The sequence below is a fragment of the Haloarchaeobius sp. HME9146 genome (genome assembly GCF_025399835.1).
Lineage (GTDB): Archaea > Halobacteriota > Halobacteria > Halobacteriales > Natrialbaceae > Haloarchaeobius.
Map to the genome: position 1 here is coordinate 344276 of NZ_JAODVR010000002.1, position 57671 is coordinate 401946.

Consider the following 57671-nt stretch of genomic DNA (forward strand, 5'->3'; position numbering starts at 1 on the left):
GGCGTGCATCGTCTCCCCGATGTCGACTGGTCGCTCGAATTCGAGGTTCTGGGAGAGGTAGATGGTCAATCCCGGGAAGCAGGCGAGTGCCGCACTGATGAGGCCGGAGACCAGCGTCCCGTGAGCGATCCGGTGCCCGAATCGTGTCTCCGTGGCGAACGCCTCGCTGAGATGGAGGGCGTTCGTGTCCCCGGTCGCCTCCGCGAACGTGCGCACGTCCCCCTCGGTGAGGGATCTGGTGAACGTCACGCTGTCTCCGACCGAGAGCTGCCCAGGATGCTGAATCGACAGGTCGAACGCTCCCCTGGCTCGCCCGTACGGAATCCGGGGGACCGTCACCGAACCCACATGGCTAAGATGTGGCTGTGGCTGGTTCACGTACTCCTCCGGAGCCGTCTGAAAGAGCTCGCGACAGTCCTGCGAGCAGAAGGTGTAGGTCTCGCCCTCGAACCGCACCGTCTCGGCGTCCGCTTCCTCGACGTCCATCCCGCAGACCGGGTCGATTGGCATGGATATTGACTCCAGTGACTCCCCCTCGAGGCACTGCTGTCGAGTACGGGGTCCACCACTATCGCGGTTGCCCGGACGGCTCCGGGGCTAGACTGCCGGGAACTAGCCACATCGGCCCCACGTTTTTCGGCGGCGAGCGACACGTCCCAGACGGCACATGGCCAACTCCGAGCCCGTGCAGTGTCCGATGTGCGGCTGGACCGGCACCGATTCAGGCCTGGAGCACAGGAACGACCAGACCGTCTGTCCCGTCTGTCACGACCCGGCCGCGGGGTGAGATAGCCGCGGCCACGACGCCCCGTCGTCGGTGCGACGACGAGTCGGTACGATTTTCGCATCGGCACCACTCACAGTGACCATGCTCAAGGGATTCGCACACGAGACCGGCAATCACTGTGGGTCCACCTCCCTCCGCGACGTCTCTGACTTCCGCGAGTGGGGCCTCTCCGAACCGCTGTGTTTCGGCATCGGTGCCGGCCTCGGGTTCAGCTACATCGAGAGCGACGACTCCCCGACCCGCCAATTCGTGGGACGCTCCCCCTGGCTGGAGTCCGGCTTCTACGACCACCTCGGTATCGCCTTCGAAGAGCGCCGCGGGCAGTCATTCGACGATGCGTGGGCGGGTATCAGAGACCACCTCGACGCGGGTCGACCGGTCCTCCTGTTCGTGGACATCTACTATCTCGACTACTTCGACTCGGACGTCCACTTCAGCCCCCACATCGTCGTCGCGGTCGGCTACGACGACGATGCCGTCCTGCTCGCCGACAGCGAGTTCGACGGCATCCAGCGCCTCCCCCTCGACCAGCTGGCCGACTCGCTCGACTCTGACCACGGCTTCTTCGGCCCCATCGAGAACCACTGGCTTGCCCCCACTGGTGAGGAACCGACCCGCCCAATCGCGGACGCGATTCACGACGGTCTCGCCCTCACGACCAAGACGATGCTCGAGCCCGAGTCACTCTCCTTCGCGGGCGCGGGTACGCACGGACTCGACGGTATCCGCGCCTTCGGGCGGGACCTTCCCGACTGGAACGACCTGCCGGATGCGACCTGGTGCACCCGCTTCGCCTACCAGAACGTCGAGAAGCGCGGAACCGGTGGCGGCGCGTTCCGCGGGCTGTTTGCTCCCTTCCTCGACGAGGCCGCGGCGTACACGGACGTCGTCGACGAGACCATCGTCGACGAGGCGTCCGAGATTGCCGAGGACTGGTCGACCATCGGCCAGAGCCTCAAGCGTGCCGGACTGGCCGACGACGAATCTGACGCACGCGAGGCGTACGAGGAGGCCGGGTCACAGATGCTCGCCGTTGCTGACCGGGAAGAAGCACTGTACGAAACGATTCGGAATCGGCTCTGAGCCGTCCTCTCCACGAGCACCCGAGACGATTCCGGAGATCGAACCACCAAAACTGGTTTTATCGTTGTGGGTTTATCTCCGGATAGGATGTCCGACCATCCCGATTCGACGCCCTCAGGGTCAAAGTCACGCAAGCAGCCGTCGGAGCGGGTAGTGGACATCGAGCCAGTCCGGAGCGTCCTTGAGCGTCATCCGGTTTCGCTTGCAGTTCTTTTCGGGTCGCAAGTCGAGGGGACGGCCGATGCACAGAGCGATATCGACATCGTAGTCGAATTCGATTCGGTCGAGGACACGGGCACAGCGGTTCTCAGACTCATGTCGGATTTGTCGATAGCACTCGACCGAAACGACATCGACCTCTCGCTCGTCTCTGACCTGAAGCCCAGGGTAGGACGAGCAGCGTTTGAGACTGGAATCCTTCTGGTCGGGACACCCAGGCGAGCAGCACAACTCCAGGACAAATTCGAGCAGCAGGTACAGACTGATACCTCGACCGAGTCACTCCGTGCCCGCTTCGATGCTGCGCTGGCGAATATCGACGACCTCGTCGACGGTGAGGCCTGATGCCGGTCCACGACGCAGACCGTGTCGAAACACTCGTCGAAAAGGTCGAGTTCGTCGAAGAGTGTCTCGATTCTCGCATCGAAGCAGGTCATCTCTCGTGAACAATACCGAGAGGACATTGAAACCCGAGATATCGTTGGGCGACGGTTCGAGAAGGCAACGCAGGCCTGTATCGACATCGCGAGAATGCTCCTGAAAGACATCGACGGCAGGGCACCGAATTCGAACCCCGGTTCGATGCAACGATTAAACGAAGTCGACGTCCTATCTGCGGCCGTTTCAGAAGAGATGCAACAAGCAGCGTTGTTCCGGAACGTCCTCGCTCATGAATACGGTGAGGTACTCAATCACGATATCGTCTATAGCGCATTGCAGGACTTGGAGCGCTACCGCCAGTATCTCCACGAGGTTCGAGCATACCTCGAGCGAGTTGATGCAATCTAACTTCTGATTCGCCGGGGAGTTTGTTCGCTTGGCATTTTTCGACGGTACTCCAACTTAACTCGCCTTGTCACCCTCTTTGGGCTCGGTCCTCTCGAGGTCGACCGATTCGTACAGGTCGCGCACCCGCTTCTGGACAAGCGCGATGATGTCGTCCATCCCTGCGCCACCCTCGTCGTGTTCGTCGTCCGGGTGGCCGTAGTAGTACGGTTTCGCGGGCTGGAGTTCCTCGATGAGCTTGAAGTTCACCACGGCACCCACGACCAGTGCCACGGCGAGTAGCCAGTGGGGGAGGACGATGACGAGCAGTATCGTGAGCGGCCCGTACGCGAAAAAGGAGAGGAGCTTGAACTCCGGCCGTTCCACGGGGATGTTCTCCATGTACGCGTAGAGGCCGAACAGCCCGAGGATGATACCGAGGTCGAGATACAGCCCGACCCACAGGTCCGACGAGCCGGAGACAATGACGTGGACGAACAGGGCCATCGCGCCGGTGATGGGAGTGACCCGGCTGACGTACGTCTTCTCGATGAGGATGCCGCTGACCAGAAGCATGAGCTGGAGGAGTGGCACCGCGAGCCACCAGGGCAGGTTCTCGGCGACGACGAGCGGGAGCATTTGAGAGATGGGCGTGACCGGTCGTTCCCATACGTCTCCGGGCATACACTATCAAGATTGTTGCCGTTTCGCCCGTTTCGCACCCGTTTTCTGTCGAATTTGTACCGACCCACCGTTCGTTCAATGGGGTATTCACGAGAATCCGAACCATGGGTCACAGTGTCACGGCAAGAACTGTCCATTGGTGAACTGGTATGTGCACATTGTTAAGCGGCAACTTGTGTCAACAAGCACCACACCCTTTTTGCACACCACCTCACCGCTGTCTTGCGTTTACCGAATATCAATCGGCCAAGGTTTGACAATGGTCAACAGTATCATTTATACTCTTTCGGTCGTTAAAGGTCGGTAACATGAACAGACGGCACCTGCTGGGCGCGATCGCCACCAGCGTCCCGCTCGTCAGCGGGTGCCTCACCACCGTCGAAGCGCCGCCTGCCGAAGACGTGGGGAGCTACTCCCGACTCCTCGACCGCGACGACTTCGTCGACGACCCCGCGCAGGCAGACCGGACGGTCGAGCAGGTGCCGTTCGTCTCGCTCAAACCGGCCCCGTCACCACCACAGTCCCTGCCCGAGGCGGACCGCGTGTTGGCCGCGGAGGGGAACACCACGACCACTTCGAACACGACGAACTCCTCGAACACGACTGGACCGGCCAAGACCACGACACCGGAGCCGGTGCCCCCGCGGGAGAGCGACGACGGCTCCATCGACGTGACCGACGAATACTGGCAGGACAGAACGCACGTGAGCCGCTACAGCATCGACACCGTCACCGTCGATGTGTACCCGAACGAACCAGCCCTGAAGAGCGAGATGGCGAAGGTATGGGTCGGGGCGTTCGTCTATCCTCGCCAGAAGTTCGTGGCGGAGGGCACGAGCGAGCGGTTCGTCCGCTCGGAAGGCGAAACGACCGTCTCGGTCGACCTCAACCTCGACACTGCCCCCCGAGGTGAACGGCTGCACTACGTCGCCATCGTGCTCCCGGGCGATGCGGAGATCCGCTCTGCCCCCACGAAGCGAACCGAGTTCATCATGGAGACGGACCCGTTCATCATCTACCCCGATGACGACGAGGTCCGACGCGCCCCCAACAGCGGCGAACTCGAGAAGACGGTCGAAGACCGCGCCTCGCGCCACAGCATCGAGGGTGCATACCTCCAGACCCTCGCGGGCCGGACCGCGGGCACGGCCTGGACGGTGAGCTTCCTCGCGTTCAAATCCGCATACGACTACGCAGCGAGTCGCTCCCGCGGGCGCTCACGCCACGAGTACGTCAAGTACGAGCTACTGCAGGGAGCAGCCGACGAGCTCGCGAACCTGCTGGTCTCTGCGGCCGATTCCCACGGCATCACCGACCCGTTCCAGCAGGTCGAGTTCGCCATCGACTTCGTCCAGTCCCTCCCGTACGTCGCGGACGACGTGAGCAAGGGCTACGACGACTACACCAAGTTCGCGATGGAGACACTCGTCGAACTCGAAGGCGACTGTGAGGACACAGCTATCCTCCTCGCCTGCATCCTCGAAGCCGACCCCTACGGCTACGACGTGGTGCTCATCCAGCCCCCGGGCCACATGGCTGTCGGGCTCTGGTACGAGCACGACGGCGCGTACAAGTACCGCCTCGATGGCCGCGACTACGCGTACATCGAGACCACCGGGACCGGCTGGGGCATCGGCGACATCCCCGACCAGTACGCGGGAAAGCCGGTGAACTGGTACCAGGTCTGAGCGCGACAGGGCCACTTCCTCCACAAAGTATGTGCCAGCAGCTCGACCAATAACGCCCGAGCCATGTCCCTCGCCAGCTCACGCCGTCGCTTCCTCCAGACGGTCGGTTCCGCCCTCGTCATCGGTACTGCAGGGTGTCTCTCCGACCGCTCTCCCGGTACGGACACAGAGCCACAGACGAGTTCGGAACCCGTCGCGGAGACGACCAGCGGAACGACCACGACACAGCCCGAGGCGGTCACCCTCGCGGCTGGCGAGCCATACGACAGCCAAGCCGGCTGGTCCGTCGTCGTCGACCACGTCAGCGTCCAGCGCTGTTACGTCGAATTCGGGACCACACATACGGACCCGCGGTGCGGGGAGACGACACAGTTCGTGGTCGCCACCGTCCGGGTTTCCGGCGCTGACGCTCCCGATCCGGCCACCCTCGACATCGGTGTCGAATCCAGCCTGCAGGACGACGAGACCTACAGACGCCGTAACTACGCCGTCGGTGAGAACGACGAGGACGAGGTCGCACAGACCTACGCCTTTCCAGTCCCGTTCGACCCTGCGCCCACGGCGGCCTCAATCGTCTGGCGTGCCGAAGACGGACAGCAACCGACTGTCCGCTGGGAACTTTCCGAGCCACACCTCCAGCGACTCGCGAATCCACCACAGTTCGAGGTTCGAGCGTTCGACATGCCCGCCCACACCAGCGAGGGTGAACAACTCTCGGTGTCTGTCACCGTCGCCAACGTGGGTGCCCGAGACGGGACGTTCATCGCAGAACTCGGAGATGCTGCCATGTCGGACCAGCCCGAGATAGCAATCGAGGTTCCCGAAGACGAGTCCGTCACCGAAACGTTCGCCGTCGACGCTCGTTTCTCCCAGCGTGACGAGATGACCGTGGTCCTGCGCTGGGGCGACGATACGCTGACGCGAACCGTGACGAGGGGGACCACGACAACCGAATGAATGAAAAACCGGATGGCAGTACTGTCCTGTGCGCCGCCTGAATCCACCGTCAGGCTTCGGCGACGGTCGCCAGCACGCGCTCGAAGCGCTCGTGGACCTCTGCGGCGATGTCGTCGAGCGCCTCGTTCTCGGCGATACCGACGAGTTGCTTGGGGTCGACCGCACTCACCATCACGTCGCCCTCGTCGGTCTCGTAGACGATGACGTTGCACGGCAGAAGCGCACCGAGTTGGACGTCGGCGATCAGGCCTTCGTGTGCCAGCGGTGGGTTGCACGCGCCCAGGATGCGGTACTTGCGGAACTCCTCACCAAGCTTCTTCTCGAACGTCGCCTGCACGTCGATGTCACAGAGGACGCCGAATCCCTCGTCTTCGAGCGCTGTGAGTGTCGCGTCGATGGTCTCGTCGAAGGTACCGGGCGCTTCGGCTTGCATAGTATAGTCCATACACCACACTACTGGTTCACCGGCCTTAACGGTGTGGTTCGGCGGTAGGCTCGCTGATAGGTTCGTACGGCCCAGCGCTCACGGTCGGTATCGGCTCTCAGGCGGTCGATTCCTCAGGAAATCAGGGTAACCGACAATACCGATCCTGTCGTCTCTCTATGTAAGAGTACGATGACCAGTTCTAGCGAAACATCGGGGCCGCTGCGACGAACGGTTCTCAGAACAGCTGGCGTCGCGGCCGTCGGCCTCCTGGCCGGGTGTCTCGGGTCGGGGCAGTCTGACGTGTCCCCAGAGCCTGCCGTGTCAGAGCAGGTGAACGCCGTCACCCTGTACCGGAGTCCGACGTGTGCCTGCTGCCACGAGTACGCCGGTTACCTGGAGGGCAAACTCGGCTCGACGGTCGAGGTCGTCAACAAGGCGGACCTGAGCGGCATCAAGGCCGAGTACGGCATCCCCGAGAACGTGCAGAGTTGCCACACCGTCGACTGGGGTGACTACTTCGTCGAGGGACACGTGCCCTACGAGGTCGTCCAGCAATTGCTCGCAGCCGAACCAGAGATTGCGGGTATCGCGCTCCCAGGGATGCCGAGCGGGTCACCGGGCATGCCCGGTGAAAAGACGGAAGCGTGGCAGGTCTACGCGGTGCACGAGGACGGCTCGGTCGAGGAGTTCACCTCGTTCTGAGCGCCTGCCTCATCGAGACGAGTCCATGCGCTGTTCCTCGTTACTGCGGCCCGCGCGGGGACCCGAGTACCGTCGTTCTGCGCGCCTGTTTGCCCGACCCGCGAGGATCGAGTAGGCCAATACGAGCGGGAGGCCGAACAGCAGTCCCATCCAGAGCAGGCCCCAGAGTCCCATCAGGCCACCGAAGAGCCCCCAGCTGCCTCCACCGCCCATCATCGCGGCGTAGTCACCGCTCGGCTGGGCAGCGACCGGCCGGCCCATGACCACGAGCAGGGGGACGGCCAGTCCAGCGATTCGGCGAGCGATGCGGTTCGAGAGATCGGTGAGTTGAATCATGAGTTGTGAGCGGAGTGTGTCTGTTGGTGAGCGGAGTGTGTCTATGTTCGTCGTGCGAGTCAGCGAGGCCGAGTCACGAGATGGGCTCAGCAGCCGCGTCCCATACCGGCCATCCCGGGACCACGGGTGCCATCAGCCATGCCGGGGCCGTGAGCGCCGCCAGCCATGCCACGGCCCATCTCGTCCATGGAGCCACCCATGTGCGACTCCATCCACTCGACGGCACCCTCACCCATGTGCTCGGTCATGTGCGCTTCCATCCAGGTCGCCCACTCCGCGGCGGTCCCGTCGTACGGGGGCGCGTCTTCTGCGGCCGGGTCATCACCGTGGGCACCGACCACGGACACCCCAAACACGAGGGCGACGAGTGCGAACGATACTACCAGCCAGCGGCCGACGTTGAGTTTGGTCATTGTCCTTCTCCTCAAGTGGTCCTACGATGCCTCTGGGGTTATCGGCGTGGGTGTGAACACACGCAGGAGAACGTTCGAGAACGTGTATAGAGCGTTCTAATCGTTTCTCTCCGACGAGACCGTTCGTGCGTGCAGGATTCGACGGGGGCACCACACACCCCCAGCGACTGAACCGACCGGGAAAGGACAACCCAGGGTTCGAAACCTGAGGCTCGGCCATCAAGCAAGAACCAGATTGTAGAGTCACCGGCCGACGACCGAAGTCGTGGAGTCCACTTTGGAACTCCGAGACAGGTTGTGGGTATCGTGCTGGATAGAGGGCGCGAATCGGTCACTCGAACACTTCGGTCACAGGGCAGCGGAACGCTAGCTATCCCGAGTCAGACGACTGGGGATTCAATCGCGTCGAGTTGGGCGAGGAGGCTGAGCATATCCAACTGCACCCACTTGTCCGTGATCTTTCCATCGACGACTCGGACCATTCCCATCGCGGTGAACTCGACCTCGGTGCCAGTGGGAGCGAGCCCCTCGAACGTGCCGTCGTGCGTCCCGTTGGCAGTATATCGGAGTGAGACGAGGTCACCCTCCGCGATACACTCCTCCAGCGTGAGATGGGTGTCCGAAAACGCGTCGAAGAAGCCCCACTGGACCGTCAACAGGTTCTCGAGCCCGTTCACGTCGTCCGCCCCGTGGATGACGACATCCTCTGCGTGACAGTCCGCGAACCCAGCCTTGTCCTGCTCGTTCCATGTCCTGAACACCCGCTCGACAACGGCCTTGTTCGCTTCCTCAAGACTGGTTGACATACGTTCAGTACATCGAGCAGAACGATAACCGTTCCTTCGGCACGATAGAGAGCCGGGCGTCGATAGATTGCGGAGCGACGCCGCGTTGTAGGTGGGTAGCCTGGCGACGACGTGGCTGGAGATACCCTGTCCGGAACGCGAATCTGAGCGGTCGATCCTCCACCGAATCGAGGGTCGTCCGGCCCAAAATTATCAAGCTGGAAAAAATATTATTTTACTAACCTATATCCCCATGCAAGCCGTGTGGTCGTACTGATGGATGAGAACCGTCGGCCAACTTTCGAAGCGGTGGATACTCCCGGCACTACCCCTCTGGCGACACGCCGAGCGGTCCTCGCAGCCGGTGGCGCTGTTGCACTCGGGAGCCTCGCTGGCTGTACTGCGCTCGACGGGCTGGTAGACCGCGCCAGCGACGAGGCCCTCGGGGCCACGGAGGCATCGCCTGCCGCCTTCTACGCCGGTTCCACCACACTCACACCTGGTGACGACGCTGGTGGTGCGTTCACTAGTTTCCGAAGCGACCCGGCCGACGTCCGATACGTCCCACCGACCATACAGGCCGCCTCTCGAGCCATCGAGATCGACGGCTGGAGTACCAGCACGGCCACGAAGGCACAGGACTACAACTCCTCGCGCTCGAACAGACCGCGGACTATCTGGTGGCCCGGGCCCGACGACGATGACGGTGACGACGACACGGGGACGCTCGTCTCGGTACTCGATACCGAACGGGCGCTACTAATCTACGCCGACGCCGCAATCGAGGCCGTGGACAGTCAGTCGAACGACGACGCGAAGGCATCCCTCGACGCGTTCATCGACGGGACGACGGAAGTCAGGGAGAGACTCGAAGGCTGTCCCTCGGAGACCTGCCGCACCGTCTCCGAGAACGCCGACGTACGGAAGGGACTCGCCCAGGACGCGAGCACCGCCGTGGACGCGGGTGACTGGGATAGCGCGAGGAAGTCCCTCCAGCAGGCCCCTCGCATCGTCCAGGGCGATATCGACCGCATCCACGACGACCTCGACAGCGACGGCGATGGACTCGGAGACGGCACGGAATCACTCTATGCCTACCTCGGAGGGGAGCCAACAATCGGCGAACGCTTCGTCGTCAGCCTCCCCGATACCCGCGTGCGCGGTGACGGGCCCGCATTGGGCGATGAACTCACCCCACAGCGGGTCCTGGAGTACTTCATCGGCGACCACAACGCCAAGGGGTGTGCCGAGAGCGACCGCACCGTCGCCGTCCATCGAGCGCTATCGTGTCGAGACCTCCTCTCGGCAACGCTCACAGAAGGCCGTGGCACCGACAAAAGCGACAGAATGCGATGTGTCGTCGCGTTCCAGACGTCGGGCGGCGTCGTCGTTACCGGCTCATCACCCGACGCCGACGGCGCGGCACCGGTACTGTTCGTCTCGGATGACGGAGCCGTCACAACACCTGCGCAGCTCGATTCGTGGGGCGACGAACGGAGCGCCGGTGAGGCCACCGTCTCACAGACACTCGTCCGTCCCGTGGCTGCACAGCCGGCCGACTGCCCGTCTCCGATGCCCGCGCTGTTGTACATTCGGCGGATTCACCACAACGACCAGATACTGTACGCCGGCGGGTGGCTGATCGATGACGGCGCACTCTACGAGGATACTGCGACGCTCCTCGTCGGCGAAGGCCCCAACATCGTCGCGGGAGTCTCACGCTCGGATATCGAGGATGGTGGTATCGAGCTACAGTCGCGTGCCACGGTGCGCAAGAAGCCTGGGCGGACCAAGTACGGGAACATCACTCTCAGCGCCCCCTATGACCCGGACGCGGACTACCTTCCAGCCGGTGCCCAGCCAGTGTGCAGGGACGATGGGAACGTCTCCTACTGGGGGGTTCAATCGCGGGAAGCACTCGCCAAGGAGACTGGCACTGGCGATTGCGACGATGGCAATCCGAATGAGCCTCCGTCGTGTATCGTCACCGCACTGGATGCGCCGGTCCTCCATCTCGTCGGCGCGGCCGAGGTATCGAACGACGTGAAGTTCAAAGCAGGGGCAGAGCTGTCAAAAGCGGTGAACTGAGAGGATAGGCGTTCTCCGAAGCTGGGGAGACACAACACTGCCCCCACATCGTACCAATTCACCCAGTGAGTCGCGCCCTGACCCTCCCAAGCAACCCCCGCTTCTCCGAGTGGCTCGACGCACCGTCGGTCGACACCTGCTGCTCGCCGTTGTTCGCATCGTCCCCGGCCTCCTCCCGCTTTGCGGCCTCGTATTCCGCGATCATCTCGGGGATGTGCCGGTAGCACATACGACAGGATTGGGCCGCACGCGAGAAAATGGTTTGTGAATCGTTCCCAGCAATTACTGGCTGTGGCTCTGCTCGAGTTCGTCACTCGGGTAGATCCGGTACGTCCGCCCCTGCCGTTCGCGGTACAGCAGCCCGCGCTTTTCGAGCGCACTCACGGTCTGGCTGACCTTGCTCTTCGAGAAGTCGGCACGGTCGCGTAGCTCGATCTGCGTGATGCCGGGCGACGTGAGTACCGGCTCGAGGATGCGTCGCTCGTCCTCGGGGAGGAGGTCCAGCACGCGGCGGGATTGTGCTTCTGCGGACGTCGGTTCCGTGTCTTCCTCCTCATCTGCATCGGCTTCACCTTCGACGGTTGGTTCGCTCGGTTCGGCCTCGATTCCGCTCGTAGGTGCTGACGGACGCTCCGCGCCCGAATCATCGAGTGGGAGGTCACGGCGGACCACCAGGTAGACCCCACCGACGAGAGCCGAGACCAGGAGTGTCCCGAGCACGTACCAGAGCGGGTTCGTGCCGTGAACCGCCCCCATCGACGACCCCATCATCGACCCCATCCCGTCGAACGCCTGCTGTTGCTGGTACGCCTGCCAGGTGAGCGCGCCACCGACGACCCAGACGCCGGCGACGAGGGAGCCGACCACGAGGTCTGCCCGGTTCCTGTTCATGTACGACACCACGTGGGGTCTCGTCTGTTCATACTCCATACTTCGTGGTCTGTCCTTCTACCAGTTTTGGTCGACTTGCACAAGATTGCATCCTGGGCGGGCACAGGACAGCAATTCACGAACGTGGGCGAGACCAGGTGAGCTACCCGTTCATCCGCCTCGTGGATGCCATGGACTGGGAGCAACTGCGCGAGGTCGCCCTGCCAATCGTGGGTGTCGCCGAGAAGGTCACCGGTTTCACCCATTTTGGTTAATCCGCCACACGACATATGTTAACATGGTAAAGCACTATGTCTACCGGCTCCTCCACACCCAAGGAGATGAAGCGAACTACCGAAGAGATATACACGACCCTCCTCGAGAAAGGGGACCTCTCGGTTCTCGACACGGCCTTCCATCCAGAATACCAGGCGATCGGCGTCACTGGCCCTGAACCGATGAATCTCGACCAGTTCCGGACGTTCGTCAAGGAGTTGCGGACCGCGTTCCCCGACCTGACGATCACCTTCGACGAGGAGATCGCCGAGGGGAACAAGGTCGTCACCCCGCATACGATGGCCGGGACCCACAAAGGGGAGTTCATGGGTATCGCGCCCACGAACAAGAGATGCGAGGTCCGTGGGATGAGCCTCGACGAGTTCGAGAACGGCAAACTCGTTCGCTCCGAGAGTCAGTGGGATTCGCTCGGACTGCTACGCCAACTCGGCGCACTCCCGGAGACAATCAAGTAAGAGCCCCAAAGGGAGAGACCGATCCCGTCGAACACGTCGAAGTGGCGGTCGGCGGGACAGGACCCATTTGGTCAGCAGCTGCCTACGCGAGCGCGAGTCGCGGGGCAATGACATTCGTTCTTGAGAGAGGGGTTCGACGACTGGATGCGAACAAGGGCAGATCAGCGGCGAAGCGTTTCTAACGGACCTTAGATTGCAATGAATACCACTCCCGTTACCCGATGAATCGGCGGGAGAATCCGGATAAGAATGGATGGCGTAGGTACCAGTGTACACAGACGACCACCACAAAAGGGGGGGATGCACTGTGGACGCCGTCGGAATGTCGATTTGGTGCGACACGCCGGTCGATGTCGAGGACCGATCCGAACCATAGAGAAACGCCGCCTAGAGACCACATGAGCCATCATCCACACCACGAATCCCATGACGATCACCCGTCAGAACCTCGTCCGACATCCGGAGGGACGGTCCAGTGCTGTCGAGTCTGCCAACAGCGGGTGAAATCGTCGAGGCGAGAGACGGACCGACGAGCAGCCGCCGACCGCAGCCAGCAGGTCGACGACGGTGAACACCACGCTGCGGAAGAGCCCGAACACGACGCCCATGAACACGGCGACGGCCACCGGGCACACACGGACCACCGCGGTCACGAGGACATGTTCAGACGCCGCTTCTGGGTGTCGCTCGTCCTCTCGGTTCCGGTCATCTACTTCAGCGAGTTCGTCCAGAGCGTCTTCGGCTACACTGCTCCCACCTTCCCGGGCAGCGTCTGGATCGCCCCGGTCCTCTCGGTAGTCATCTTCGCCTACGGTGGAGTGCCGTTCCTCTCGATGGCCCGGACAGAGCTCCAGAACCGCGAGCCAGGGATGATGATGCTCATCTCGCTCGCCATCACCGTCGCGTTCGTCTACTCCATCGCCAGCCTGTTCATCGAGGGGACGACGCCGTTCTTCTGGGAGCTCGTCACGCTGATCGACATCATGCTGCTGGGCCACTGGATGGAGATGCGCTCGGTGCGCCAGGCCTCTGGGGCACTCGATGAACTGGCGAAACTCATGCCCGACACGGCCGAGCGGGTCAGTGACGACGGCAGCACCGAGGAAGTGCCCGTCTCTGCACTCATCGAAGGCGACGTAGTCCTCGTCCGTCCGGGGGCATCCGTCCCAGCGGACGGACAGGTCGTCGAGGGCGAGTCCTCGGTCGACGAGTCGATGATAACTGGTGAGTCCCGCCCCGTGGACAAGGAACCCGACTCGGACGTCGTCGCCGGGACGGTCAACCAGGACGGCAGCCTCCGGGTGCGCGTCACCAAGACCGGTGACGAGACCGCCCTGGCGGGCATCATGCGCCTCGTCGACGAGGCCCAGAAGTCGAAATCCCGGACGCAGTTGCTCGCAGACCGCGCCGCAGGGTGGCTGTTCTACGTCGCCCTCGCCGTCGCGGCCCTCACCGGGTTCGCCTGGGTCATCGCGACCGGCTTCAGCGTCGCCGTCCTCGAACGCGTCGTCACGGTCCTGGTCATCGCGTGCCCCCATGCGCTCGGGCTGGCCGTCCCGCTCGTGGTCGCCATCAACACGTCGACCGCAGCCAGGAACGGGATGCTCATCCGGGACCGCATCGCCATGGAGGAGGCCCGGAACCTGGATACGGTGATGTTCGACAAGACGGGGACGCTCACGAAGGGCGAACAGGGGGTCGTCGACGTGTTGGTCGCATCGGACGCACACCGCGAAGACGGCGGCACCGTCCACGCCGTCGACTGGGACGAGGACTGGGCGTTCGCGGTCGCAGCCGGGGTCGAAGGTGACTCCGAACACATGATTGCCCGGGCCATCCGGACGGCAACCGAAGAACGTGGTGTTCGACCGGCCCAGGTCTCGGACTTCGAGAACCTCCGTGGCCTCGGCGTCAAAGCAACGGTCGACGGTGACACCGTCCACCTGGGCGGCCCGAACCTTCTCGACAGGCTCGGTGTCGAGCGCTCCGAGGATCTCGTGGCGTTCGCCGAGGCGGCTGGCTCGAATGCCCAGACAGTCATCTACCTCATCCGGGACGAAGCCGAGGTTGCAGCGGCCTTCGCCCTCGCAGACGTCATCCGGGAGGAGAGTCGCCAGGCCATCGACGCACTCCACGCGATGGGCATCGAGGTCGCGATGCTGACCGGTGACTCCGAAGATGTCGCGAAGGCCGTCGCCGAAGAACTCGGTATCGACCAGTACTTCGCGGAGGTCCTGCCCGAGGAGAAGGACACGACGGTCGCCCAGCTCCAGTCCGAAGGAAAACTCGTCGCGATGGTCGGCGACGGCGTGAACGACGCGCCGGCCCTCACGAGAGCAGACGTGGGCATCGCCATCGGGTCGGGGACCGACGTGGCCATCGAATCGGGCGACATCATCCTCGTCGACAACAACCCGGTTGACGTAGTGCGGCTCATCAGGCTCTCGAGGGCCAGCTACCGCAAGATGCAGGAGAACCTCGTCTGGGCGACCGGCTACAACGTCATCGCGCTCCCGCTCGCTGCAGGTATCCTCGCCCCCATCGGCATCCTGCTCTCACCAGCTATCGGCGCGGTGTTCATGTCGCTCTCGACGGTCATCGTCGCCATCAACGCGCGTCGCCTCGGAACAGTGGACCTGTCGGTCTCGAGCTGAACCAGCCCGAGAGGGAAGTCGAGACTACCGTGGGGAGAGAGCGCCTGTACGACGACAACTTCGCGGACTGACTGGACTCACTTCGACTGGTCTCTCCGGGCCTCAGTTGGCTCAACATCCCGGATGCGAACTGCGTCGCCCGCTCCTCTCCTGGTGATTTCCCGCTGCGGGAAGGGAATCTTGATGCCTTCTCGTTTGAACGCGGATTTGACGCTGTGGATAACCGCCTGGACCGACTGCCACTTTCGCTGTGGTGTGGGGTTTTCTATCCAGAACCGGAGGTCGAGTACGACGGCTGAATCATCGAATCGAAGCGGAAAGACCTGGGGAGCAGGTTGGGTCATGATTTCGTCAAGGTCTGCAATCGCCTCAAGCGCGATATCCCCCGCACGCTCGGGGTCCACGTCGTAATCGATTCCGATTTCGACACGCTGTCGTAGCTTTCCCTCCACGCTTCGGTTGATGATCGTTCGGTTCCCGACGGCCTCGTTCGGGAGGATGACGTGCTCACCGTCGAGATTTCGTAGCCGGACGTGATTGACCGTGATTTCGGTGATGAAGCCTTCGTGGTCGCCGATTCTGACCCAGTGGCCGACATCGAACGGTCGTGAGAGCATCAGGACGAACCCCGCGAGGATGGACGCGAGCGTACTCTGGAATGCCAGGCCGAGAATAATCCCGAGAACCCCGGCACTCAACAGGAGATTGCTCAGTTCGAACCCCCAGAGTGCGAACGTTCCAAACACCGCGAGCGTGTAGAGGACGATCTGGCTGATGTAGAAGCTGACACGACGCTGGTGCGCCGATGTTACCTGAGTTGTGGAACGAGTTACGCCCAGAAGCAATCCTTTGAGAACACGTGTAACAGTGTACGCGGCGACGAAGAGAACGACCGAGAGAAGTACCCGGACACCGGTGTCGACACCGATCTGGACGAACCCTGCGATTTCCAGCGCGTCGGTCGTCGCATTCCACCTGTTCAACAGGACGAAGGAGACGAACGTAGCCAGGACGAGGAGAAGGCCCGCTCGCACGATTTCGGCGATCTCGGTTCGAACGTAGGACTGAAGATACGTTCCGAGATACCAGATCACTCCTCCGAGGACGATTGCGCCGGCGATGATCGTCAGGGTCTCGTCGAACGAAGGGCTGAACTGGAGCGGGACTTGAAGCGGCAGCAGACACCACGAGATTCCTCGCATGAGGCGTTCAAAGTCAAAGACGGGCTACGTTGATAAAGAACGGGTAATGTCGTGTTCCGCAGGTAGACCAGCGCGGTATCCGTCCCTACAAGTGTCCTCGCGTCCGTGATTGACTATGGTAGACCTGATCTCTCTCGGCGGACTGCTCCTCGCCTTCTTCCTCGTCATCATGAACGGGGTCTTCGTCGCTGCGGAGTTCGCGTTCGTCAAAGTCCGTCCCACGCAGGTGAACGCACTCGTCGAACGCGGCAAACCGGGGGCAGCACTCGTCCAGGAGGTCATCCAGAATCTAGATGACTATCTGGCTGTCAGTCAACTCGGCATCACGCTCTCCTCGCTTGGTCTCGGCTGGATCGGTGAACCGGCTGTCGCAGCACTCATCGACCCCGTCCTCGGCCAGGTGCTTCCTGCGGAAGCGGTCCACCTCGTCGCGTTCGTCCTGGGATTCGGGTTCATCACGTTCCTCCACGTGGTGTTCGGTGAACTCGCGCCGAAGACGTTCGCCATCCAGGAGGCCACGCGTGTCGCGCTCCTCGTCGCCCCGCTCATGAAGTTCTTCTACTACCTGTTCGTGCCCGGCATCATCGTCTTCAACGGGACGGCCAACTACTTCACCCGCCTCGCTGGTGTCTCCCCGGCGTCCGAGAGCGAGGAAACTCACTCCGAATCGGAGATCAGGATGATCCTCAGCCGCTCCGAGGAGACGGGGCACATCGACCTCGACGAAGTCGAGATGATAGAGAGCGTCTTCGAACTCGGGGATACGGTCGCCCGCGAGATTATGGTTCCGCGGCCAGACGTGGCGACCGTGACTGCCTCGATGCCGCTCTCGGAACTCCGGTCGGTTGCCGCCACCGGGCCGTACACGCGCTATCTCGTGCTCGACGAGGACGGGAATCAACCGCTTGGGTTCGTCCACGCCAAGGACATCCTGCGAGCGAGCGAAGTCGAGACGGGGCAGGACACGGCCACAGCGCGTGAGCTCGCACGAGCAGTCCTCACGGTCCCGGAAACGCGTCGGATTGACGCGATCCTCGCCGACTTTCAGTCGCGTGGGGAAGGCCAGATGGCAGTCGTCGTCGACGAGTGGGGCGTCTTCGAGGGCATCGTGACCATCGAGGACATCCTCGAAGAGATCGTGGGCGATATCCAGGACGAATTCGATACGGGCGTGCAAGAGCCCTCGATAGAGAAGAGAAGCGATGGAGCGTACGTCGTCGACGGAGGGGTTCCCATCCAGGACGTGAACGACCAGCTCGACGCTCGATTCGAGAGCGACGATGTCGAGACGATCGGTGGATTGGTCTTCAGTCGCCTCGGCAGGGTTCCCGAAGTGGGCGATCAGATCGAGGCGGACGACTACGTCCTTCAGGTCGATGCTGTCGAGGATACCCGAATCGAACGACTCGTGATTCAAACGGCCCAGGCGATGCAGGAGACGGACGACGAGTAGCGGCTGCGTACGTTCTGAGTGTGTCAACCATTACTACTCGGTTCGAAGAGCGAGAGGAAGAAGGGTTCTATTCGGACGGGTTGGCAATTATCTTTCACGTTGTCTATCTGGGCCCATCTGGGGCGTCACTCCTCAGGGTGTATCGAGACGATTGACTCACCCCCACACTCCGGGCACTGTTCGTGCATGGAATGAAAGCGTGCCTCACACGCTTCACACTGGTAGTCTGACTCCTTCGCAGCGGTCTCGGTAGCCGTCTGCTTGAACTGCTCGACTTGCCTTCCGACGCGTTTGAAAAATCCCATCCTCTATGGTAGCATGTGAGCGACAGGCGGAAAAGGGTTCGTAGGATGGCTGGTATCTGAGCGAACAGCCCACTTCGACAGAGAAACGAGGCGAGTGACTCGGGACTTCACCACCGGGGGAGCTCATGTCGTGTCACGCTACTCGCCTCGCCGGTGGGGATACCAGTCCTTTTCCCTCGTCAGCGTCTCAATGTCATGTGTCCTTCTCTACCGTTTCGTTGGCAGTCCAGGGCCTCGGCTCCCCGTCTGTAACGGCCGAGATGCTCGTCGTCTTCGCGCTCATTCTCCTCGCGCTCGTGTTGTTTGCCACCGAGTGGTTCCCTATCGACGTCACAGCGATTTTGATAATGGTTCTGTTGATGGTACTGGAGCCCTACACGCAGATTTCTCCACGGGAGGGAATCTCGGGATTCGCCAATCCTGCCACGATCACCGTCCTCGCGATGCTCATCCTGAGTACCGGGATCAACCGGACCGGCATCGTCCAACTGCTCGGTCGGAAGATGGCCGCATTCGCGGGGGGCAACCGCCGCAAGCAACTCGCGGCGACGATCGGCATCACCGGACCCATCTCGGGACTCATCAACAACACGCCGGTCGTCGCTATCTTGGTCCCGGTCATTAACGACCTCGCACACAACGGGAAGACCTCACCGTCGAAATTGCTGATGCCGTTATCGTTCGCCTCGATGCTCGGCGGCACGTTGACACTCATCGGGACGTCGACGAACATCCTTGCGAGCGATATCGCGGCCCAACTTGGGGCGGACTCTCCCGAGCTGGGTCTACACGCGTTCGGGATGTTCGAGTTCACCAAACTCGGTATCGTCGTGTTTGCGGTCGGCTCTCTCTATCTGATGACGGTCGGCGTCCGGCTGCTCCCCGAACGGATTCCCGCTGACGAGGACCTCGTCGAGGAGTACGCCCTCCAGGAGTACCTTGCGGACGTCGTCGTTCCAGCAAACTCGTCGTTGGTCGGGCAGACGGTCGAGGAAGCACTGGGGGACGATGAACTGGACATCGACGTGTTACAGCTGCTCCGATACGGCGAGCGCTTTTCGGAACCGCTCGCTCGCAAGGAGATCCACGAGAACGACACGCTCAGGCTCAGGACGAACCGGGAGACGCTCGAACACATCATGGAGACGGAAGGCCTCACACTGTCGGGCGGTCCCCGGACTGAAGACGACCTGCATCCCGACGACGAAGAACCGGTCCTCGTCGAGATCGTCGTCCCATCGGGGTCGTTCCTCGTCGGCGAGACCCTCGCGAGTTCGTCGTTTCGACAGCGCTACGACGCGAATGTCCTGGCCTTCAGAACCCGCGGTGACGTCGTCCGAGACCGGTTCGAGGACATCCGTATCCGGGTCGGTGACACGCTCCTCGTACAGGCACCGCCCGATAGCCTCACCCGCCTCGTCGAGAACGAGGACTTCATCGTCGCCCACGAGTTCGACGAGGTGACCTACCGAAGCGACAAGATTCCGTTCGCGGTCGGAATCATCGCCGGCGTCGTCGCACTTCCGGCACTGAACATACTGCCAATCGTCGTCTCTGCGTTAGCAGGGGTCGTGGCGATGGTATTCACCGGCGTCCTGAAACCGACTGAACTCTATTCGTCGGTCGAGTGGAACGTGATCTTCCTGCTCGCCGGCGTCATCCCGCTTGGCATCGCGCTCCAGCAGACGGGGGCGGCAGCGCTGCTGGGGGATGTGGTCGCCTCGACTGGGACGTTCTTGCCAGCAATCGGTGTCCTCTGGGTGTTCTACGTCGCGACTGGCCTGTTGACAAGCGTCATCAGTAACAACGCGAGCGTCGTGTTGATGATTCCTGTCGCCGCCAGCGCGGCCCAGTCGATCGGTGCGAACGCGTTCGCGTTCGTCCTCGCCGTGACATTCGCCGCCTCGACGGCGTTCATGACGCCGGTCGGCTACCAGACGAACCTCTTCGTCTACGGGCCCGGTGGCTACAAGTTCTCGGATTTCATCCGCGTTGGTGCGCCATTACAGTTGCTCCTGTCGTTCGTCACTGTCCTCGGCATCGCGTTCTTCTGGGGCGTCCGTGCATGAGATGTGTTCTCCCTCGCTCCCGGATGCCCAGCGAACGCTGAGAATCGTTGTTTTCCGTAGAGCTATCGGAGAGTTCACGACAGAGATGAGCGAACCACTTCACTCTTCCACGAGGTGGGCATCAGTCACTTTTAGCGGATGAACGCGGTCTCTCGGGATGTCTGTGTACTGGTTGTCGCCGTGATTAATCTGGCTGTGGCCGTCTCGATAGTTCAGCTTCTCATCGGTAATGCCAGTCCCACCCTGATATTGTGGGGAGGACACGCGAAGCGGTGTTTGAGTACACTATCAAACTGCGTCGGCCGTCTGCATCCAGACCATCCGTCTCAATCACGGGCCCAGGAGATTCCGTATCGCGATATACGGTGTATATCTGGTGTTTCTACTCCTCGCGAGCGTCGATTATCTCATCGATAAGCGCGTCAGTGTCCGAAGCAGCCACTCTGAACACCGCATCGTAGAACTCGCGTCCGGTCAGACTGCGAACGTCGTGTTCGGTCCGGAGCTGTGCATCGACGAGCGCCTGTGCGTCTTCGAGCCCCTCGATAGTCTGCTCGCGCACGTACACGGTCTTCTTCTTGGTTGCGTCGAACGGGAACGCGGCCGGGTCGGTATCTTCAGCTTCTTCGTCGTCGCTCTCGTCCGTGTCGGCGTCCGCCTCCCGAGAATCCCCATCTTCCGCCTCTGACTCCGGGGGTTCAGGCTCCGATTCGGTGTCCTCGACGGACGCCGTCTCCTCCACACTCGGTTCCGGTTCTGGCTCTGGTTCCGTGGAATCCTCCGTCTCCGCTTCGTCACCCTCTACGACCTCGCTCAGCCCCGCGAATCGGTTGTCGTCAGGCATCCTCGACACCTCCCGCTTCCACGACGCCGGCAAGCTCGTCGAGCCTGCCGAGCATGTCGCTCTCGGGGTCGTACTGTGCGAGGGGCTGGCCCTCACGCCAGGACCGCCGGAACGCGATGCGCTCGCGGATACCCGGCCCCGGGGAGTCGGGGTCGTCGAAGTGTGCAGAGCGGCCGAACCCGGGGAGGTATTCACCGAACTGTGACTCCTCGAGGTCGGTGATGATGCGCTTCTCCTCGTTGGTCCCCGAGGTCGCGTTCGGGACGATGGCGAGGATGTCCAGATCGATCTCCTGGCGGATGGGGACGATCTGCTGTTTGAACATGCGCTCGAACCCGCTCACGCTGGGTTCGCTCATCCGGAGCGGGACGATAACGTGCTGGCTCGCGATGAGTGAAGCGTCCGAGAGCGGCCCGAGGTTCGGGGGTGAGTCGATGACGATGTAGTCGTACTCCTCACCGAGCAGTGGTTCGATGACCTTGTTCCGAATCCAGAGTTCGCCGAAGGTCGCGCTTCGAATCGTGTTCTCGACGCCATCGAGGTCCTCGTTCGCGGGGAGGACGTCGAGGGTCTCGGTCTCCCGGATGATGTCCCCGAGCGTGGCATCGCCATCGTCGACGAGCACGTCCCCGATGTGGGTGTCGGCCGTGTAGGCCTCTGCCAGGCCAAGGCCTTCGGTCGCGTTCCCTTGCTGGTCGAGGTCGACGAGCAACACGTCGTGGCCTCGGTTCGCGAGTCGTTCGGCGAGGTTGATGGCGATCGTCGTCTTCCCGACGCCGCCTTTCTGTAGGGCGACGCTTACCGCGCGTGGTGTGGTCATTGGTGGTGGAATGTGTACACTGTGTAGACGGTTCGCACTGCCCGGCAGACCAATACGGCCTGCAACGCCGACACAGAGAGGACAGTCGACACCGTGTCGAATGTCTACACTGTGTGGGCCGTCCGGGCAGTGCGGGCGTTCCGCACGGTCAGTACCGTCTCCACCCGGTGACTTAACGGTATCGCTGACAGTTCAGACAGTCAAGACAGTCCACACTGTGTAGACGGTGTGAAACTCCGATAGAGCCTCGGCAGTCTCGAACGTGAACACATCGACCGCGGTTTGCACATCCCCGGCATCCTACACAGTTCGAACTGTGTAGACAGTCCAAACTGTGTTTCTGGATATCGATCACCCAGCAGAGTCGCCAGTAGCAGGAGCCCACTGTGCGAGTAGTTTGGACTGTCCACACAGTGTAGACGGTTTCGACAGCCCGCACTGGGTGTACGGTTCGGCAGCCAGCTGGACTCGAGAGCGATCGCCAGAGATTGAAACCACACTTAGACAGTTCACACATCTCACACTGTGTTGTTCAACCTGTTTCCTAGAAGAAGCCGTAGACGCATTCTAGGCGCCACCTACACAAGCAATGTCCAGACTGTGTAGACATTGTGATTCTCAGTCTGTAGCCGAACCTCCGAGATCACCAACACAAACAGTCCAGGATGTGCAAACGATGTGGACTTCGAGCACGGCCCAGCTGCCGCCCACCGTCTGGACTGCTCGCCCCGTCTCGACGGTATACAACGCGACCACATTCCCCACAGTCCACAACGCGTACACCGTGTGAGATTTGTAGACCGTATGCACAGCACGCACATCTGGAGCAGTGTAGTTCACGAAGACCGTACAAACAGCCCAGACGCCGTAGACGGCACACACCGTGTAGACCATACACACAGTGTGAACATTGTACACATCCTCGACTGTGACCGCAGTCTGATGGCAACCGGGATGTCCGGGCATCGTGCACAGTCCTAACAGTCCAGACAGTCCACACAGTCCACACCATCCACACATTTCAGACTGGGGAGCACCTAGTACGCATCGTGGACAGCGCACGCAGCCCAGGAATTCTACGCCGTTTACACAGTTCACACATCGTACACTGTCCTTGGGGCATCATCCACGGAATTCCGAGTGGCCAGTTCAGACAGTACAAACATCGCAAACTGTGTGAGCCGTTTACGAGGTTCGCACAGCTCACGAGGCGCGGCGAAACCTGAACCCAATCACTGTCCCAAACCATCAGGCCATCGCCTGCGATTTCAAATCGTGATGGCCAGATCGAACCTTCGACAGAAAGCAGTGCAGACCTCATCAGATTTCCACACAGTTCACACCACCCACACCGTGTAAACTGTGCATACAGCCCAACGGTATGCACTCGTTCACGTCCGACTCTTGCAGGAATGTTCAGCGCTCGTCCAGGATAGCACGAAGAACGGAGCGCTCTGCCTTCCGGAGGTGGGCGTGCAGCGTCGACGGCGCGATTCCGATGGACGCCGCAACCTCCTCGGCAGTGCTCTGGCGGGGCCAGTCGAAGTAGCCCGCTCGGTACGCCGTCTCGATAGCCTCGCGTTGGCGGTCGGTCAACCCATCCAGCGGTGCACCGAGGTCGAGGTGGTCGGCGACAGCCCGGTCGCGTTCATGCTGGGAGATGAGTTCGCCCCCGGAGAGAACCGAAGTCACGCGACTGGCCAGCGCCCGGACATCGATGTCGGCGGATGCTTCCAGAACGAATCGGCAGACACCATCGATTGCCTCCGTTCGGCACAGCATCGCACCGGCCTCGGCCAGCAACTCGAACAGTTCGGAGCGTTCGAGTGCGTATTCGAGCAACCCATCGCCGGGGTCGTCACGGATGATGCGGACTGATTCGACGTTAGACTCTTCGAGGCCAGCTTCACGAAGACGGCCAGAGTCCACTCCCGAGGACGAGACGTAGACCAGCCACGAGCCCGACCGGGTGATGTGATAACCCTCTATAGACAGCGCACATTCGAACCGGGCCGAGTCACGGACGAGGAAGACGTCCGAATCGGTGATGCGGAACTCGAGTTCGACGACCGCATCGGCGTAGAGCAACCGCTTGCTCTCGGTAGCGTTGATGGCGAAGCCAACCGTCTCACCAAGCAGTTCGAACCACGCTTGCTCCCGGGGGGTGAACGCGTCCGGCTCCCCAGAGTAGACCGTCAGCACGCCGTACACCGACCCGCCGTGACAGAGCGGGGTTGCAAGGGCGGAACGAATGTCGGCCCCACCAGCTGCTTCTGACCACAGACCACACGACGTGTCAGCTGCGATATCGTGTGCGACCTGACTTGTGCCAGTGTCGTACACGCGCTCGCACATGACGTCTCCCAGTTCGACCGAGTCAGCTGTCGCGACCGACTCCAGTACGCCAGCGTCCTCGCCTGCACACGCCCGAACGTGCATCGCCCCAGCGCGCCGGGTGCCAACCCAGGCGAACCGGTACCGTGACGATTCGACCAGCGACTCGCAAGCGATGGCTTCGATATCGCGACGGGTGCCGGTCTGGCCCAGTTCACTGACGATCGTCGACAAGAGGGCCCCGATGTGGTCGAGGGTGGCCAGTTCCTCACGTCGGCGCGCCAGCTGGTCGTGGCCCACCGTATACGACCACTCGTTTCGGCCCCTCCCGTATCCACCACGGCCAGCTCCAGAGACCTCGTTCGCCGTGGCTGGTCCAGGGGCCTGCCAGGCCGATGCGGGGCGTGCGACGATTGCCGCGGTGTCCAAGCCGGTCCGGTAGAAGGTCAACTGAACGACTGCATCCTGTCCACCCGCGTCCCCAGTCTCCCCCAGTTTCGAGCCGCCATCCTTGCGCAGCCGGACCCGGACCGTCCTGGTTTCGGACCCTTCGCCAGCAAACGTCTCGCCGAGTGCCTGTTCGAGAGCATCGTGGTCGGACTCCACATACGGTGCAGTCACGTGTCCACCCACGAGAGCTGCCGGGTCGTCGTACCCGTGGAGCGTGGCGAACGACCCGGCAACCGACTCGAACGACCGGCCCACGACGGTCGCCGCCCCCGTCGAATCCGAGAGCGAGGGAACACCCTCCTGTTCTCCCCTCCGGAAATCCATAATCGGTACACGAAAGCAGGACATTTCAAGATTGTGACCGTGACACGAAGCACGTAGCGTCTACATTATTACCGATAACTCCCGTCACGTTGGTGTATGTCTGGGGTGGAACGCGGGCAGCGGTTTCGTGGGGCTAAGAACAGCGATATCGCAGTTTTGAACGGTTACCCACCCCGTTCGGTTCAGCGCGCGAGCCGCGGAATCGATGTCGAGACTCGCGACGAATCCGACGAACGCTCGCGAAACACGAGAAAACACATACGAACCGAAACATGTCGGTTACACCCTGCGGATTGCAGTGAGGACGGCCGCCGATGACCGATGACCCCGGCCGCGACACACGGCTCCTCGTTACCATCCTCTTCGCCTGCCTTGTACTCGCAGGCATCGCCATAGTCGGCCCGGCAGTTGCAGGGGAACCAGCGACTGCGGTCGATACCAATGGGTCACTGTTCGTACCGACCGCCTCCTGCTCACTGTCCGAGCAGTACCCCGAGCCCGGTGAATCCGTGAGCATCTACGCGTTCGACTCCCAGAACGCCGATTCGTACCGGTACGACCTCGACGGCGACGGCTCACCAGACACCCAGTTCACGCAGTACCAGTTCTACACGACCAGCTACTCCGAAGGCACCTACCAACCGGTCGTGTACGCGTACAACGAGACGAGCGAGGAGAGCGCAACCGCGACCTGCCCGGAGATGCCTGTCGCGCCGAACGAGCCGCCGAATCCACAGCTCACGTACGACCCGTCGAACCCGACCACCGGCCAGACGGTCACCTTCGACGCGACCGGGTCCGCGGACGCGGACGGCGACATCACGGTGCTCCAGTGGGACTTCGGCGCTGACGGCAGCTACGAGGTGAACGAGAGCACCGAACTCGGCATCGACGGCACCGAGACCCGGACCTACGAGACGCCCGGGACCAAGCGCGTCCGCATCACCGTCCACGACAACGACGGCGCGACCGACAGCACGACCATCGAGTTCACGGTCGATACGCCACAGGCGAGCCCGACGCCGTCGTTCGACTACTCGCCCCAGCCTGCGGTCGCCGGGGAGCCGACCACGCTTGACGCCAGCGACTCGTCGGACCCTGACGGGACCATCGAGAGCTACCGCTGGGACTTCGACGGCGACGGCGTCACCGACTTCGTGACGAACGACTCGGTCGCGACCTACGAGTACGCGTACGACGAGAGCGGCGCTGGCTACGCCGTCACCGAACTCACGGTCGTCGACGACCAGGGGAACACGGCGACGACGGCACGGGACATCGAGATCATCGAGCCCGACCCGGTGGCGCGGTGTTCGCTCTCCAGCACGGGCATCGAACCCGGGCAGTCGGTCACCATCGACGCCTCGGCCTCGACGAACGCCGACCAGTACCAGTACGACACCGGGAGCGGTTCCTTCGGTGACTTCACGACAGAGCCCAAGCGCACCGTCACCCTGAACGAGGTCGGTGAGTACGTGATTCGCGTCCGCGTGTGGGCCAACCCGTCGGAGCGGAGCAATACGACCGACTGCGGCACGGTCACGGTCGCCCGGTCCAACGTCGAACCGACCGCGGAGTTCGAGCACTCCCCCATCGGCCCGAGGACCGGGCAGACGGTGACCTTCGACGCCTCGGCCTCGACCGACCCGGACGGGAGCATCCAGACCTACCGCTGGGACTTCAACGGCGACGGGACTGTCGACAACACCACGTCCAGCCCGACGACGACCCACACATACAACGGTCCGAACGCCTACCTCGTGCAACTAACCGTCGAGGACAACGCCGGGGCGACCGGGAACACGACCGGCGTGGTCGACGTGAACCCGGGTGAAGAACCAATCGCCCGCTGTCAGGTCACCCCGCAGTCCGCCCAGGTGGGCGAGACGGTCACCATCGACGCGAGCGCGTCCGAACGCGCCGACGACTACCAGTTCGACACGGGGAGCGGATCCTACGGCGACTTCACGCAGAACGCGACCACGACGGTCATCTACGACGAACCAGGCACGTACTCGCCGCGTGTCCGGGTGTTCACCTACCCGAGCGAGCGCTCCTCTGAGGTGGAATGCCCGACCGTGACCGTCACCCAGAAGAACCAGCCACCAACTGCGACGTTCACGGTCACCCCCTCGGTCCCCAGTGGGGGTGAGCAGGTGACCTTCGACGCCTCGAACGCGACTGACGCCGACGGACAGGTCGTCACCTACCACTGGGACTTCGACGGTGACGGAACCACGGACACCACGACCCAGCAGCCGGTCGTGACCCATACCTACCAGAACGAGACGAGCGTCTCGCCTGCCCTGATCGTGGTCGACGACGACGGCGCGACCGACCGAAGTCGCCAGCTGCTCGAACCCGACAACTCCCCACTGGAGGGCATCCCTGGTGGGTCCTTCGTCGAGTTCCCGTTCCCACCGTGGATACTCATCCCCGGCGTCGGCGGTGGCCTCGGAATGGGCTACCTCGCCTGCCGGCTCCGGTCCTCACCGACGCCGAGCCCCAAGCCAACTCCCCGGACCACGCCCGACGATGACCTCGACATCCCCTCGCACCTCCCGAAAGGCGGTGCCGCAGGCGGGGCGGCTGGCGGTGGAATCTCTGACTTCGCGAGTGGGACCTTCGAGACGCCGGAATCCGGCGAGACGGTCGCCGTCACCGACCTCGGGTTCGAGCCCGACCTCGTCCTGTTCACGGCGACGAACAACGTCTCCCGGAATGACCACGAGGTCCAGCGGACCGACGGCTGGACCTACGGGAAACTCGCCCGGGCGGACGACGGCACCCTCACCCAGAACGTCGTCAGCGTGGCGACCGACGCCAGGACCACGGAAAGCGCGGTCGGCGCGAACCAGACCGGGATGGTCGTCGACCTCCTCGTCCACGACGACGAATCGGCAGGAGGGCTCGCTGGCTCCGTGACCAAGACGACCGCGGGCGGGTTCGAGATCGCCTTCGATGGTGACTCACTCCCCGACCGCCAGCAAGCCGAGGGCTTCACCGTCCTCTTCCAGGCGTTCAAGACCGACGACGACGCCGCGGTGGAGGTCGGCTACTTCCCGACCCCGACCGAGCCAAGCGTCCAGTCGGTCGACCTCGGCATCGACGCCAGCTTCGTCGCCCTGACCGCGACCAACGCGGTCACCGCGGCCGACACGGCATCGGTCACCGACGCGGCAATCGGCGTCTCCCACGGCGAGGCCGTCAAATCCCCCGCTGGCGCAGTCCAGCAACACGTCGCTAACAGCACGGTCGTACCCGGAACGGTGGTCCGGAACGGCTACGCCGGCTACCAGGACCGCGCCCTCCACCTGCTCGACGGGGTCGGCGACGACCTCGACGCCCGGACCTCGGCACGGGTCACCGACCTCGGGGAGACGATGGAACTCACCTACGACGAGGTCGCCGCTGGCGAAACCGGCGGGCCACTCATCACCTACCTCGCCGTCGAGACCGCCGAGCACCGGACCCCCGCTGTCGGCCACTTCCGCGTCCCGGCACCCGACGCGGACTACCCGACCAGAGTCGAGGTCGGGTTCGACCCCGCGATGGTCGAGCTGACCACCTGCAACCTCGACGTGCTCGGCGCGGACCAGGTCGTCGCGGACCACTCCTTCGGCTTCGGCTGGTCCCACGGCGTCGCCATGCCCGATGCCGACGGCGGCGTCGCCCACCACCTGCTCCACGGGTCCCTGGAACCGGACGACGTGTTCGGACGGGTCCTGCCACCGGTGGTTGATGAGGGAGGTGCCCAGCACGCCGCGGCAGACGGCGGGATGTCCTCGGGTGTGCGGACCGAGGGCACCCCGGCTGCCGCCCGTGTGCTTGCTCTGGACGACGACGGGCACGTGACTGGGCGTGACGACGTGCTGGTGTCGGCAACGACTTCGACGGGATTCCAGGTCGAGACGACTGGTGTGAGTACCGGACGACGGAACACCGCGAGCGAGGTCAGGCCGGTGGTTTTCTACCGGGCGTGGCCGCACGAGGGAGAACTATGAACACGACTCTACGTCGATTCCAGGGAGACGACTGGCGAACCAATACTTGGTGGCAACGATGAGTGAGAGCCCGCTGACGGAGGCGAAGCGGTATCATCGGCAGTATATCGACGCTCTCGAGTCGTACAAGTCTCACGTCAACCAGAATCCAGGCGAGTACGCCCTCTTCAACGTCATACGGGACCTCATCGTCGGGACATCCTACAAGAAGGGTGGGTCGGACACCCGCGAGGCCGTGTACGAGCACCTCGGCGTCACCGAGACGATGGACGAATTGTCAAACGGATGGGTGGAACAACTCCAGAGTGAGGGAAAAGTCGATGACGACTTCGAGATAGTCTGGGGGCACGACTACGGGTTCAAGGACGCGTTCGCGCTGGACAAGCTTCCCTACGAATCTTCGAAGGACCCGTTCGACCGGGGGGCGCTCTCGAACACGTTCATCGAGTTCGGGAGGGAATTGTACGGAAAACAGCTAAAAGTGGAGGAAAAGGCACGCAGACTCGTTTCTTACATGAAGTTCGGGAAACCAGAGTACGGGGATGGTGCCTACCCGTACGGCCACTTCCTGGGAACACTCGACGAGACTGCCCTCAAAAACATGAACACGGTTCTCGGGGAATCCTTGACCGGTAAACAGCAGGATGGCTTGAAGACACTCGCAAAGCGGTTCGGAATCGACCCGACCCAGAGCATCTCGGCTATCAAATCCGACTTTCGCTCGGCCATCGGGTCGATGACATACAACGAGTTCTACGACGATTTCCTCCACGGAGACGGTGCCCGGGAGGAGAATCATGCTATCGACGAGGTCCTCAATGACACGGCACCCCGGTCGTTCACTGAACAGCTCAAGACGCTCCAGGCCCTCACCGATCGGCTCTTCGAGAGCCACACAGGGAAGATGTTCCTCGCAGAACAGTTCGAGAAGCAGTACCACTCCGCGCCCAGTTCAACCTCCCAACGTTACCAGAACTTCGCCATCTTCCCACCGAACCGAATCGTCGACCCAGCGTTCCTCAGCAGGGGAACCCCGGTCACCGACCCACATAGGGAACGACCGTTTCTTGTCAAAGAGGACCTCCCAAAGGGAGACTATTTCGAGAGACTAACCGGGAACACTTCCGGGAACCAGCAGTACGGTCCGATACTTGGGCCGGGAGAGCAGAGCCCATGGGGCCAGAAGGACGTGCTGGCATTCAACAAACTCGTCGCGACTTTCGTCCACGGAGGCTGGCACTACTACACTGCGTACAAGACCGTCACGTCGTGGGATGGTGACAAGCAGTACTTCGGAGAGACGAACGTGAACACACGAAAATCACACGTCGAGACGTTCGTCCAGGTGTACCTGTCTCGACTGATGAGCAACGATCAACTGCAGTCCGTCTATGACGGGATACTCTCGAAGCTCCGTAGCGGGAACGCCGAGTCGGGTGAATTGTACAAACTGGCGAAACAACTCGGCGTCTCCACGAACGGGAATCTGAAGCAGGTCTCGAACCGGCTGGAGACGGAGATACAGACCCTGAAATCGTCTCACGATATATACGACATCGGTTCAGGAGAGGCCAAGAAAATCACCGCAAGCGTCATGAGCTGGGGCTGGTCCCTCACCGATGGAACAGACTGGTTCGACGACGCGACGGCGACGGTCACCGCGTCGGGGAAAGTCGGCTTCAGCGTCGTCGGGCTCGTCAGCGCAGGCATCAAGACCTACGAGACGCTCCAATCACAATCCGGTGCTGGACAGAAGGCGATGGAGGTCGTCTCACTAGTCAACACAGTACGGGGCTTCGTCGCGGGGTTGGGTGCCATCGAGGACGTGACATCGTTGGTCTCGAAGGGAACACTGAGCGAGGCGAGCGCGGTCAAGATAGCTGGCAAGTTCGCCGTGGTTTTCAACCTCTACGAGACCATCAAGAACTTCTGTTACTCGTACTCGGAGTACCTCGACGGCGACTACGACCAGATGGCTGGCTACGCCATATTGGGAGCATCGGCGGGCTGCTTCACCTACGCATTCTTCGCGAGCAGTTCCGTCGGCTGGGTTCCCGGGTATGGACAGGCCGTCGTCCTTGGTACCGGCCTTCTTGCGGTCGGCGTACTGGCCTTGGCGTGGGCAACCGACTCAGATCTCGAAGAGTGGGTGAAATACTGTCACTTTGGAGATAGTTCGGAAGCGAACCAGACCAAAAACAACCTCAAAGCGAACGACTGGATCAACGATACGACACAACCGTACTTCGGATTCAAGTACCCCGATAACTATCTACAGCTGGCAAGTCCAGATGAGGAAGACGAGCTTCCCAAAGCCGTCGGGAGGGACTGGGATGAGAACTTCTTCGGACAGATATCGGCACTGGCGACGCTTGCTCGTCCAATCGGTCTCAACCAGAGCGATGCAGAACTCTACTGGGACGACGACAACCACAAGGGAGTGATCAAACTCAAACCCGATGCCGCCGCGTCGAAGAATTCGAAGGTGAGCCAGACCGGGTACATCGTCATCAGACCACTGAGTAAACAGTACACGGTGCAAGATGGGTCTCCCTACGTGGACTACGCGGACGATGACACGTACGTCGAGAACGCCGCGAGCAATGTGGATGATCTGAAAAAGGGAGTGCAAACCAAAGGGGCCCAACCACCGCTTCACCTGATACAGCTGTTTCCAGATAAATACGCGAACGAACCGGAGACGGAAACCCCCCTTCGGACCGGTGTTCGCGTCACACACACTATCAAAGAAATCGTCATCGTTGACGAGGACAACATCAAGCGCTGGAAAAGCGAACTTGAGCCGGTCACCGACCGGTCCGTGAACGTTTTCGGCTTCACCGAAGACACGATTACGACCAACTTCCATTACCCGTTTCTGGAGTTCATCTACCTCGAACACGAGCAAGCTCAGGAGATGATGAAGATGGACTCAGCAGCACGAGGGACGTTCCTCGATACGGTTCCGGCACCACGCGAGTTCAGATACATCGAGGAGACCATCTAAGATGAGCCAGAAATCAACTCAACCCTCCGGCGGCGGAACCGAATCGGTGCTAGCTCGAGAACTCACTCGGGTCGTTGAGCCAGTCATCGAAGCAACAGAATCTCCAGACGGCGTCGTCGACCTTCTCGACGGGGCAGGAATCGGGGAACTCCTCGTCGATGAGGAGGTCGAGAAGGTGGTCGAGGAGTTCGAACGGGACTTCGTCGAACCTGCGGAGACCATCATTAAGATAGTCGAGAATGGGTTCGGTGCCGATGACCTTGCGAAGGTCGGCGACCTCGTCGGGGCGGTCTCGACGCTGATAGAGTCAATCAAATCCCTCGACGAATTGGAGTTCGAGAGTCCGGACGTGAGCGAACTCGGCGATGCGTTGCTCGACCACCTCGTCGTGCGCTACCTCTACCTCTACAGACCACACGTCCACGACTTCCTGGCCATCGTCGGCGTCGTCACCGAAGGGTACGGCAGGGGCCAAGAGGAGATACAGTTGACCGGCATCGCCGAGGCGGTGCAAGACCCCAACACGGCAGCGAAGGAGACGCTCGGATGGGGGACCGACGCGTTACGGGACGAGCTGTTCCTCCGCTTCGTGGGGCACCTTGCGACCGAACAGGGCCTCACGAGCATCGTCGACGAAGCAGACGTGAACCAGTTGGATACACTCTCGTACGAGAAGACCACGCCGCCGACGTTTCCGAAGTCGGACGCGCCGACCCAGCTCGACACCACCCTCCTGGAACTTGTCGGCGACGGGTTCTCCTCGCGTGCTGGCGTGAAACTGACACCGATGCCGTTCAAGGAGGACGACCCCCTTGGTCTCCTCCTTCAGGCGTACGCGACAGGTGGGTTCAAGCAGTCACTGTCGCTCGGGAAGGACTGGACACTGACGACTGGTATCGAGACGAACCAGTCGGTCGGGTTCGCCGTCCGTCCGACCGGAGACGGAACCGAGTTCCAACTCGTCTCCGGGGCAGGCCTGACTGGGGATTACCACGCCGACGCCGCGCTTTCCTACGAACCCGAGTCCACCAGCGACAGCCCAGGAAAGGTTCTGCTTGGCGAACCCGATGGTTCATTCCTCGCACTGGGGTCTGTCTCCATCTCGACCGCACTCGACTACGATGGGGACTCCGGAACCGTCGCGGTCGAACTGCCCGCGTCCGGCTCAGTCCAGGTCCGCCCGAAAGGCGGCTTCTTGGAGAAAGTCCTGCCCGATGAAGTCGGGAGCGACTTCGACGTGACTGTCGGCTGGTCGACGCTCAAAGGGTTATACTTCGAAGGCGGTGCGACCCTGGAGGTGGCACTCCCGGTCCACCAGAAACTCGGCCCACTCGACATCAAGGAGATATTCCTCTCGCTCGGATTCGACGCAGAAACCGGCGAGATAACCGTCCAGGCGGCCGCATCCGCATCCGTCAAACTCGGGCCCATCGTCGGCACCGTCACCCGAATCGGCCTCGAAACGGACCTCTCGTTCCCCGAAAACAAGGACGGGAACATGGGCGTGGTCGACCTCGAACTCGGGTTCAAGCCACCCGAAGGGGTCGGCCTCGATATCGCTGCTGGGCCGGTCACGGGCGGTGGCTACCTCGACTTCGACCCGGAGAACGAGCGCTACGCCGGGACTGGCCAACTCACGGTCCCGAGTGGCCTGAGCATCTCGGTGGTCGGGCTCATCACGACCGAACTGCCCGATGGGTCGGACGGCTTCTCGATGATGCTCATCGTCGCGGGCGAGTTCGATGCCGTCCAGCTAGGCTTCGGCTTCACGCTGAACGGCGTCGGCGGGATGCTCGGCATCAACCGAAAGTTCCGGAAGAAACCACTGCAGGACGTTGTCAGGCAGGGCGAGCTCGACAGCGTGCTCTTCCCCGAAGACGTGGTGGAGAACGCCCAGCGCATCATCTCGGACGTGCGGGCTATCTTCCCGCCGACGCGGGGGACCCACGTGTTCGGGCCGATGCTCAAGATCGGCTGGGGAACACCCGCCATCATCGAGGCCTCTGTCGGTGTGGTTCTGGAGATTCCGAGCTTCCGCATCGCCATCCTCGGCAAGATCGAGATGGCACTCCCCAACCTCGAAATCGAGCGCCCCGAGGGGTTACCGGAAGAGGTGCCGTACCCACCCATCCAGATCAACCTCGACGTGGTGGGCATCATCGACATCCCCGGGAAGACGCTGTCGCTCGACGCCTCGCTGTACGACTCGCGCATCATGCAGTGGAAGATGTCGGGCGACATGGCGCTGCGCTCCTCGTGGGGCGATGATTCGAAGTTCCTGCTCTCCATCGGCGGGTTCAATCCCCGCTACGAGCAACCGGGCGGGTTCCCGAAGCTCGACCGCGTGAAGGTGAGTCTGGACGTGCCCGGTGGCCAACCGGTCATCGACTTCACGGGCTACCTCGCGGTCAGTTCGAACACGTTCCAGGTGGGCGCGCAGGTCAACGCCGAACTGGAGGTCGGCCCGCTTTCCATCTGGGGTGGCCTGGGCTTCGACGCGCTGTTCCGGTTCAACCCGTTCTCGTTCATCATCGATTTCTTCGCGCACTTCGGCGTAGCGTTCAAGGGCTGGGAACTGACCGTCGGCATCGACGGGACCATGTCCGGCCCGACGCCGTTCAACCTCCGGGGGAAGGCCAAGTTCTCGGTCGGCCCCTTCGACGTCTCGAAGCAGTTCGACGTGACGCTCGGGAAGGACGCGAAGACCAAGCAACTCCCCACGGCGGAGGTGCTGCCCGAACTCGTCGACGCGCTCTCGGAACCGAAGAACTGGGACGCCCAGTTGCCAGGTGACGGGAACGCTATCGCCACACTGCGGAGTGCGAAGAGCGCAGAGGCACGCGAGCAGGCTCGCCAGTCCGCCCAGGGCGGCAGTGGTGCCGGCGACGTCGAACCCGAGCAGCCGATCATCGCGCATCCGCTGGGGACGCTGACGGTTCGCCAGACCGTCGTCCCGCTGAACTACCACATCGAGAAGTTCGGGGAGGCGCGACCGACCACCTACGACGAGTTCCGCATCGCGGGTGTCACACTCGGCGGGGTCAGAGACCGCGACCGCCAGCCGGTCGACGAGGAGTTCGCACCCGCGGCATTCCGGAAGATGGACGACGCGAAGAAGCTGGAATCGGACGACTTCGTCGACCTGGAGGCCGGGACGACCGCCGGCGACATCGGGCTGGTCGTCGGTGGCGAGGGCGGCAGGGAGGACGTGACCGAGGCAGCGTTCACCTACGAGGAGGTCGTGTACGACGACGCGAGCGGCCACCGTGGCGAGAACCTCGCCGAGGTGGACGCTGGGCAGGCAGGGACGGCCCACACCGCGTTCACCGCGCACGAACTCTCGAAGGGTAAGCGCGGCGTCCAGCCCACCTCGGAGGGGCTGTTCGGCGTCGACGATGCGGACGCCAGCGACGGCGGCCTGTTCGGTGTCGGCGAGAACGACTACGTGGTCGTCGACGTGGACACGTTCGAGCCGGTCGTCACAGACTTCGTCGGCTTCGACGATGGCGGGGACGACGGTGACGGGCAATCCGACGAGTCAGAGACACGCGAATTCGCTGCCGTGGCCGACAGTAGCGAGGCCGAGCGCGTCCGGCCGGGGCTCCACGTGGGGACCTCGAAGGGCCGCGCACAGGTCGAACTGAAGCGCTTCGCCAGGGAGGCGGACGTGGACGAGAAACGGCTGCAGGTCGTTTCCGCGGCCAGTCTGGAGGGTTCCAGGTGATGATTCGACGACTACCATTCACGGCGGTGGCGAGCAGCAGTCTGGATACCGGGGCGGCCTGGGGCAACACCGGCGGTTCCGGAGGTGAAACCCATGGCGAGTGACCCCAGCGTCGGCGCTCGCTTCCGGTTCCTCCCGATGGTCCGCGAAGGGTTCCGGCCATCGACGCCGTTCGAGCGCGACCGCTCCTCGAACCCGATTCCGGGCCCGATGACCGTCGGCGTCGAGTTGACCCTGGCGGCCCGCGGGAAGGACGACGAGACCTGGGACCAGGAACCCGAGGCAATCGCGAACGGAGACCTCGACCGGCCGAGCCAGGACGTCCGGATGTACGGCCCCGGTGACGTCATCGGCATCGACCGCGAGCAGGTGAGCCGACTGGAGCCCGAGCCGGACAGCAACAGCTTCCCGCCGAACCTGTTCCCGATAATCGAGTTCAGCAGGCCGGACCTCCCGTGGCTGTTCAGCCCAGAGCGCGCCGACACGAGCGAAGGCGGCAAGTCACGGAACCGCCCCTGGCTCACGCTGGTCGTGGTTCCGAAGGACGCGAAGGGCGTCGAGGTTGCGGGTGCGGGGACGAACCCATTGCCCGTGCTGAAGGCCCCGACGAGCGAACTCCCACCGCTCGCGCAGTCCTGGGCGTGGGCACACGCGCAGGTGGTCGGTGACACCACCGCGGCGAGCAAGGTCGTTCGGGACCATCCCGAGCGCGCCGTCTCACGACTCGTCTGTCCGCGCAACCTGGAAGAGAACACGAAGTACATCGCAGCAGTCGTCCCGACGTTCGAGCCCGGGCGACGGGTCGGCCTCGGTCGGGCACCCTACGACGACAGCAAGGGTGACGAAGGGGCTGGCAAGTCCATCGACTTCTCGTGGACCGACGAGAGCGCGGACCCGGTCGAACTCCCGATATACCTCCACTGGGAGTTCCACAGCGGCGAGGGTGACTTCGAGCAACTCGCGAACCGGCTCGAGCCGGTGCGACTCTCGGACTCGGACGTGGGCCGTCGCGAGGTCGACGTGCGCGACCCGGGCCCCGACCGCCTCGGCCATCACGAGCCTGTCTACCAGACGGGCGCGCTGAAATCCCCGAGTCTGACGGTCGACGAGTTCCAGAACAAGGCAGAACTCGTCGAGCTGTTGAACCAGCCATACGAGCTGGCGAAACAACAGGACCTCCCGGTCGTCGGCGCGCCCCTCTACGGCCAGTGGCACGCCGACCGGAGAGAGCTCGATCCGGACGACGACTTCTGGTTCAGCGACCTCAACGAGTCCCTCCGGTACCGCATCGCCGCGGGGCTGGGTTCGGAGGTGGTCCGCGACCGGCAAGAGGACTACATGGCCCGCGCCTGGGACCAGGTCGGCGAACTCGACGCGATGAACCGGACGCTCGCGGGCGGGCAACTGGCCCGCGCCGCGAGTTCGCATATCCACGACCGACTGGTCGCCAGTGTCGGCCTGGCCGGCGAGAAGAACGCGGCCCGGCTCCTGCAGTTCACGCAGCCGCTTCACCGGACTATCGGGACGACGGTCGGAACCGACGCGGCGGAGGCGCTCCGGTCGTTCGACACCGAGTTCAGGCAGATGGCCGACCTGCCGGAGACGGTCCTGACGCCGACGTTCCGTCGGCTCTCGCGGCCGAACGGGCCACTCCTTCGGAACGCGAGCGTCTCGGCCCAGACTGGCGACGTGACCCCGACGTCGCTCGCCACCGACTTCGAGACGAAGCAGGTCACACCGGCAACCCTGAAGACCGAACTGCGGCCGCGGGTCACCACGATCGACGACCTCGCAAGCGCGCGGAGGCTCCCCGGAACCGGGTTCGGCGGTGGCTTCGACTTCGGACGAGATGCCGTGGACCTCGGCCCCATCATCGATGGGCCTATCGAAGGAATCGACGGGGTAGACGGTGGCCTGGGAGTCGGTACTGGCGGCGGAAACGGCGGGCTCGGGCCCATGTTCACCGGCGACTCGATGCCGACGTTCGGCGACACACCCGCGCTCGAGGAGGAGACGCTCCAGATGGACCCGACCAGAACCGACTCTGGAACGACCCAGTGGCAGTTCACCTCGGGCACGATGGAGACCGACCCGACCGGGCAGGCGACAGGCGCACCCAGCGATTGGCAGTTCCGACAGGGCTCGCTCGACCCGGACATCGCCAGACAGACCGCGGGCGCACCCGAGACCGTCCCGAACGACGGTATTTCCCTCCCTGGGGAGTCGCGCCAGACGCCCGCACAGTTCCCGACCGGAACCGACGTGGTCACGCCCGAACTCGCCCGCGTGGCCAGACTCGGGACGTGGGCACAGACCCTCCCCGACGTGGACATTCGGCGCATCGACCTCTCGGCGGTCACTCCCGCGAACCCGACTGCGTTCGCGGTCCGGAAGGTCGACGTGCAGGTCCAGAGCAGCATCGACCACGCGGGGACCGCGCTGTTCCAGATGCGCCAACTCTCGACCAACCTCGACACGGCCACCCGCGGGACCGGGACCGCGCCGCCACCGAAGACGGTCAGAGCCCACGCCGACGCGGTCAAGACCAACACCTTCCAGCCGCTGGTCCGGACGCTCGACAACCTGTTGAGCACGAACCCCGAGGCGACGCCGGCACAGGTCTCGGAGGACAAGAGTGGCTTCGTCGACGGCCTGCGCTCGGACCACGAGGCGGCTGTCGACAGTCTCGACGAGGTCATCAGGTCGCTCCAGCAGCAGGGACTCGACCCCTCGCGGGGCGACCTCGGACGGCCCGGGGGCCCGGACGGCCCGGACGGCGGCCCCGATTCCGTCGACGTGCCCGATCTGGTTCGCCGCGTCGACGCGGCTGCCGCGGAGATGCAGTCCGTGCTCGACAGACTGGAGCGCCTGCGAACCGCGCTCCGCCTCGGCCCCGAGGTCCTCACACCACCGTCGGGACTCGGGTCGGGAATCCAGTTCGGCGACTCCTACGACCGCTCCCAGCCGTCGAAGATACTCGACCACGTCGACCCCGACATCACGGTCACGTCGAACGTTCTGGGGGGCATCAAGGCCGCTGGCGGCCTCGCCGACGAACTCTCTGACCGCGAAGACCCAATCGAGCCGGTAGCGTGGGCCCCTCGCTTCCCCGACCCGATGGCCGAGGCGCTCGAAGCCATCTCACAGGAGTACCTCATGCCGGGCGTCGGAGACATCCCGCGGGACTCCATCGGCGCGCTATCGACGGACCCCGCGTTCGTCGAGGCCTTCGTCGCGGGCCTCAACCACGAGTTCTCCCGCGAGCTGCTCTGGCGGCGCTTCCCGACCGATAGAAAGGGCACCTACTTCGACACGTTCTGGGACAAGACGAGCAACCCGTTCTCGACGGCCGACGACCGCCCGGACGTGGCCCCCATGCACGAGTGGCAGAATCGGCTCGGGAAGAACGGCACCGGTGACGACGTCGCGACCTTCGAGGACGACCGGGAGGGCCGCGTCGTGCTGGTGCTCCGTGGCGAACTCTTGCGCCGCTTCCCGGACACCACCATCTACATGGTCCGGTCGAACCCGGACGACGACGAGGAGTCAGACCGCGAAGGGCGGTCACCGAAGCTCGAAGAGGTCGGCCACGTCACCAAGGAAGCCTACGAAAACGGCGAGGTGACAGGCGTCAAGTTCCCCATCTTCCAGGGGAAACTCGACCCCGACATCCGGTTCCTGGGCTTCGATCTCGCGCCGAGCGATGCCGTCGGCAATCCGGACGAGGACGACCCCGGCTGGTTCTTCGTCTTCGAGGAGCCGATGGGCGAGACACGGTTCGGCCTCGATGCCGGCGACGCCGGCCATCGAAAGTCCGTCCCCGCTGGTATCAGCGTCAGGGACGGCGATAGCCCGATCGAGACGGTGCCGGTCGACGTCGATGTCCTCAGGGAGCACGGCGACTCGCCGGCCTGGAACGGTCTCTCGTGGAACCACCTCGTCCCCTGGGAGAAAGAAGAGTCCGAGAAAGACGCCGACGACCTCGTCACCTACATCGACCTCTGGGACAGCCCGCCTGGCGCGGGTGGGAACGAGGCGGAGACCTGGAAGGTCCCGCAGAGCAAGGTGGACGCGTGGAAACAGGCAGGCGACGACGACGACACCAGTCCCGCCGAGGAGTACCCCAGCCTGGCAAACGCGTTCGCCGAGTGGGGCCGCAACAGCGCCCACATGGCACGCATCACCTGGCAACGCCCCGTCCGCGTGGCCATCCACGCCGACGACCTGCTCGCCCCGGAGGTGGACCAGTGATGGCGACCGATTCGACCCCACAGAACCCGATTTTCATGCAACAACGACAGACGACCCTGGGACTGCAGTGTTTCGAACAGCCGGCCGACCACGGGAACATGGATGACGGCGGCGATGCGGCAGTCGTCTCCCGGGAGGTCGCCGATGAGTAGTCAGTCCGTCGCCGAGGTGCGGGCCGACTTCCGGACCGCCGAGGACGAACTCACCAGGGCGAGCCATCTGCTCTCGACGGTCACCGAGTTCGCAGAAGCCCGGAAACACGGTGGCGACGCCGACCCGACACCGGTCGAACGGGCAGCCAGCCGTTTCCTCTCGCCAGGTCCCGGGCCAGCCCAGACCGCCCAGACCAGACGGTCAGAACTCGCCTACCTCACGAAACCACTCCTCGACCACGACGGGACCGCCCGTGACTTCTTCGCGGTCGCCCGTGCCTACGAATCGGCGGCCAACCGGACCGGGTCGGGCGAGGAATCCGTCACCCGGTTCATCGACCATCTGGAGCAGTTCGTGACGGGGACGACGGACCACGTTCCTCCCGCAGAGACGCTCGCGACGCTCGCCAACGCCGACGACCGGGCGATGGCCGGGCACCTCCGGGCAGTGATTTCGACGCTCGTGACCGCGGCTCGGGCCTGGCGCGACGAGGCTCAGGACCGCCTCAACGACCAGTACACAGAGACCGACGACGGCGACTACAAGCGCCAGTCGACGGGCACGATTCAGTCGTTCCTCGACGCCCACGACGACACGGTCGAGACGCTGTCCGACGAACCCATCGCCCTGCTCCCGGTCCGCCTGGAGACCCGGTTCGTCGACGGCGACCTGCTGGTGCGGGTCTACCCCGACCGTATCCACGAGGACAGCCACGAACCCCAGTTGAGCGACACCGAGCGCCAGTGGGGCCAGAACTTCTGGGCCTATGCCTGGTACGCGACCGTCGAATTCCCGACCGCAACCGAGTTCGCGACCGACCTGCCCGCGGAGCGCCACGACGAACTCGTCACCATGCTCGCCGAGCTTCCCGACGAGGGATACCCGACCGACCCTGCCGAGCGAAAGCAGGCGATTCGGACCCGGGCGTGGGGCCAGCTCGTCGAGCGCTTCGGACGCGAACGGGCGTCATTCGTCGTCCACGCGCTCAAGCCCGAAGTCGGCGGAGAGTCGGACGACGCCGACTGGTCATACCTGCTCGACGAGACGGCGACGGCCCAGTCGGTCGGCGCGCTCTCGTTCCCGGAGCCGGACGGCCGCCCCGGCTCCTGGACCCGCGCTCCCGTGGCTCGACTGCTCCCCGACGAGTGGCTGATCTACGGCGTCTGGGCGACCGAAGGCGAATCCGACAACCGCGAGACGTTCCTCGTCCGCGGTGGGGCGATCCGCGAACCGCTTCGAATCGGCCCGGACCCAGGTGCCATGGCGGTCGCGATGCAGGCTGTCGACGAGACGCCCGAGTCCACGCGCACCGAGGAAGGTATCGACTGGCTCGTCGACTTCGACGCCGCCGAACGCGCCGGGATGGCGCTGCGAATCACGTCTGAGGACGTGTTCGATGCCGGTTCGAAACCGCTCGACTCGGGCTACTTCGAGAAGCTGGTCGTCACCGGCGTCAAGGCCAGTATGGACGCCGACCGGACAGCCCGGGAGCTCCGTGACCTCTTCGACGCCCAGCACTACACGAACGGGCTGGCGATGGTCCCGCAGGGGACCCCGACCAACAACGCCGACGAGAATGCGGGCTACCGGTCGCGGACCGACCCCGAGGAGACGGTCGACGTGGAGGCGGCCCCACCACTGGTGGAACACGGCGACGTGACGGACGGGGACCTGCTCGCCCGGGCGCTGGCCATCGACCCGTCCTCGCTCGGCGACGACGACCACGTCTTCGCCCACGTGGCCGACGCCGACGCGACCGACCAGCTCGACGCCTGGCACGCCAACTCGGCGCTGTGGTCCGGCACCATCGGGTACTACCTGCAGACGATGCTCCGGCCGAACCGCTACGACGGGACGAGCGAGACGCCCCCACTGTTCGACCAGCTCGACACCGACGGCCAGCCGGACATCTCGGACTGGCTCGACGGGGACGACCCCGCGAGCTGGTACGAGGCGTACCGGCGACACTTCATCGAGTACGTCCGCCCGGGCGGCCCACTGCCGACGTTCCGTGCCGGTCGCCAGCCCTATGGCGTCCTCCCCGCGGCCATCAGCGACCCCGACAGCGACGACCGTCTCTGGGCCGGAGCCGACCTCTCGGACGTACTCGCACCCGACTCGAAAGACCGGACGAGTCCGGGTGGCAACGTCAAAATCCCGCGTCGCAAGGGTGGCAAGGGAACCAGGGACTGGTCGCTCGAAGACATCGGCCTCGGCGGGTCGAACGACGAGGAGTCGACCGAGGAAACGGACAAGTCCTCCCTGAAAGGCGACGACCCCGCCCGGGACTTCGCGGCCGGTTCGACCGACGAGTTCCGGAAGACGTACCGACCCGAGGACGCGAAGGGGAGCATCCCCGACGCCGACCTCGCGAAGACCTACACCCCCGAGGAGACCGCGACCGTGTTCTCCAGCAAAGAGATAGCGACACACTACAGCCCCGACGACGCATCGACCGTCCTCTCGACCGACGAACTGAACGCGAACTACAGCAGCGAGGAACTCGCTTCATCGTCGGTGAAGACAGACGCGAAGGGCCGTGCCATCGACGAGGAATCCGTCGATTCGGTCGGAGCGAAGACCGAAGACGACCGCGACGATGCGGCCGACGAGAAAGGAGGGTGGTTCCGATGAGCGACGACGACCAGCCCATCGGCATCGACGCCCGGGACGACGACCTCGTCGGGACGCCCGACGACCCCGGACACCTCGCGCGCTGGCTCACCCTGTTCCGGTCGGCCTGGGCCGAGGGCGCGACCAGAGAACACACCCAACAAGAGCCGGGCGTGCCCCACGTCGGCCGTGCCGGGACGACCGCCGAGTTGAGCGACATCCTCGCGATGACCGCGACGAGCCACGCCCATCACTACCGGCGCTACCTCACCGGTGAGGAGTCACTCGCGAACGTGCTCGGCCTGGACACTCCCGGGCGGGACCGGCGGACCCACGAGAGCGACGGGGTTCCATCGTCGCTTCCCGGCGAAGTTCTGAAGCTGTACGACGACACGGTTCTCAACGCGCTCATCGGCGGCCCCGACTCTGAGGTAGCCGAGGTGGTCAAGCGGACGATGACCAACTTCCGGCTGCTGGAGTGGCAGTGGGACCCGGTCAGCGACTCATACACGCGGCCGCCGACCGACGGATCGTCTGACGCGGACTGGGAACGGGAGGTCGTCCTCGGGACTAGCCGCTCCGAGGCGCTCCAGAAACAGCGTAAGACCCTCAAGACGGCTGTCGAGTCCCTGGCCGAGAGCGAAGACCTCCCGACCAGCGCGCTCGACGTGCACGTCGCGAACCTGCTCTTCCAGGACCTCGACCCGCAGGACGACGTGCTCCCACTGGTCGACGACGGGGTGGGTGACCACATCCGGGCGCTGCTCGCCGAGGACTACGACACGGTCCGGAAGATGGGGACCCAGCTCGAGTTCGACGGCAACGGCCGGGTCTCGAACGAGTTCAAGAAGGAGGTGTACCTCGAACTCGACGACATAGTCGAGGCGAACGACTTCCTGACGGAGGGGCAGAAAGAGGACATCGAGCAGCAGGCCGACCGCGAGCGCCTGGAGAAGGCCAGAGAGATGGCGGAAGGTGGCGGCCCGCCCGGTGGCGGGATGGGCCCCGGGAGCGGGACGACCCAGCCCGGCGGCATCGACGGCGGCCAACCCGGCGCGGTCGACCCGCCCCAGGACGGAAGCGGACAGGGCGGCTTCGACGGCGGTGGCGACCCCGAAGACGCAGACAGAGCGCGACGAGAGAATCGGCTGAAGCAGGTGCTCGCGAAGTTCAAACGCCCCCATACCACCGAGGACGGCGAGGAACTCGACCTCTTCACCCGACACGCCAGACTGGAGAACATCGGCGATGAGACCTACTCGCTGCTCGAAGGACCGAGACCCCTCGCGAACTACGAGCCGGGAACGGCCATCTACACCCTCGGGATGACTCCCCGACTGCTCCGGAGCAAAGGCCTGCAGTTCACCTACCAGCGCGTCGGCGAGGACATGTTCTACCCGATGCGCCAGCGTCGGGCCCGCTTCGAGAAGCTCGAGGTGCTGCACGAACTCGGCAAGGACGACCGGTACGACGACAACCCCGCGATGATGCGCTCTGTGGGCCGGCATCTCCTGCGGTTCAGCCTACAGCGCGCCCGGCACTCGGCGGCCCTGCGCCAGTCCTTCCTCGAAGGTGAGGTCAGCATCGAAGCTGGCTCAGAGACCGGTGGTGACGTGTATATCAACATCCAGCCGCCGGACTCGGACGACTATTCGATGCCGCTCAACCGGTTCCTCGACCGGCTGCAGTACCCGAACACGTTCCACGTCGACGAATCCTCGTTCGAGCCGGAGACCCCGTTCGACCTCGGGAACGTCGACGCGGCCGACGACCCGCGGCTCGAACAGGTGGGCCACAGCCTACGCTACCTGCAGGCAGTCGACCCCGACGACCTCGACCGACTCCTCAGGGGGACGCTCGACCTCGCCAGCCACCGGTTCGACGCCTGGTGGACCTCGCTCGCGACGCGCCGACTCGCCGAGCATCGCAACAAGCAGGACAACTGGTACCTGCCGGAACCCACGACCTACCGGAACGACGCGGGCGAGAACGTCTGGAAGGATGCGGACGCCTACGTCCCCCCGGCCGGGCTTCCGGACTGGCCACCGGAGTCGTTCAAATCCGACGAAGACGACGAAGACGATGCGGCCGACGGGCAGTCACAGGACATCACAGACACCGACCTCACGGAAACGGTAGAATTGCCGAGCGAGGTCGAGACGGGGGCCCGAAAGATCGCCGAAGGAACGGAAGAGTACATCCTCGACGCAGGGAACAACCTCGTCAACGATCCCTCGACCGAGCAGGTCTCACCATCGGTCCCCCTGCCCGAGAGTTCGGCCGGCATCCACGTCGGGGCGTGGGGCTTCGTCGAGAACCTCCACCCGGACGAGAGCGACGCCGAGGGCGAGTTCGTCCACGCGCCCTCACTGGGTCAGGCGACGACCGCGGCCGTCCTCCGCGGCGGCCACAAGGCCTTCGAGAACCAGGACGACGGGCACCTCTCGGCGGTCGACCTCTCGGCCGACCGGGTCCGAATCGCGAAACAGGTGCTCGAGGGGGTCCGCGAGGGACAGCCACTCGGCGCACTGCTCGGCTACCGGTTCGAGCGCGGCCTGCACGAGGCGGACCAGCAGCGGTATATCCACGACTTCAGACAGGCCTATCCCACGTTCACCGGGACGCTCGGCGGCCCCGAGCCATCGACGGAAGCTGCCCGGAGCGACGTGGTCGACGGGTACAAGCTCTACCGTTCGGTGACCTTCGACGACGGGACCCACACCATCGACCCGACGCCACCGCGGCGACCCGACACCGACGAGCGCCCGGAGACGCCGAGCTACCGCGACAGGCAAGCCGAACACGGCCTGCCCCCGCTGTCGGAGAACCCGGGGGTCGCGGGTGCCCTCTGGCACCTGTTCGAGGCGGTCGACGCGGTCCGCGACGTGCTCACGGCCGAGAGTGTCCACCAGTTCACGCAGGGGAACTACTCCCGGGCGGCGGGCTCGCTGGAGGCGCTGGCGGCCGGGAAGGCGGTTCCCGAGCCACAGGTCATCGACACGCCGCGAACGTCGGTCGGGCTCACCCATCGCCTGCTCGTCACCTTCGGCGACGCCGACGGGGCGACCACGCCGAGTGCGTGGCAGGACGACACTGCATTCACCCACCCGGCCGTGCCACCTGTCGATTCGAGCGATGACGAGTTCACGCACGAACCCGAAATGCCCGAGATCGTCGAGGACGAATCGCGTCTCGCGCAACCGGGCCATGACGTCGACCTAACTGACGATTCGGTCATCGAGGGCCCGGACGTTCCCGCCGTCGGCCAGGACGACGCCTTGCCCCTCCAGACCCGCAAGGGAGCCGAACCGAACCTCGATTCGTGGGTCGGCGAGTTGCTACCCGACCCGGCCGACGTGGGCTGTGAAGCGTCCTACCGATGGACCGACGAACGCGAGTTCGCCGCGAACACCTTCCGCACCCCGAAGTCGTCGGGCCGCGTCTCGGTGACAGACGTTGGGTTCGAACCGGACGTGGTGGTGTTCACCGCCTCGGTCGCGGCCGAATCGTCGAAAGACACGAACACTGGGAAGGCAGAGGCTCCGACCAACCACGGCTGGGGCCACGGTTCCGCGAAGCGAGCCAGTGACGGGACCCTCACCCAGCAGTCGGTTTCCGCGGTCTACGACACCGAGGCCGGCCAGACCATCGGCACCGCAGACACCGACGACGCGCTCCACCTCGCGTTCGCCGGGGACGACAGCGCCTCCATCAGCGGCACCGTCGCCGAGACAACGGCCGAGGGCTTCGAGTTCGACGTCACCGTCACCGGAACCGACCGGGCTGTGACCGTCCAGTACCTCGCGCTCGCGGTCACGGACCCCGGGCTCGTCGAGGTCGGCCACTTCGAGACGACGAGTGGCTCGCACACCGAATCGCTCGGCTTCGATGCCGACACGGTCGTCCTGACGGCTACCGACGCGGTCGACGCCGCCCCCCTGGGCGCACAGGGCGCGACCACCCAGGCCACGACGGGCGGGGTCGGGCTCTCGTACGGGCACGCGACCGCAGGCTCGAACGGTCTCACGCAGCACGCCCTCTCGCTCTCGCAGGACCCGGATGGAAACGCCGCGCCGACCGGAACGGCCCGCGACGACCGAGTCGTCCACCTTCCCGGTGACTGGTCGCTCGAGTGCACCGGCCTCGGGACCGACCTGACGCTCACGGCGAAGACCACTGGCTCGACTGCACGCCCGGTCACCTACGTCGCGATGGCCTCCCCACCAGACGAGCCGGCCCCCGAAGTAGGCGTACTCGCCGACGGCGAGAACGCGCTCGTCGGTGGGTTCCGCCCCGGGGCCGTCGAATTCGTCGCCGTTCCGGGCGTGACCGAGACGGACATGACCGCAGGAGCGTCCGTCTCTCTGGCCGATTCCACGGCCGGCATCGGCCACGGGTTAACGATTGGTCTCGGCCGCCAGCTCAGCGTCGCCGATTCAGTCACGGACGGGACGGTCGCCGCCCCGACCGAGGTCGGTTCGGTTGTCTCGGTCCCCACGGCGGGAGCGAGCACGCTGACGGTCGACCTCACGAGCGTCTCCGACGACGGCTTCTCGGTCGAGTTCACCGAGGGGTCCCCCGGGGACTGCCTCGTCCTGTATCGTGCCTGGCCCGCCGAACCGACCGAGCGCGAGTTCGTCGCCGACACCAGCCTCACCTTCGACGAACTCCTGCTGTCGCCGCTCGACGTCGTCGCCTTCTCGAAGGAGGACGACGAGACGGCCCAGACCCAGCTCGAACAGCGCATCGCGTTCTACCTTCGCCGGAACCGCGACGAGAAGCCGACGACCGCCGAGGGCGGGCATCCACCGATTCCCGCGGACACGACGGTCGAACTTCGCTTCCGCGAAGACGGCGGCGCTCGCGTAAGTGCAGCCGACCTCCTCGAACTCGTCCGGTCGATTCGAGAGACGCTCGCCGATGGGCGGCCGGCCACCGCCGACGACTTCGCGCACCCGGCCGAGCAGACCGGCCCGGGCTACGATTCAGCCACGTTCGCGACCCTCAGCGACCGCGCGACGGCGGCCGAAGCCGCGCTCGCGGACGTGACGGCACTGGTCGACGACCGACTCGGCCTGCTCGACACGGCCCTCGACGCGTCCGACGCGAAGGAGAAACAGGAAGCCACCAGGGAACCCCCGACCGTCACCGAACAGGTCGACCAGCTTCAGGACGCGATCTCCGAGTTCCGGTCACAGGTGCCCATCTCGGGTATCGAGGAAGCCTGCTCCCAGGTCGCCTCGGCGACCGGGGCTGGCGACGACTCCGTCCTCGAGGCCGAACTCGAACGCGTCCTCCGAGCACTCCCCGCGGGCCCGACCAATCCGACAGAGTTCGACGAGTCACTGACCCTCGAACCGCTGGCCGGGCAGACCCTCACCTGCGACTCCGGCCTCGGCGAGGCGACCAGCCTCGACGTGACGGTACTCGGGAACACGGGAGCGGACGACGTGACGACCGGCCAGGCCGCGCAGTTCGTCGAAACCCGTACCGTCCAGACCACGGCCGAGGGCGTCTTCTCGGTCGACCTCGACTGCCACGACCTCACCCGGGGCGCGCAGTTCCTAGTCATCGCCCAGTCGGGCGACCGCGTGGTCTACAGCGAGGTCGGCCGCGTCGTGGACCCCCGAAGTGTCCACGTACTGGACCCCGCGGACGAGGGCGGAGCCAGCCAGGACCTGACCTGCACCACGTCGCTCTCCGGTGCGACCCAGGTGTCCGTAACGGTCTCCAGCACGCAGGCCGGCGACGAGCCGACCGCGTTCGACACCTCGGTCCAGACGACCACGCAGGCGGACGGAACCTTCGGCCTCTCCGTCAACCTGACCGACGTGCACCCGGGAACCTCGTTCACGGTCACCGCGACCGATGGAGACGGGAACACGGTGTACGACGCCGACGGGCACGTCCGCGACCCTGCCGCCGACATCGACCTCCGGGACCTCCTCGACGAGTTGCCCGTCCTGCCGAGGCTCCTCTGGCTCGGGCGGCAACAGCCCGCGCTCGACCCGCTTTCCCCGGAGTCGCCCGCGGCCGTGATGCAGGCGCGCCTCGCCGAGGAGTCGACCGACTGGGACGCGATTGGCGACGAGATCTCCCTCCTCAGCCAGTGGAAGGCTAGCGTCGACGCTCGAACCGGAAACACCGGGACAGCACCCAGGCCAGCGCTCGACGTGTCCGACGATGACCTGGCGGTGCTGGGCGCGCTCGAACAGCTGGAGACCCTCGACCTCGGCACCCTCGCTGAGACGGTCGCGAAGGCGCTGACACCGCTCACCGCGGTCGGCGTCGTCGACGCCATCGACCAGACCGGCGGCGAGGACCGTGTCGACGACGCCAGGTTCTGGCCGACTGCCGATCCGCACCGACTCGCGGCTGTCCGGACGGCGCTCGCCCAGTTGCTCCGGAACCCGGCCGGACAGGGAATGGATGCCGAGTTGCTGCAGTTCGCGCCGGAGTTCGTCGCCGCTGTCGAAGCTAGCGGGTCCGACCCAGCGCGGCGCGCGTTCGCGCACCTCGAATTGCTGTTCACGAACGTCGACTGGGTCGCCACCGAATTCGACGCCGCACTCGACGACCCGGTCGCGTTCCTCGACCGCCTCCGGACGTTCGTCGCCTACCCCGAGTCACTGACCGACGCTGACTGGGGTGCGCTCGACGGCGACTTCGTCGCGCTGGCGGGCTACTACCGCAAACTGCGGACGCTCCCCGGCTTCGACCGGGCAGTGGACCGCACCAAAGCGTTCGCCGACGTGCTCGACCGACAGCGCGTCGAGGAGGAGATGGAACCGCGAGCCCACGAGACCGCGACCCATGGCGTCGAACAGGTGCTCGACGTGCTGGAAGAGTTCCCGGCCGCTCGGAGCGAAGCCGAGTTCACCCACCTGTTCGAACTGCTGGAAGAACCGCTCGACGAACTCGACGACATCGACCACGTCGAACCGACCAAGAAGGCGTTCGAATCGATGCTCGGGACCATCGAACGCTTCCACGAGAAGACCGACGGCGAGGAGCCGTGGCAGCGCTTCGAGCGCTTCGACGAGCGCTTCGAGGACGCTAACCCGGACCTGGGCGTCGACGGTAAGGAGTCCGACGAGGCCACGCCCTCGACGGAGTTCGTCGCGGTCCTCCGCGGCCTCAGACAGGTCAGCTCCATCGCCGAGGAGCGCATGAGAGAGCCGGATTCAGAGCCGGTGTTCCGGGCCGCTGCGGCACGGATCGACTTCGAGGCGTGGTGGACGCGAACGACCAGCAGCCTCACCTCGGAGGTGCAGACCGCGGTGCAACCGCTGGCGGCCGTCGCCCGGTCGACCCGGCTGGACGAGACCTTCCGTCGCTGCCTGCTGGAGACGCTCCGCATCCCGCTGCTCCGGGCGTCGTACTTCGGTGTGTACGCGAGCACCCCGCAGTCGGCCACGGGCGGCAGACCCGACGACGAGCGGACGCTGGTCGCACAGGCCCAGGGAGTCAGAGAGCGCCTGCACCAGCGCCTCGACGACGCCAGCGCACAGACCGCGGCGGTCCAGCGACTGGTCCAGGGTGCCGGAGACTACGCGACGGCAGCCGCGGTGCTCGCCGGGGAGACCAGCACACGACCAGACAGCGCAGCCGTGACGGAAGCGGCCGATCGAGAACTGGACCGGTTGTCGGCACTGTTCGGCGAGTCGTTCGTCGTGCTCCCACCGTTGTCACCGCCGAACCAGGCAGAACTCTCGAAGACGTTCGCAACGGCGCACGTCGACGAGTTGCTCGCCGATGCCGCCCCCATGGAGACCGAGACGTGGCTCCAGAGGGCGGCCCGGGTCCGGGAGCGCCCGGCAGCGCTCCAGCAGACCCTGTCGTACGCCGAGATGGTCTCCGGTCGACTGCTCCGGGACGGGCTCACGGTCGGCCAGTTGCCCTACCGCGAGACCGACGACTGGGTCGGCATCGACGGACTCGACGAGACCCCGGAGCGCGGGCAGGTGTCGATGGTCACGACCTTCCCGACGGTGTTCCACGACGAGCACCCGGTCGCGCCGAGTCCGGGCGACCCCGACGGGCAGCCCGGCGCGCAACTCGCGGGCTTCCTCGTCGACGACTGGCGCGAGTCCGTCCCCTCGACCGAGGAGAAGACCGGCGTCGCCGTCAACTACGACGACCCGAGTACCGAACCGCCACAGTCCATCCTGCTCGCGGTCCCGCCCGAAGGCGGCGACGCGCCGTGGTCGACGGACGCCCTGTTGCGGACCATCCTGGAGAGCATCGACCTCGCGAAGATGCGCGGGGTCGACCTGAACGTCATCGGGAAACCACGGAGCGACCCGAGACAGCGAGTTCTCGGCCACCTGCTGCCCGCGCTGGCGTTCCCGCACAACACCCGTGACGTGCCCGACACGCCGACGGTCGACTTCGACCTCGATTCCGACCTCGCCAGCCAGTTCGGCGGGGCGGCCAACGGAGGTGATGGCGAATGAGCGGGGACGAACTCGACCTCGACCCACAGCAGGTGAACACCACCGGGACCGCAAGCCCCCTCGACGTCGAGGCGTGGACCGACTCCGCGACGTTCTGGACCCGGCTCGAACCGCGGGCCCGGGACACCCGGCTGAATCGCCCCATGCGGGCCGAGGTCCACGACCCGGCGTGGCTCCTCTGTCGGCAGTGGCAGGTCGGCGAGTTCCAGGGTGAGGACGCCGGCTCGCCGGTCACGGCGGCGGTGTCGTACGCCCGCGACTACCTGAGCCGGTACGAACTCGGCGGCATCGACGCCTCCGAGGTGTTCCCGGGTGAGGACGGTCTCGACCTGCCCATCACGCCACCGCCCGCACTCGGTGGCGGCTCCGTGCCGGTCGCCGAAGAGCGCTCCCGGCTCGACGCCGTGACCGCGGCACTCGAGGCCCACCGGACTGCACAGGGCGACAGCAGTAGCAAGCCCCAGGCCGCCCAGGCGGCGTTCGAATCGTACCTGCAGGCTGGAGATAGCCAGACCCCGTCCGCCCGTCAGCAGGCCCTTGCGTACCTGACGACGCCGCTGCCGGAGGACGGTGAACCGGCCGACACCACGTTCCTCGACCGGGCGACGAACTACCTCGCCGGCCAGCCGAGCGGTGAACGGACCGTCGGTGGCGACAGCATCAGCCAGCTGGTCTCCGAACTCGTGGCCTACGCCCAGGACCAGACGAACTGGCAACCCGCCGTGACGACGTTCGCCGTCCTCGTGCAGGCGGGCTCGCAGAACACGACCAGACACCTGCTGGAAGTCCTTCGCATCGCCCAGGTGGTGCTCGCCGATTACGAGGCGATGCAAGACGGAAGCGACGATGGCACAGGGGACGAGTCGGGGCCGGACAAGACGGTCACCGGCGATGCTGCACCCTACCGCGGCGAACCGCTGGAGGTGCTCGTGGAACGCGAACCCGTCACGACCGGCCTCGTCGACGACGACGCGCCCCCCGCGCGCCTCCGGGCCGACGCGGGTCAGACCTACCTCCGGTTCCTCGCCGAGGAGGGCGTGACGCCAGCTGCCGACGGCGAGAGCTACGCGGCGGGCGACCTCATCGACCCGAACGCGAACGATCCGGACCGGTTCCTGCTCGCGGAGCCAGACGAATCGCTTGACCCGGCCGACCGTCGCTTCGTCTCCCTCACGGACGGGCGGGCGGTCGACGGCCACCTCGTCTACCGGGCGCTCGTTGCGGCCGTTCCGGGCATCCAGGACGCCCCCGGCTGGGAAGCTCCCTCGTGGCCGTCTTCGGGAACCGACCTGCCGCTTCCGTCTGGAGAGTCCCTCTCGGACGGCTTCAAGCGAGCTGCGACGGGGTACGTCGACTGGTACGCAGACCTCTACGACGAGCCCGAGTCCGGGGCGAACCCGTCGTGGCAGGACGACCGACAGGAACACCAGTTCTCGGTCGCGACCGGCCCGGCGGACAGCGAGACCGTCCTCAAGGCCGAGGAGTACCCCGGCGGCCACCTCGACTGGCACTCGTTCTCGGTCGCCAGCGGCCCCCTCGACACGCTCTCGCCCCCGGCCGCAGCCGACACCGACCGGACGCTCACCGAGTCCGAGACCAGGGACGTGACGTTGAACCGGCTGCGCTACCGCGGGATGCCCGCCTCACGCTGGTGGGAGTTCGAAGACGGTGCCGTGAACCTCGACGAGATTCCGGCCGGTCCCGAGGAGCTGTCGAAGCTCCTCCTGCTCGACTTCAGTCTCGTCCACAGCGACGACTGGTTCCTGTTCTCGCTGCCGACGCCCATCGGGACGCTGAACCGCATCACCGACCTCACCGTCACGGACACGTTCGGCCAGACGACGACGCTCGAATCCGCGACGAAATCGACCGACCGCTGGAACGCGTTCTCGTTCACCGACCTGCCCGAGTCGGTCACCGACGACGGGGAGCCGGGGCTGTTCCTCCCGCCGACGCTCTCGGAGAGCCGCACCAGCGACGCGGTCGAGCGGGTGACCTTCACCCGGGACGAGATGGCGAACCTGGCCTTCGCGGTCGAAGAGCGCGTCGAGAGCCCGGTCGGCTCGCCCCTCGACCGCGAGGAGTTCCGCGAGCCCGACCTCGCCATCGACCGGGTCGTCGCCGGTCCCGACGTGGCCGACGAGCATCTCGTCATCCGGAACGTAGGCGACGCGCCTCTCGACGTGACCGACTGGACTGTCGAAGTCACGGTCGGTACGACGGACGTCGGGGCGGCAACCGACGAACTGTACCAGTTTGTGCCGGCAGCCGACGAGTCCGTGACGCTCGACCCCGACGAGACCGTCACTATCCACACCGGCGCGGAGCCCGAGGGCCTGCCTGAAGACGACCAGGTCTACCTCGGCGGGCTCTCCGAGCACCAGAGCCTGTCCGCCCCGGTCTGGGACCAGCAGGTCGGCACCGTGGTCCTCAGGCGTGCCGGCGATGGCAGCGCCGACGAGCGCTTCGTGACGCGGTCGGTCGTCACCCACTCGCCCGTCGACCTGCCCGAGTACGAACTGGCCAGTTCGGTGCCGGATCACTTCTTCGCGATGAAGCCGGTGCGGCCGAAAGACGACTTCCAGGACGACGATAGCGACTCGGAACCCGACCCGGAGACGGTATCGGACACCTACCGCCTCGCGCTCTCGCTGCTCCTGGACGCCGACTCCATGGGCGACCCACTCCAGCGACTACCCACGCCCCGCGGCCGAATCCTCGACACCGAGGAACCGCTCCGGCTCTACGAGGAGGAGGTCACGCGGGCCGGTCGAGAGGTCGAACGACACTACCAGCTCGCGCGCTGGACCGACGGCAGCACCCACCTCTGGTCGAGCCGTCGCGTCTCGACCGGCCGCGGCGAGTCCGCGAGTCGACTCCGGTACGACGACCTCGTCGAACCCGACGAGACCGACGTGTCGGCCGGGAACCGCAACTGAGGCCTTCCGTTTCCGGTTTCGTCGCGACACGAAGCACGTAGCGTCCCGTTATTTCCACCCTGCAAGGAACTCTGTACCCAATGCTGCTCGCGACGCTCCTCTCCGCGCTCTGTGTCCCACTCCAGTCGCTCCCGCCGGAGCTGGCCGAGATGGTGAACGAGGTCCTGGGTACACTCAACCCGACGACGGCGGCGATGTACGGTGGCGGTGGCCTGTTGAGCGTCGCCAGCGTCCGCTGGCTCGTCAAGCGCCGCGCTGGCGGCAGCCTGAAGAACGCGGCCGGTGGGACGAACGTCAGTACCAGTGGCGGTGGCGGCGGTGGCGGCGGTGGCGGTGGCCAGGCGGCCGTCACGACGACCAGTTCCGGCACCTCGAAGCACAACGTCGCGTTCACGCTCCCGTCGTTCATCCCGCTCTCGAAGGGCGTTCGGAGTGTCACCCACAACGAGATACACGCGCTCGAACTGGGCGTGGTCGTCGGGCTGGTCGGCACCTGGCTGTACGCACAGGGACAGACCGAGGTGGTGACGACCATCGTCGTCGCGTTCGTGATGGGGAGCCTCGGCTACAAACGCTACAGCAGCAAGGCGTTCAAGACCATCCGGTACGAGCCCTGGTACGCCCTGCTCGCGCTCGCAGGCGGCGGCGCGCTCGGCTTCGGCCTGTTCCTTATGGAGCCGAGTCTCATCGCGGGCGTGCTCTCGCTGGGCTGACCGACGGCATCGCAGCCACGTCGGGAGTCAGCGTGGAAAACCGATTCAGCGTCGTTCCAGCTGGGCTTCTAATGCTTGCTGGAGTTCGTCGGTCAGCGACGAGAGACCGTCGCTTATCGTGACCTGATACCGCTCGGGACGCTCCAGCGACCGGTATCGCTCGTCGAACCGTCGCAGCTGGTCGATTGCGCGGTCCCTGCAGACGTCGAGCGAGGGCCTCTCGCCGACGAGGGTGCCGTTCTCGACGACGGGCTGCAGCAGTTCCGTTCCCGGCCCTTCCTCGCCACGGATTCCAAGCACGTCCTCGACCGGCTTCCCATCGGTTACGAGCCGCCGAACGCTCTTGGGACCGGGGTAGGTCACCTTCCCCGAGGACAGCTTCATGCTCGGCTGCATCTCGCCATCGTGCTCGACGGCCACGAGTTTGTAGACCGCATCCAGCGAGGACTGGTCCGCGCTGGTTACCAGTCTCGTGCCAGGGCCGAAACCGTCGGCCACGCCGCCCCGTGCGAGGAACTCGGCTATCTCGAACTCGTCCAGCCCCGATGAGACGAAGATATCCGCGTCGCCAACGATGTCGGCGACCTCCTTCGAGAGCGCCGCGAGGTCACCGGAATCCAGGCGCACACCACCCAGCGGAACACCCAGCTCATCGGCGACCGAGACGGCCAGTTCGGCCCCCGCAATCGTGTCGTAGGTGTCGACGAGGAGCGTGCTATCCTCGCCGTACTCCTCGACGAAGGCCGCGAACGCCTCGCGCTCGGTCGGGAAGCTCTGGATCCACGAGTGCGCCATCGTGCCGAACGCCGGGATGTCGAACGCTTCTGCAGCCGCGTCGTTCGAGGTCCCGGTGAACCCACCGATGTAAGCTGCTCGCGCCGCCTTCAGCCCGGCGTCGGTCCCGTGGGCACGCCGCGAGCCGAAGTCGACCAACGATTGCCCGTCTCCGAGGCGCTCGACCGCATCGCGCATCCGCCGCGCCTTCGTGGCGACGAGCGTCTGGAAATTCACCTGGTTGATGACCGCCGTCTCCAGCAACTGTGCCTCGAATATCGGGGCCGTCACCTCCAGAATCGGTTCGTCCGGGAACACCGGTGTGCCCTCCGGAACCGCCCAGATCTCACCGGAGAACGAGAAGTCCGCGAGTTCGTCGAGGAACGGTTCCGAGAAGCCCTCGGCTTCGAGGTACGACAGTGCTCGCTCACCGAATTCGAGCGTCTCGACGTAGTGGAGCACCTGTTCAAGACCGGCCGCGATGGCGTAGCCTCGCTGGTCCGGGAGGTCACGGAAGAACAGGCTGAAGGTGGCCTGTGGGTTGTGTCCCTGGGCGTGATAGCCCTGCAGCATCGTCAGCTCGTAGCGGTCCGTGAACAGGGCCAGGTTCTCCGGCGTGAGATAGCCGAACGTCGGGGACGACATCGTAGGAGACCTAGTTCGTCCGTGGGCAAAACCGCGTGCCTGACTGTCGAGCACGGAGAGGACGGGAGATCTGCAGGACTCGTGCAGTCACCGGGACAACGCTCCCGACCGGTGGCGACGACCGGGGTGGCACGGCGTTCCAGTGAACGCCGCCCGAATCAGCCCCTGTCCGTCGGTTCAATGCTCCAGGCCTGACGGACTGGGGCGGTTCCCGTCGCTACTTCGTCTGAGAGCGCGAAGGTGGCAGGGTCCGAAGCGACACGTTCGACGAGCCCGAGTTCCTCGAGATGTGCCAGGTGCGCGAACGCTTCGCCCGCGCCGAACTTGACATGGTAGCCGGCCATCTCGCCGAAGAGCGCCGTCGCTACCTCCCAGGGAGTCACCGACTCGCCCGTGTCGTCGCCCCCGAGTACCGCGAAGACACGCTCGGCACGCTCGAAGTGGTGGCTCCTGAGTTCCGCAGTTCTGTCGGAGAGCGCGAACTCGCCGCCGTGGCCGGGATGCGCGACCGCAACGCGCTCTTCGAGTCGCGAGAGGGTTTCCAGATACCGCGACAGCGGGTTCTCCTGTCTGGTGTCACCACCACCGACGTTCGGTGTGACGGTTCGGAGGATTGCGTCACCGACGAACGCCTCGTCTCCGAGCACGAAGGCCGCGTGACCAGCGGTGTGGCCCGGCGTATGCAGCACCTCGACACCTTCGACGGACTCGCCGTCGGCAAGTTCACGGACCGGGACGGAGTCCGGGATGGGTGACCGCGAATCGAACTCGACGAGCGGGTCGATACGGTCCTGTGGGACACCCCAAGTTGCGAGGGTCTCGGCATCGCGCTCGAGTCGGCGCGCTCGAGCCTCGCGATAGTCGGAGAGCAAGGGTGCATCGACCTCGTGCATCCAGAGGGTCGCGTCGGCCTCGCTGGCGAGTCGCGGGGCGGCCCCGGTGTGGTCGGCGTGCCAGTGCGTGACCAGGACGTGCTCGATAGCAGTGAGGCCAAGCCCTGCATCTTCGATACCGTCTCGCAGCCGGTCCCACGTCTCGTCGCCGGGTGGGCCCGGGTCGACGAGGACGCCGCGCTCCGGCAGCAGGTAGGCACTGTTCCCGCCCTCGGGACTGCCACTGGAATCGGTCGAGACCGAGATGCGTCGAACGTCGGGCATTCGCTCCCAACTCGGCGGCCCCGTGGCAAACGTGTTCCGCTCGGAGCAGACGGGACGGCGGTCAGTCCGAGTCGAGGTTCCCGCGGAAGGCCTTGATCGCGGTCGCGATGCCGGCGAACGAGAATATCGCACCGAACGCCCCGCCGCCCAGGGCGGTCAACAGGTCGAATCGCGGGGGAATCAGGAACGCCACGCTGGGGTCGGCCGGGTCGTAGTAGACCGTC

35 protein-coding genes (2 of these 35 running past the window's edge) are annotated in these 57671 nt (G+C 64.6%); 20 read left to right on the top strand and 15 right to left on the bottom strand.

What is annotated here, in order from left to right; genetic code table 11:
* Nucleotides 1-510: the 5' portion of a MaoC/PaaZ C-terminal domain-containing protein gene (locus N6C22_RS19475; RefSeq protein WP_261652872.1), read on the bottom strand. It extends 132 nt beyond the left edge of the window; 510 of the gene's 642 nt are visible here — the first part of the coding sequence; the start codon lies at nt 508-510; its stop codon lies off the left edge, out of view.
* A 358-nt stretch (nt 511-868) separates the two neighbouring features.
* On the opposite strand from N6C22_RS19475, the gene N6C22_RS19480 reads away from it, so the two are divergent.
* The 3 genes from N6C22_RS19480 to N6C22_RS19490 all read left to right on the top strand — a co-directional run bounded on the left by N6C22_RS19480 (nt 869) and on the right by N6C22_RS19490 (nt 2878).
* Complete coding sequence (locus tag N6C22_RS19480; protein WP_261652873.1) at nt 869-1870, top strand: BtrH N-terminal domain-containing protein; 1002 nt, start codon at nt 869-871, stop codon at nt 1868-1870.
* Nucleotides 1871-1957: 87 nt separating this feature from the next.
* Nucleotides 1958-2434 (top strand): nucleotidyltransferase family protein, encoded by a 477-nt coding sequence (locus N6C22_RS19485; protein WP_261652874.1) that lies wholly within the window; start codon nt 1958-1960, stop codon nt 2432-2434.
* Nucleotides 2435-2455: 21 nt separating this feature from the next.
* Entirely contained in the window at nt 2456-2878 is a 423-nt protein-coding gene (locus tag N6C22_RS19490) for a DUF86 domain-containing protein (protein ID WP_261652875.1), read from the top strand.
* Between the two features lie 54 nt (nt 2879-2932).
* Here N6C22_RS19490 and N6C22_RS19495 read toward each other — a convergent pair whose 3' ends face one another.
* The gene (locus N6C22_RS19495) at nt 2933-3538 is read right to left on the bottom strand and encodes a hypothetical protein (RefSeq protein ID WP_261652876.1); all 606 of its coding nucleotides are present in this window, start codon (nt 3536-3538) and stop codon (nt 2933-2935) included.
* 308 nt (nt 3539-3846) lie between these two features.
* On the opposite strand from N6C22_RS19495, the gene N6C22_RS19500 reads away from it, so the two are divergent.
* Together N6C22_RS19500 and N6C22_RS19505 are read left to right on the top strand one after the other, a co-directional pair.
* Nucleotides 3847-5226, top strand: coding sequence for a hypothetical protein (locus tag N6C22_RS19500; protein ID WP_261652877.1), 1380 nt, complete (start codon nt 3847-3849; stop codon nt 5224-5226).
* A 63-nt stretch (nt 5227-5289) separates the two neighbouring features.
* Nucleotides 5290-6183: a hypothetical protein gene (locus N6C22_RS19505; RefSeq protein WP_261652878.1), complete on the top strand. Its 894-nt coding sequence runs from the start codon at nt 5290-5292 to the stop codon at nt 6181-6183.
* A 49-nt stretch (nt 6184-6232) separates the two neighbouring features.
* Here N6C22_RS19505 and N6C22_RS19510 read toward each other — a convergent pair whose 3' ends face one another.
* Nucleotides 6233-6628: a DUF302 domain-containing protein gene (locus N6C22_RS19510; RefSeq protein WP_261652879.1), complete on the bottom strand. Its 396-nt coding sequence runs from the start codon at nt 6626-6628 to the stop codon at nt 6233-6235.
* A 300-nt stretch (nt 6629-6928) separates the two neighbouring features.
* On the opposite strand from N6C22_RS19510, the gene N6C22_RS19515 reads away from it, so the two are divergent.
* On the top strand, nt 6929-7312 hold the full coding sequence (locus tag N6C22_RS19515; protein ID WP_261652880.1) for a DUF411 domain-containing protein: 384 nt from the start codon (nt 6929-6931) through the stop codon (nt 7310-7312).
* Between the two features lie 9 nt (nt 7313-7321).
* On the opposite strand, the gene N6C22_RS19520 is transcribed toward N6C22_RS19515, so the two are convergent.
* The 3 genes from N6C22_RS19520 to N6C22_RS19530 all read right to left on the bottom strand — a co-directional run bounded on the left by N6C22_RS19520 (nt 7322) and on the right by N6C22_RS19530 (nt 8867).
* Nucleotides 7322-7648, bottom strand: coding sequence for a hypothetical protein (locus N6C22_RS19520; RefSeq protein ID WP_261652881.1), 327 nt, complete (start codon nt 7646-7648; stop codon nt 7322-7324).
* A gap of 86 nt (nt 7649-7734) precedes the next feature.
* A complete protein-coding gene (locus N6C22_RS19525) occupies nt 7735-8061 on the bottom strand; it encodes a hypothetical protein (RefSeq protein WP_261652882.1) in 327 nt (108 codons plus the stop codon).
* Between the two features lie 380 nt (nt 8062-8441).
* The gene (locus tag N6C22_RS19530; protein WP_261652883.1) at nt 8442-8867 is read right to left on the bottom strand and encodes an ester cyclase; all 426 of its coding nucleotides are present in this window, start codon (nt 8865-8867) and stop codon (nt 8442-8444) included.
* Between the two features lie 255 nt (nt 8868-9122).
* Here N6C22_RS19530 and N6C22_RS19535 point away from each other — a divergent pair, with 255 nt between their 5' ends.
* Nucleotides 9123-10934 carry a hypothetical protein gene (locus tag N6C22_RS19535; protein WP_261652884.1) on the top strand — a complete coding sequence of 604 codons (1812 nt, stop codon included), beginning with the start codon at nt 9123-9125 and terminating at the stop codon, nt 10932-10934.
* A 58-nt stretch (nt 10935-10992) separates the two neighbouring features.
* On the opposite strand, the gene N6C22_RS19540 is transcribed toward N6C22_RS19535, so the two are convergent.
* Nucleotides 10993-11163 carry a hypothetical protein gene (locus tag N6C22_RS19540; RefSeq protein WP_261652885.1) on the bottom strand — a complete coding sequence of 57 codons (171 nt, stop codon included), beginning with the start codon at nt 11161-11163 and terminating at the stop codon, nt 10993-10995.
* 53 nt (nt 11164-11216) lie between these two features.
* Nucleotides 11217-11825, bottom strand: a complete 609-nt coding sequence (locus N6C22_RS19545; protein WP_261652886.1) for a MarR family transcriptional regulator — start codon at nt 11823-11825, stop codon at nt 11217-11219.
* Nucleotides 11826-12145: 320 nt separating this feature from the next.
* Between N6C22_RS19545 and N6C22_RS19550 the strand changes: the two genes are divergently transcribed.
* Together N6C22_RS19550 and N6C22_RS19555 are read left to right on the top strand one after the other, a co-directional pair.
* Nucleotides 12146-12556, top strand: a complete 411-nt coding sequence (locus tag N6C22_RS19550; protein WP_261652887.1) for an ester cyclase — start codon at nt 12146-12148, stop codon at nt 12554-12556.
* 659 nt (nt 12557-13215) lie between these two features.
* The gene (locus tag N6C22_RS19555; protein ID WP_261653164.1) at nt 13216-15210 is read left to right on the top strand and encodes a heavy metal translocating P-type ATPase; all 1995 of its coding nucleotides are present in this window, start codon (nt 13216-13218) and stop codon (nt 15208-15210) included.
* Between the two features lie 77 nt (nt 15211-15287).
* Here the strand turns inward: N6C22_RS19555 and N6C22_RS19560 are convergent, their stop codons facing one another.
* A complete protein-coding gene (locus N6C22_RS19560; RefSeq protein WP_261652888.1) occupies nt 15288-16412 on the bottom strand; it encodes a mechanosensitive ion channel family protein in 1125 nt (374 codons plus the stop codon).
* A 115-nt stretch (nt 16413-16527) separates the two neighbouring features.
* On the opposite strand from N6C22_RS19560, the gene N6C22_RS19565 reads away from it, so the two are divergent.
* A complete protein-coding gene (locus N6C22_RS19565; RefSeq protein WP_261652889.1) occupies nt 16528-17865 on the top strand; it encodes a hemolysin family protein in 1338 nt (445 codons plus the stop codon).
* A gap of 565 nt (nt 17866-18430) precedes the next feature.
* A complete protein-coding gene (locus tag N6C22_RS19570; RefSeq protein ID WP_261653165.1) occupies nt 18431-20239 on the top strand; it encodes an SLC13 family permease in 1809 nt (602 codons plus the stop codon).
* 382 nt (nt 20240-20621) lie between these two features.
* Here N6C22_RS19570 and N6C22_RS19575 read toward each other — a convergent pair whose 3' ends face one another.
* From N6C22_RS19575 to N6C22_RS19585, 3 genes are all read right to left on the bottom strand, one after another.
* Nucleotides 20622-21083 (bottom strand): hypothetical protein, encoded by a 462-nt coding sequence (locus N6C22_RS19575; protein WP_261652890.1) that lies wholly within the window; start codon nt 21081-21083, stop codon nt 20622-20624.
* Nucleotides 21076-21903 carry a ParA family protein gene (locus N6C22_RS19580; RefSeq protein WP_261652891.1) on the bottom strand — a complete coding sequence of 276 codons (828 nt, stop codon included), beginning with the start codon at nt 21901-21903 and terminating at the stop codon, nt 21076-21078. The genes N6C22_RS19575 and N6C22_RS19580 overlap by 8 nt, the downstream gene beginning before the upstream one ends.
* A 1416-nt stretch (nt 21904-23319) precedes the next feature.
* On the bottom strand, nt 23320-25011 hold the full coding sequence (locus tag N6C22_RS19585) for a bacterio-opsin activator domain-containing protein (RefSeq protein WP_261652892.1): 1692 nt from the start codon (nt 25009-25011) through the stop codon (nt 23320-23322).
* A gap of 314 nt (nt 25012-25325) precedes the next feature.
* On the opposite strand from N6C22_RS19585, the gene N6C22_RS19590 reads away from it, so the two are divergent.
* The 9 genes from N6C22_RS19590 to N6C22_RS19630 all read left to right on the top strand — a co-directional run bounded on the left by N6C22_RS19590 (nt 25326) and on the right by N6C22_RS19630 (nt 54871).
* Nucleotides 25326-29015, top strand: coding sequence for a PKD domain-containing protein (locus N6C22_RS19590; RefSeq protein WP_261652893.1), 3690 nt, complete (start codon nt 25326-25328; stop codon nt 29013-29015).
* Between the two features lie 58 nt (nt 29016-29073).
* Nucleotides 29074-32022 (top strand): hypothetical protein, encoded by a 2949-nt coding sequence (locus N6C22_RS19595; RefSeq protein ID WP_261652894.1) that lies wholly within the window; start codon nt 29074-29076, stop codon nt 32020-32022.
* 1 nt (nt 32023) lies between these two features.
* Nucleotides 32024-35746 (top strand): DUF6603 domain-containing protein, encoded by a 3723-nt coding sequence (locus N6C22_RS19600; protein WP_261652895.1) that lies wholly within the window; start codon nt 32024-32026, stop codon nt 35744-35746.
* A gap of 93 nt (nt 35747-35839) precedes the next feature.
* Nucleotides 35840-39997 (top strand): hypothetical protein, encoded by a 4158-nt coding sequence (locus N6C22_RS19605; protein ID WP_261652897.1) that lies wholly within the window; start codon nt 35840-35842, stop codon nt 39995-39997.
* The gene (locus tag N6C22_RS19610; RefSeq protein ID WP_261652898.1) at nt 39997-40149 is read left to right on the top strand and encodes a hypothetical protein; all 153 of its coding nucleotides are present in this window, start codon (nt 39997-39999) and stop codon (nt 40147-40149) included. The genes N6C22_RS19605 and N6C22_RS19610 overlap by 1 nt, the downstream gene beginning before the upstream one ends.
* Nucleotides 40142-42784 (top strand): hypothetical protein, encoded by a 2643-nt coding sequence (locus N6C22_RS19615; protein ID WP_261652899.1) that lies wholly within the window; start codon nt 40142-40144, stop codon nt 42782-42784. The genes N6C22_RS19610 and N6C22_RS19615 overlap by 8 nt, the downstream gene beginning before the upstream one ends.
* Nucleotides 42781-51219 carry a hypothetical protein gene (locus N6C22_RS19620; protein ID WP_261652900.1) on the top strand — a complete coding sequence of 2813 codons (8439 nt, stop codon included), beginning with the start codon at nt 42781-42783 and terminating at the stop codon, nt 51217-51219. The genes N6C22_RS19615 and N6C22_RS19620 overlap by 4 nt, the downstream gene beginning before the upstream one ends.
* The gene (locus N6C22_RS19625) at nt 51216-54158 is read left to right on the top strand and encodes a lamin tail domain-containing protein (protein ID WP_261652901.1); all 2943 of its coding nucleotides are present in this window, start codon (nt 51216-51218) and stop codon (nt 54156-54158) included. Before N6C22_RS19620 ends, N6C22_RS19625 begins: the two co-directional genes overlap by 4 nt.
* A gap of 80 nt (nt 54159-54238) precedes the next feature.
* Nucleotides 54239-54871 carry a hypothetical protein gene (locus N6C22_RS19630; protein WP_261652902.1) on the top strand — a complete coding sequence of 211 codons (633 nt, stop codon included), beginning with the start codon at nt 54239-54241 and terminating at the stop codon, nt 54869-54871.
* Between the two features lie 45 nt (nt 54872-54916).
* Here N6C22_RS19630 and N6C22_RS19635 read toward each other — a convergent pair whose 3' ends face one another.
* From N6C22_RS19635 to N6C22_RS19645, 3 genes are all read right to left on the bottom strand, one after another.
* The gene (locus N6C22_RS19635; RefSeq protein WP_261652903.1) at nt 54917-56290 is read right to left on the bottom strand and encodes a nicotinate phosphoribosyltransferase; all 1374 of its coding nucleotides are present in this window, start codon (nt 56288-56290) and stop codon (nt 54917-54919) included.
* A gap of 158 nt (nt 56291-56448) precedes the next feature.
* The gene (locus N6C22_RS19640; RefSeq protein ID WP_261652904.1) at nt 56449-57447 is read right to left on the bottom strand and encodes an MBL fold metallo-hydrolase; all 999 of its coding nucleotides are present in this window, start codon (nt 57445-57447) and stop codon (nt 56449-56451) included.
* A gap of 61 nt (nt 57448-57508) precedes the next feature.
* Nucleotides 57509-57671, bottom strand: the final stretch of a protein-coding gene (locus N6C22_RS19645; RefSeq protein ID WP_261652905.1) for a DUF3592 domain-containing protein. 368 nt of this gene lie beyond the right edge of the window; 163 of the gene's 531 nt are visible here — the last part of the coding sequence; its start codon lies beyond the right edge, outside the window; its stop codon occupies nt 57509-57511.

What these genes read in the sequence shown, in the direction of transcription:
- N6C22_RS19575 (WP_261652890.1), bottom strand. Translation starts at nt 21,083, where the DNA reads ATGCCTGACGACAACCGATTCGCGGGGCTGAGCGAGGTCGTAGAGGGT.
- N6C22_RS19585 (WP_261652892.1), bottom strand. Translation starts at nt 25,011, where the DNA reads ATGGATTTCCGGAGGGGAGAACAGGAGGGTGTTCCCTCGCTCTCGGAT.
- N6C22_RS19625 (WP_261652901.1), top strand. Translation starts at nt 51,216, where the DNA reads ATGAGCGGGGACGAACTCGACCTCGACCCACAGCAGGTGAACACCACC.
- N6C22_RS19640 (WP_261652904.1), bottom strand. Translation starts at nt 57,447, where the DNA reads ATGCCCGACGTTCGACGCATCTCGGTCTCGACCGATTCCAGTGGCAGT.
- N6C22_RS19565 (WP_261652889.1), top strand. Translation starts at nt 16,528, where the DNA reads ATGGTAGACCTGATCTCTCTCGGCGGACTGCTCCTCGCCTTCTTCCTC.
- N6C22_RS19615 (WP_261652899.1), top strand. Translation starts at nt 40,142, where the DNA reads ATGAGTAGTCAGTCCGTCGCCGAGGTGCGGGCCGACTTCCGGACCGCC.
- N6C22_RS19500 (WP_261652877.1), top strand. Translation starts at nt 3,847, where the DNA reads ATGAACAGACGGCACCTGCTGGGCGCGATCGCCACCAGCGTCCCGCTC.
- N6C22_RS19540 (WP_261652885.1), bottom strand. Translation starts at nt 11,163, where the DNA reads ATGTGCTACCGGCACATCCCCGAGATGATCGCGGAATACGAGGCCGCA.
- N6C22_RS19525 (WP_261652882.1), bottom strand. Translation starts at nt 8,061, where the DNA reads ATGACCAAACTCAACGTCGGCCGCTGGCTGGTAGTATCGTTCGCACTC.
- N6C22_RS19495 (WP_261652876.1), bottom strand. Translation starts at nt 3,538, where the DNA reads ATGCCCGGAGACGTATGGGAACGACCGGTCACGCCCATCTCTCAAATG.
- N6C22_RS19555 (WP_261653164.1), top strand. Translation starts at nt 13,216, where the DNA reads ATGTTCAGACGCCGCTTCTGGGTGTCGCTCGTCCTCTCGGTTCCGGTC.
- N6C22_RS19630 (WP_261652902.1), top strand. Translation starts at nt 54,239, where the DNA reads ATGCTGCTCGCGACGCTCCTCTCCGCGCTCTGTGTCCCACTCCAGTCG.
- N6C22_RS19605 (WP_261652897.1), top strand. Translation starts at nt 35,840, where the DNA reads ATGGCGAGTGACCCCAGCGTCGGCGCTCGCTTCCGGTTCCTCCCGATG.
- N6C22_RS19480 (WP_261652873.1), top strand. Translation starts at nt 869, where the DNA reads ATGCTCAAGGGATTCGCACACGAGACCGGCAATCACTGTGGGTCCACC.
- N6C22_RS19510 (WP_261652879.1), bottom strand. Translation starts at nt 6,628, where the DNA reads ATGGACTATACTATGCAAGCCGAAGCGCCCGGTACCTTCGACGAGACC.
- N6C22_RS19595 (WP_261652894.1), top strand. Translation starts at nt 29,074, where the DNA reads ATGAGTGAGAGCCCGCTGACGGAGGCGAAGCGGTATCATCGGCAGTAT.
- N6C22_RS19570 (WP_261653165.1), top strand. Translation starts at nt 18,431, where the DNA reads ATGCTCGTCGTCTTCGCGCTCATTCTCCTCGCGCTCGTGTTGTTTGCC.
- N6C22_RS19520 (WP_261652881.1), bottom strand. Translation starts at nt 7,648, where the DNA reads ATGATTCAACTCACCGATCTCTCGAACCGCATCGCTCGCCGAATCGCT.
- N6C22_RS19485 (WP_261652874.1), top strand. Translation starts at nt 1,958, where the DNA reads ATGTCCGACCATCCCGATTCGACGCCCTCAGGGTCAAAGTCACGCAAG.
- N6C22_RS19535 (WP_261652884.1), top strand. Translation starts at nt 9,123, where the DNA reads ATGGATGAGAACCGTCGGCCAACTTTCGAAGCGGTGGATACTCCCGGC.
- N6C22_RS19505 (WP_261652878.1), top strand. Translation starts at nt 5,290, where the DNA reads ATGTCCCTCGCCAGCTCACGCCGTCGCTTCCTCCAGACGGTCGGTTCC.
- N6C22_RS19610 (WP_261652898.1), top strand. Translation starts at nt 39,997, where the DNA reads ATGGCGACCGATTCGACCCCACAGAACCCGATTTTCATGCAACAACGA.
- N6C22_RS19530 (WP_261652883.1), bottom strand. Translation starts at nt 8,867, where the DNA reads ATGTCAACCAGTCTTGAGGAAGCGAACAAGGCCGTTGTCGAGCGGGTG.
- N6C22_RS19545 (WP_261652886.1), bottom strand. Translation starts at nt 11,825, where the DNA reads ATGAACAGGAACCGGGCAGACCTCGTGGTCGGCTCCCTCGTCGCCGGC.
- N6C22_RS19620 (WP_261652900.1), top strand. Translation starts at nt 42,781, where the DNA reads ATGAGCGACGACGACCAGCCCATCGGCATCGACGCCCGGGACGACGAC.
- N6C22_RS19550 (WP_261652887.1), top strand. Translation starts at nt 12,146, where the DNA reads ATGAAGCGAACTACCGAAGAGATATACACGACCCTCCTCGAGAAAGGG.
- N6C22_RS19560 (WP_261652888.1), bottom strand. Translation starts at nt 16,412, where the DNA reads ATGCGAGGAATCTCGTGGTGTCTGCTGCCGCTTCAAGTCCCGCTCCAG.
- N6C22_RS19635 (WP_261652903.1), bottom strand. Translation starts at nt 56,290, where the DNA reads ATGTCGTCCCCGACGTTCGGCTATCTCACGCCGGAGAACCTGGCCCTG.
- N6C22_RS19590 (WP_261652893.1), top strand. Translation starts at nt 25,326, where the DNA reads ATGACCGATGACCCCGGCCGCGACACACGGCTCCTCGTTACCATCCTC.
- N6C22_RS19580 (WP_261652891.1), bottom strand. Translation starts at nt 21,903, where the DNA reads ATGACCACACCACGCGCGGTAAGCGTCGCCCTACAGAAAGGCGGCGTC.
- N6C22_RS19600 (WP_261652895.1), top strand. Translation starts at nt 32,024, where the DNA reads ATGAGCCAGAAATCAACTCAACCCTCCGGCGGCGGAACCGAATCGGTG.